The organism is Nocardia sp. NPDC005745, from assembly GCF_040630775.1.
Classification (GTDB): Bacteria; Actinomycetota; Actinomycetes; order Mycobacteriales; family Mycobacteriaceae; genus Nocardia.
In genome coordinates this window covers 1-57,671 of the sequence record NZ_JBEXYF010000026.1, presented here as the reverse complement: position 1 = coordinate 57,671, position 57,671 = coordinate 1, and the positions used below count along the sequence as shown (strand labels likewise).

30 protein-coding genes (1 of these 30 running past the window's edge) are annotated in these 57,671 nt (G+C 64.4%); 21 read left to right on the top strand and 9 right to left on the bottom strand.

The features are described 5' to 3' along the window. The 4 genes in view from ABZ420_RS25050 to ABZ420_RS25035 are tightly spaced (each overlapping or abutting the next) and all read left to right on the top strand, a layout consistent with a single transcriptional unit that may run on beyond the window. A protein-coding gene (locus tag ABZ420_RS25050; protein ID WP_357127181.1) for a hypothetical protein crosses the window boundary here: on the top strand, positions 1-1,012 show its 3' portion. 329 nt of this gene lie to the left of the window's left edge; only the last 1,012 of its 1,341 coding nucleotides appear in the window; its start codon lies off the left edge, out of view; the stop codon is at positions 1,010-1,012. Further along, positions 1,009-9,063, top strand: coding sequence for an amino acid adenylation domain-containing protein (locus ABZ420_RS25045; RefSeq protein ID WP_357127178.1), 8,055 nt, complete (start codon positions 1,009-1,011; stop codon positions 9,061-9,063). Before ABZ420_RS25050 ends, ABZ420_RS25045 begins: the two co-directional genes overlap by 4 nt. Beyond that, complete coding sequence (locus ABZ420_RS25040) at positions 9,053-16,003, top strand: amino acid adenylation domain-containing protein (protein ID WP_357127175.1); 6,951 nt, start codon at positions 9,053-9,055, stop codon at positions 16,001-16,003. Before ABZ420_RS25045 ends, ABZ420_RS25040 begins: the two co-directional genes overlap by 11 nt. Further along, entirely contained in the window at positions 16,000-16,752 is a 753-nt protein-coding gene (locus tag ABZ420_RS25035; RefSeq protein WP_357127172.1) for a hypothetical protein, read from the top strand. Before ABZ420_RS25040 ends, ABZ420_RS25035 begins: the two co-directional genes overlap by 4 nt. 1,347 nt (positions 16,753-18,099) lie before the next feature. Here the strand turns inward: ABZ420_RS25035 and ABZ420_RS25030 are convergent. Then, positions 18,100-18,291, bottom strand: coding sequence for a hypothetical protein (locus tag ABZ420_RS25030; protein WP_357127169.1), 192 nt, complete (start codon positions 18,289-18,291; stop codon positions 18,100-18,102). A 37-nt stretch (positions 18,292-18,328) separates the two neighbouring features. Between ABZ420_RS25030 and ABZ420_RS25025 the strand changes: the two genes are divergently transcribed. Continuing rightward, positions 18,329-20,449, top strand: a complete 2,121-nt coding sequence (locus tag ABZ420_RS25025; protein WP_357127166.1) for a hypothetical protein — start codon at positions 18,329-18,331, stop codon at positions 20,447-20,449. A 431-nt stretch (positions 20,450-20,880) separates the two neighbouring features. Here ABZ420_RS25025 and ABZ420_RS25020 read toward each other — a convergent pair whose 3' ends face one another. From ABZ420_RS25020 to ABZ420_RS25000, 5 genes are all read right to left on the bottom strand, one after another. Beyond that, a complete protein-coding gene (locus tag ABZ420_RS25020) occupies positions 20,881-21,291 on the bottom strand; it encodes a hypothetical protein (protein ID WP_357127163.1) in 411 nt (136 codons plus the stop codon). A 186-nt stretch (positions 21,292-21,477) separates the two neighbouring features. Continuing rightward, positions 21,478-21,756, bottom strand: a complete 279-nt coding sequence (locus tag ABZ420_RS25015; protein WP_357127302.1) for a hypothetical protein — start codon at positions 21,754-21,756, stop codon at positions 21,478-21,480. Between the two features lie 3 nt (positions 21,757-21,759). Then, positions 21,760-25,158: a hypothetical protein gene (locus ABZ420_RS25010; RefSeq protein ID WP_357127155.1), complete on the bottom strand. Its 3,399-nt coding sequence runs from the start codon at positions 25,156-25,158 to the stop codon at positions 21,760-21,762. Further along, a complete protein-coding gene (locus ABZ420_RS25005) occupies positions 25,155-25,526 on the bottom strand; it encodes a hypothetical protein (RefSeq protein ID WP_357127153.1) in 372 nt (123 codons plus the stop codon). Before ABZ420_RS25005 ends, ABZ420_RS25010 begins: the two co-directional genes overlap by 4 nt. A 286-nt stretch (positions 25,527-25,812) precedes the next feature. Continuing rightward, positions 25,813-26,907: a hypothetical protein gene (locus ABZ420_RS25000; protein WP_357127150.1), complete on the bottom strand. Its 1,095-nt coding sequence runs from the start codon at positions 26,905-26,907 to the stop codon at positions 25,813-25,815. Positions 26,908-27,857: 950 nt separating this feature from the next. Here ABZ420_RS25000 and ABZ420_RS24995 point away from each other — a divergent pair. The 7 genes from ABZ420_RS24995 to ABZ420_RS24965 all read left to right on the top strand — a co-directional run bounded on the left by ABZ420_RS24995 (position 27,858) and on the right by ABZ420_RS24965 (position 34,128). Then, complete coding sequence (locus ABZ420_RS24995) at positions 27,858-28,898, top strand: hypothetical protein (RefSeq protein ID WP_357127148.1); 1,041 nt, start codon at positions 27,858-27,860, stop codon at positions 28,896-28,898. An 865-nt stretch (positions 28,899-29,763) separates the two neighbouring features. Then, positions 29,764-30,117, top strand: coding sequence for a WXG100 family type VII secretion target (locus ABZ420_RS24990; protein WP_357127145.1), 354 nt, complete (start codon positions 29,764-29,766; stop codon positions 30,115-30,117). A gap of 2 nt (positions 30,118-30,119) precedes the next feature. Then, on the top strand, positions 30,120-30,422 hold the full coding sequence (locus ABZ420_RS24985) for a WXG100 family type VII secretion target (RefSeq protein WP_357127142.1): 303 nt from the start codon (positions 30,120-30,122) through the stop codon (positions 30,420-30,422). After that, entirely contained in the window at positions 30,419-31,930 is a 1,512-nt protein-coding gene (locus tag ABZ420_RS24980) for a hypothetical protein (RefSeq protein ID WP_357127139.1), read from the top strand. The genes ABZ420_RS24985 and ABZ420_RS24980 overlap by 4 nt, the downstream gene beginning before the upstream one ends. Before the next feature lie 2 nt (positions 31,931-31,932). Further along, the gene (locus ABZ420_RS24975; protein WP_357127135.1) at positions 31,933-32,166 is read left to right on the top strand and encodes a hypothetical protein; all 234 of its coding nucleotides are present in this window, start codon (positions 31,933-31,935) and stop codon (positions 32,164-32,166) included. 93 nt (positions 32,167-32,259) lie between these two features. Continuing rightward, a complete protein-coding gene (locus ABZ420_RS24970) occupies positions 32,260-32,691 on the top strand; it encodes a YbaB/EbfC family nucleoid-associated protein (protein ID WP_357127132.1) in 432 nt (143 codons plus the stop codon). Between the two features lie 474 nt (positions 32,692-33,165). Beyond that, a complete protein-coding gene (locus ABZ420_RS24965; RefSeq protein WP_357127129.1) occupies positions 33,166-34,128 on the top strand; it encodes a hypothetical protein in 963 nt (320 codons plus the stop codon). 513 nt (positions 34,129-34,641) lie between these two features. Here ABZ420_RS24965 and ABZ420_RS24960 read toward each other — a convergent pair. Further along, positions 34,642-35,997: a hypothetical protein gene (locus tag ABZ420_RS24960; RefSeq protein WP_357127126.1), complete on the bottom strand. Its 1,356-nt coding sequence runs from the start codon at positions 35,995-35,997 to the stop codon at positions 34,642-34,644. Positions 35,998-36,698: 701 nt separating this feature from the next. Here ABZ420_RS24960 and ABZ420_RS24955 point away from each other — a divergent pair. From ABZ420_RS24955 to ABZ420_RS24920, 8 genes are all read left to right on the top strand, one after another. Further along, positions 36,699-38,255, top strand: coding sequence for a DUF2397 domain-containing protein (locus ABZ420_RS24955; protein WP_357127123.1), 1,557 nt, complete (start codon positions 36,699-36,701; stop codon positions 38,253-38,255). After that, complete coding sequence (locus ABZ420_RS24950; protein ID WP_357127120.1) at positions 38,248-39,393, top strand: DUF2398 family protein; 1,146 nt, start codon at positions 38,248-38,250, stop codon at positions 39,391-39,393. The genes ABZ420_RS24955 and ABZ420_RS24950 overlap by 8 nt, the downstream gene beginning before the upstream one ends. Next, the gene (locus ABZ420_RS24945) at positions 39,390-43,598 is read left to right on the top strand and encodes a TIGR02680 family protein (protein WP_357127117.1); all 4,209 of its coding nucleotides are present in this window, start codon (positions 39,390-39,392) and stop codon (positions 43,596-43,598) included. The genes ABZ420_RS24950 and ABZ420_RS24945 overlap by 4 nt, the downstream gene beginning before the upstream one ends. Beyond that, on the top strand, positions 43,591-44,787 hold the full coding sequence (locus ABZ420_RS24940; RefSeq protein ID WP_357127114.1) for a DUF2399 domain-containing protein: 1,197 nt from the start codon (positions 43,591-43,593) through the stop codon (positions 44,785-44,787). The genes ABZ420_RS24945 and ABZ420_RS24940 overlap by 8 nt, the downstream gene beginning before the upstream one ends. Before the next feature lie 213 nt (positions 44,788-45,000). Next, positions 45,001-45,132: a hypothetical protein gene (locus tag ABZ420_RS24935; protein WP_357127111.1), complete on the top strand. Its 132-nt coding sequence runs from the start codon at positions 45,001-45,003 to the stop codon at positions 45,130-45,132. A gap of 388 nt (positions 45,133-45,520) precedes the next feature. Next, a complete protein-coding gene (locus ABZ420_RS24930) occupies positions 45,521-46,288 on the top strand; it encodes a serine/threonine-protein kinase (RefSeq protein WP_357127108.1) in 768 nt (255 codons plus the stop codon). Beyond that, positions 46,289-49,702: an AAA domain-containing protein gene (locus ABZ420_RS24925; RefSeq protein ID WP_357127105.1), complete on the top strand. Its 3,414-nt coding sequence runs from the start codon at positions 46,289-46,291 to the stop codon at positions 49,700-49,702. Then, positions 49,695-50,969 carry a hypothetical protein gene (locus ABZ420_RS24920; RefSeq protein ID WP_174185771.1) on the top strand — a complete coding sequence of 425 codons (1,275 nt, stop codon included), beginning with the start codon at positions 49,695-49,697 and terminating at the stop codon, positions 50,967-50,969. The genes ABZ420_RS24925 and ABZ420_RS24920 overlap by 8 nt, the downstream gene beginning before the upstream one ends. 533 nt (positions 50,970-51,502) lie before the next feature. Here the strand turns inward: ABZ420_RS24920 and ABZ420_RS24915 are convergent. Then, positions 51,503-53,665: a P-loop NTPase fold protein gene (locus ABZ420_RS24915; protein WP_357127101.1), complete on the bottom strand. Its 2,163-nt coding sequence runs from the start codon at positions 53,663-53,665 to the stop codon at positions 51,503-51,505. A 488-nt stretch (positions 53,666-54,153) separates the two neighbouring features. On the opposite strand from ABZ420_RS24915, the gene ABZ420_RS24910 reads away from it, so the two are divergent. After that, on the top strand, positions 54,154-56,658 hold the full coding sequence (locus ABZ420_RS24910) for a tetratricopeptide repeat protein (RefSeq protein ID WP_357127098.1): 2,505 nt from the start codon (positions 54,154-54,156) through the stop codon (positions 56,656-56,658). A 655-nt stretch (positions 56,659-57,313) separates the two neighbouring features. Here the strand turns inward: ABZ420_RS24910 and ABZ420_RS24905 are convergent. Then, entirely contained in the window at positions 57,314-57,574 is a 261-nt protein-coding gene (locus tag ABZ420_RS24905; RefSeq protein ID WP_357127096.1) for a hypothetical protein, read from the bottom strand. Positions 57,575-57,671: the final 97 nt, after the last annotated feature.

Below are 57,671 nucleotides of genomic sequence, written 5' to 3'. Positions count from 1 at the left end.
CCTACTGCTGATGGTGTTCGTGGCCTACATCATGTTCGCGGGCGGCGTGGCCAAGCTGCGCTACGGCGGGCGGGCCTGGCTGTCAGGTCGGTCGCTGAGGTTCTACATCACCCAGTCGCTTGCCTTTGCCCGAGCGCCACGCATTGCCGGCGCAGTCGCCGGATCAGCGGCGCTGTGCCGGATACTGGCCTGGCTCACGGTTGCGATCGAACTCGCGGCGCCGCTGATCTTGCCGCTGCCGGGGCAGCGCAATATCTTCGTGCTTGCCTGGATCTGCCTGCACATCGGCATCCTTTTGGTGATGATGCCCGCCTACTGGGTTCAGATGTGGTGCTACCTGCTCCTGGTGAACTGGGCGGCCCTGCCCGGGGTTTTGCTGCATTCCGATTCGTACGTGGCCGCGCCCGGGCTCGGTGCGCACGTGCTGGCGGCGGTCGGCACCGCCATCTGTGTCGTGCTGCTTATCGCGCTACTTCGCCAGAGCGAACAGTGGCCATTCACCAGTGTCCCCATGTACTCCAACGGGCTCGTGCCCGAGCAGTTCGATCTTCCCCGGCCTGAGCAGCTGACTGAGCGCGCCCGCCTGGCCGCCCGCGGCGAGCTGTGCAGCTGGCACCGGCCGTGGGTGCCCGCCGAGTCGCTGGACGACATCGAGATCGTCCCGGCCGACAGCGGCCCGGCGATCTCGCTGTTCGACGCCGTGTCCGCCCACGACACTCCGTTCGTCCGCTGGTCCCAGTTCGCGAAAGTCGTACGCGAGGTAGCCATCGACGACCTGTCGGCCAAACCCTCGGATCGCCCCGACGACGACGCGCCCGGCTATCCGGGGAACCGATTCCTCACCGGCGTGCTCCCATTCGTCCGCCAATCGCTGCCCGACTGGCAGCGCTACAGCCATCTCCAGCTTGCTTGCCTGACGACGACCGGATGGTTCCCGATCGCCACCGCGGACCTCGCGGATGCGCGGCGATCTGCCACAACCTCCGATGCGAAAGGTCGTGAAACCCCGTGAACGAAACGACGATTCTGGCCACAACCGCACCGACCCTGCCGGAGTTGGTACTCGCCCACTGCCACGCCAGTCCGGACCACACGGCGATTGTCGCCGCCGACCGGCGCTTCAGCTACGGCGAACTCGCCGATCGCGTCGACGACATCGCCGCCACCTTGCGCGGCTTCGGAATGCGACCGGGGATGCCGGTCGCGGTCCTGATGGAACGCAGCGCCGACCTGCCCGCCTGCCTGCTGGCAGTGCTGGCGGTGGGCGGGGTGTGCGTGCCGCTGGACCCACATCACCCGGTGGAACGCGGCCGATTCATTCTGTCCGACTGCGGGGCCCGTTTCCTGATCACCAACGTCGACAGCGAGCTGGCCACCACCCCGGAGCTGACCGTCCTCGACATCCGCACTTCGCCGCCGCACCAGGCGGGCGGTGCAAGTGTACAAAGGCCGGAAATCGTCGCCGACCCGCTGATGTACTACCTGTACACATCCGGTTCGACAGGTCGGCCGAAGGGGGTAATGCTCACCCAACGTGGCGTCCTCAACGTCATGTTCTGGGCCCAGGAATACTTCGGCATCGGTCCTGGCGACGTGGTTCTGCAGCGGACGACCTTCACCTTCGACATTTCACTGCTCGAGCTGTTCGCGCCGCTGATCGCCGGCGCCACCGTGGTGCTGCTCGCGCCGCAGGCCCAGCTTTCACCGGCGGCCGTCCGCGAGTCCATCGTCGCGCACGGCGTCGGCCTCGTGCAGTTCACTCCGTCCGCCCTGGCTACCCACATCTCGGCGCTGGACGGCGACCCGCTGCCGGGCGTGGCGCGTTGCCTGGTCGCGGGCGAGCCGCTCAAAACGGCGCTACGCGACGACTTCTACCGAATCACCGGCGATTGCACCCTGTACAACCTGTACGGTCCAACCGAAACGAGCATCTACACCACGGCCTGCGAGGTCCCACGCAGCGGCCCGATCTCGGTCGGCGTCCCGCTGCCGAACACCTGGATCGACATCCGCAGCGAAAGCGGGGCGACCTGTGCCCCCGGCGAGCCGGGGGAGTTGTGGATCGGTGGTGTCGGCGTGGCCCGCGGCTATCTCAACAAGGACGAGCTGACCGCACAGCGGTTCGTATCGGATGTATTCCGCTCCGGTGACCTGGGCATCCGGCTGGCCGATGGGCAGATCGACCTGCGCGGCCGCCTCGACCACCAGGTGAAGATTCGCGGATTCCGGATCGAACTGGGTGAAGTGGAGAACGCCCTGACCACGACCCCTGGCGTCACCGACGGCGTCGTGGTCGTGGCCGATCCGGACGGTAGTCCGGAGCTGGCCGCGTACTGGATCGGCAACGGCGACGCGCGGTCGATCGCGGAGAATCTGCGGCGAACGCTGCCCGGATACATGATCCCGACCCACTACATCCACATGTCCGAGTTCCCACTCACCGGCAGCGGCAAGATCGACCGGAACGCGCTGCCCGCGCCAGGAACCGGCACGGAGACCGATGGCCCCCACACGCCCCCGCGTGACGACACCGACCAGGCGCTATGCGCGCTGTTCGAGCAATGCCTGGGGCGGACCCGGGTCGGCATCGATGATTCTTTTCTCGATCTCGGAGGTGACAGCCTCAAGGCCGCCGTGCTCGCCCGCCGTGTGCGTGACGTGCTGGGCAGGCCGGTCGAGATCGCGCATCTGCTGGCGGACACCACAATTCGGGCCTTGGCCGACGAGGCCGCCGTGCACGGGACAGCGGGGGAGTCGGCTCCGATAGCGGCGGTACCCGTGGCGCCGTGGTACCCGCTGTCTTCCGGGCAGCGATCGTTGTGGATGCTCGCACAGGGTGGTGCGCCGCACGCCGCGTTCGTCGAACCGTTGGTTTACCAGATCAGCGGACAGCTGGATTCGACTTCGATGCGCGGCGCGCTGCAGGGTGTGCTCGATCGGCACGAGGCATTGCGCACCGCCATCGTCGCGATCGACCACCAACCGATGCAGCGACCTGTGCTCGACTACCGATTGGACTGGACCGAGCGCCAATTCGGCGGCGCCGACGAACTCGATGATTTCCTGGCCGAGTTCGTCACTCGCGATTTCGATCTCGAACGCGGCGAGTTGTTCCGGGCCGCATTGGTCCGGCTGGATACCGATCAGCACGTTCTCGCCATCGCCATGCATCACATCGCGACCGACGGGTGGTCGTTGACCGTGCTGATCGAGGAGATCCTCAGCCGCTACTCCAGGCTGCGCGCCGGCACAGAGCCGGCCGAGGAGCCGATTGCGCTGCAATACAAGGACTTCGCGGTGTGGCAGCAACGTACCTTGCTGACCGGATCGAGCGCGCGCACGGTACGCGAGTACTGGCTCAGCAAGCTCGGCGGCGACCTCGAACGCCTCGAGCTTCCGACCGACCGCCCTCGCCCGCCCGAACGTAGCTTTCGCGGAGCCACTGCACAGGCGATCGTCCCGCAGCAGGTGCTGGACCTGCTTCGCCTCCGCTGCCGAGAATCAAGCGCCACGCTGTTCGCCGGGCTGCTCGCCGCAGTCCGGGTATTGCTGTACCGCTACACCGGACAGCGCGATTTCGCGATCGGCACCTCGGTCCTCGGCCGGCCGCGCGGCGAACTGGATAGCCAGGTCGGCTACTTCGTCAATGCGGTGGCCTTGCGGGACAACATCACCTCGACCACAACTTTCCAGGACTTGCTGGGCTTGACCCGGTCCACGGTAACTGAAGCGTTGCGGCATGGTGATTACCCCTTCGACCGCGTGGTCGACGATCTGCGGGGCAACACACCCCACGACCGCAATCCACTGTTCGACGTGATGGTGATGATCGACCCGGGCTGGGGAGATCCCGGGTCCCCGCCTGAGGGCCTGCGTGTCGAACAGCAACTCGCCCCGAACGCCCACAGCAAGATGGACCTCACCCTCTTCCTGAAGGAAACCGACAAGGGGCTCCGGGTGTTGGCGGAGTATTCGGCCGATATCTTCGACGCCGACCGCATCGACCGGATGCTCGCCCACTTCACGACGATGCTCGCCGACGCCGTCGCACGGCCGGACGTCGCGGTGGCGGATCTGGCGCTGCTGGCGATCGAGGAGCGTCGCCGTGTGTTGGCCGAGTTCAATGACACCGCAGTGGATTTCGGGCCGCCGGTGCCCGTCCACCGCCTCTTCGCGCAGCAAGCAGACATGTTCCCGGACCGCACGGCTGTCGTCGACCGTCTCGGTGCGCGCACCTACGGTGAACTCGCGGCCGAGGCCGAGGCCATCGCCTGGCTGCTCGTGCACCGTTACGGGGTCCGTCGCGGTGACCGGGTGGCGCTGATGCTGGACCGCTCCGCCCGGATGGTGGCGGCGGTCCTCGGCGTGCTCGAGGCAGGCGCGACATACATGCCGGTGAGCACCACCGATCCGGCCGAACGCGTGCGGTCGCTGATCGAGGACGGCGTGCCCTGTGTGGTGCTCGTCGACGACCCGGAGATCGCGATGGTGAAACTCGGCCCGGGTGCACCGCCGACGTTGGACGTGGGCCCAAGTGTGTCGCTGCCGCGTGTGGAGCGCGGCTGGGATCGCCCGGAGGTGTCCCTTGCCGACGCCGCGTACTGCATCTTCACTTCCGGCTCCACCGGCAGACCCAAGGGCGTAGTGGTCGAACACGCCGCACTGTTCAATCGGCTCGCATGGATGCGCGAGGGGCTGGCTCTCTGCGCTACGGATACCTTCCTGGTGAAAACGCCGTACAACTTCGACGTATCGGTGTGGGAGATCCTTCTGCCCGGTACGGTCGGCGCTCGGCAGATAGTGCTCGACCCCGGCGGCGAACGTGACCCGGAGACCATCCGGACCGCGATGGACGACCACGCTGTGACTGTCGTCCATTTCGTACCTTCGATGCTCGCCGAATACCTCACCGCCGTGCCCGGGGGCGGATTCGACGGCGTCCGGCACTGCGTCACCAGCGGTGAAGCGCTGCCAGACGATCTTGCAGCGACGTTCTGCGCCTCCGCCCCGACCACCGACCTGCACAACTTCTACGGACCCACCGAGGCCACCATCGATGTGAGCTGGGCGCGGATCAAGTCGGACACGCCCGTCACCATCGGGCGGCCCACACCCAACACCCGCCTATACGTACTCGACAGCGCGGGGCAGCCTGCGCCGATTGGGATCACGGGCGAACTGTGCATCTCCGGTGTCCAGTTGGCCCGCGGCTACCTGGGCAGCCCAGGCCGAACCGCGGTGAGTTTCGTCGCCGACCCGTTCGCCAACGGCCGGACGCTCTATCGCACCGGCGACAGTGCGAGATGGACCGCCGACGGCCGACTGCAGTACCTCGGGCGCCGGGACGACCAGATCAAGCTGCGGGGCTTTCGGATCGAGCTCGGCGAAATCGAGCACGTCCTGCGCGCCGTTGACGGCGTCGGTGCCGCCGTCGTCCTGCTCGACCGCACCGCCGAAGGGACAGAATTCCTGAAGGCTTTCGTCACCGCTGAGGCCGGGATCGACGGCGAGCGGCTGCGTCGGCTAGCGGCCCGCTTGCTACCTGCGCACATGATTCCCGCCCAGCTGCTGGTGATAGATGCCATCCCGGTAACCGCGAACGGCAAGGCCGATCGCCGCGCGCTCGCAACCCTATCGGCCCCCCGGGCCGAACGGCGCGCGGACCCGGTGTCGCCGGTCGAGCGTGAACTGCTCGCCCTGTGGCGGACGATTCTGCCCGAAGGAGACCTCTACACCGACGACGACTTCTTCACCAAAGGCGGGGACTCGATCAGCGCCCTTCGGCTACGCTCGCGAATCACCGAACGATTCGGTGTCACGGTGCGGCTGTCGGCGCTGTTCACCAGGCGCACCGTCGCCGATCAAGCCGACCACATCGACGAACTGCGGCGCTCCGGCCAGGTGGCGCGACGCACCCTGTGCCGCTATCCGCGCCGAGACCGCCATCCTCTGTCCGCAGCGCAAGAGCGAGTGTGGTTCCTGCAACAGCTGGCACCTGAGAGCGCCGCCTACAACATCAGCCTGCTCTGCCATCTGTCAGGGAGCCTGAACCTCGCCGCATTCGAACGCGCGGTTGTCGATCTGGTCGCCCGCCACGAGATCCTCCGCACCACCTACACCCGTGTCGGTGATCAAGTTTTCCAAACCGTGTGCACCGACTACACCGTTCCCTTCGCCGTACTCGACGACGGCGACCCCGCCGTTACCGCTCGCGCGATCGCCGCGTCCCCATTCGATGTCGCCACAGAGCTCCCCCTGCGGGTCCGGCTGTTGCGGCAGAACCCACGTGAGCACCACTTGCTCGTGGTCCTGCACCACCTGGCCGGGGACGGCTCTTCGATGCAGCTGCTCGCCCGGGAACTATCCGCGCTGTACGGGTTCCACACCGGTGCCGTCACCGAGCGCCCCGCCGAGCCCGGCCTGCAGTACATCGACTATGTCGAATCGGAGCGGATCGCACATAGTTCGGAACGCACCGAACACGATCTGGAGTACTGGACGGTGCGACTATCCGGTGTCCCGCGGCTCGAACTCGCCACCGACCCAGCCCCGCAGGCTCCCGTGGGCGCTGGCCGCACCTACGCGACAATGGGGACACAGACATCGCAGGCGTTGCGCGAACTGGCCACCGCGCGGTCGGTCACCCTGTTCGAGATCGCGATATCGGCACTGGATCTGCTGCTGTCGAGGCTGAGCGGCCAGGACGACATAGCGCTTGGGTTCCCGATCAGCAATCGCCATGAATCCGAACTCGATTCGATCGTCGGCCTGTTCCTCAATACCCTGGTCCTGCGCGCCGACCTCACCGCCGCGCGCACCTTCGCCGAATTGCTCGCGAGGGTCAGCACGGACATCCATGAGGCCTACGACCATCAAAGCGCGCCGTTCGAACTGATCGTCGAACGGCTCAACCCGCCACGCAATGTCGGCCGCACACCGATCTTCGATGTGCTGGTCAATTTCCAGAACGACATGCGGGCCGACATGTCCTTTCACGGCGTCGACGTCGAGTTCCGCAGCCACGAGTTCGCCGTCGACGCGAAGTTCGCCATGGTCTTCTATTTCGTGGACGACGGAGAGCATGTGCACGTCGAACTCGCCTACCGGCGCGACCTGTTCGCCGCCGAGCGCGCCGAGGCGATCGTCGGACAGCTGATGTTCCTTCTCGATCAGATCGCCGCCGATCCCGACCGTGAACTGGCGGACTACTCGCTGCGTGTACCCGGATCCGCCGGGTGCGACGCCGACCTCGCCGTGCCGCTGCCCGTGCCGACGCCGCGCCGCGCGCTCGATGCAGTCGCCGAGCACGCGCAGGCACGTCCGAATCTGATCGCGATCGAGCACGGCACGGATTCGGTGACCTACTACGAATTGTCCAACCGCGTCGCGACCCTTGCCCGTCACCTGGTTGAGTCCGGTGTTGGTGGGGGCCGGGTCGTCGTCGTGACCGGACCACCCGGCATCGGTTTCGTCGTCGGTCTGCTCGCCGCACTGCGCGCCGGCGCGATCGTGCTGCCGCTGGATCCGGAACTCCCTCTGCGGCGCCGTGATCACCTGATCGCTATCGCGCGGCCTGCAGTGAGTGTCGTCGCAGGCAATGGCCCGGCTCCCACGCAGGCAGCGCATCGTGTCGATCCTCGAACCGGCCTGCTGATCTCGCCGCCCGCCCCAGCGGCCGATGCGGCGTTGGAAGGGCCGCCGCCCGACGCACCGGCGTACATCTTTTTCACCTCGGGCACCACCGGCGCACCCCGGGCCGTACTCGGCGGGCACCGCGGGCTCGATCACTTCCTCTCGTGGCAGAGCAGCACTTTCGAGGTGGGCCCGGGGGATCGGTGTGCACAGCTCACCAGGGCTTCATTCGATGTGGTGCTCCGCGACATCCTGCTGCCGCTGGTCAGCGGGGCGACTCTGGTGGTGCCACGGGAATCGGATCGCTACGACGGGCGTGCGATGCTCACCTGGTTCGCCGAGCAGCGCATTACCGCATTCCACGCTGTCCCGACAGTCTTGCAGTCGTGGCTCAGCGACCTCCAGTCGGCAGTGTCGCTGCCTGCGCTGCGCTGGGTGTTTCTAGCCGGCGAGCCGCTGAAAGCGCATGTCGTCGAGGCATTCCGGGCGCGATGTGCGGGGGCGTCGCGGATCGTCAACCTGTACGGTCCGACAGAGACCACCCTGGCCAAACTGGCCCACGTGGTCGATGACTCGCCCCTTCCCACGCTACTTCCGGTGGGGACACCGTTGCCCGATACCCAGGTCCTGATCCGGCGCGCGGCGACCGACTGCGGTGTCGGGGAACCAGGTGAGGTGCTGATCCGGACGCCGTTGCGCAGTCACGGCTACTATCGCGATCCTGCGGCGACCGCCGCGGCCTTCGTCGTGAATCCGCACCGCGACGACCCCGAGGACCTGCTGTACCACACTGGCGACATCGGACGGCTGCGGCCCGACGGACGCCTCGAGATCATCGGTCGCGCCGACGATCAAATCAAGATCAACGGGGTGCGCATCCAGCCCGCCGAGGTCGAATCCGCAGTATCGGCACACCCTGCGGTCGAGCAGTGCGTCGTGCGCGTCGACCGCTTGGCTACCGCGCCGGCGCTCACCGCCTACGTCGTCTCGCGGTTGCCACACGACTCGGTCGCCGACGTGCTGCGCGATCATCTCGCCGACCGACTCCCCTTGGCTATGTTGCCACGGTCGTTCGTCGCGGTCGACCGGATCCCGACGACCCCGAACGGCAAGCCCGACCGAGCCGCGCTGCCCGCGGCGGAGGCGACAGTCACCCCGACCCACCAGCAGCCGCGATCGGCCACCGAAGCGGCGATCCAGGAGGTCTGGGCTGCGGTGCTGAACCGGGCCGCCCCGGGCGTCACCGACGACTTCTTCGAGCTAGGCGGCACTTCGCTGAAGCTGCTGCACTTGTATTCCACGCTCTCGGAACGCTTCCCGGGTGTCTTCAACGTCACCCATCTCTTCTCGCGCCCAACGATCGCCGGTCAAGCCGCGCTCGTCACGCCAGTCCTCTCGCCGACTCCGGAGGTGGTCGAACATGATTTCTGACAACTCCCGCGCCGCGGATGCCCACGCGGAGATCGCCCCCACCGACGTCGCCATCATCGGCATGGCGGCCAGCCTGCCGGAAGCCGACGACCTAGGACAGTTCCTCCACAACCTGCGAACCGGGCGCGACAGCGTCCGGGAACTGTCCCAGGACCGCAAGCGTCGTACCTCGCTGCCGCCGGATGAGCACTACCAGCTCTGCGGCTATATCGAGGAGATCGACTTGTTCGACCACGCCTTCTTCGGCTACTCGAAGGGCGAAGCCGACAACATGTCGCCCCATCACCGGCTCCTGCTGCAGGCGGCGGTCCAAGCCGTGGACAACGCGGGTTACCCGCTGAGCACAATGCGCGGCCGACGTGGCTCGGTGTATATGGCCGACACCCGAATCGGATACGACCTGCTTGCCGCGCGTCGGGAGGCGACGATGGTGATGGGCAGCCACGTCGCGGCGACGGCGGGGAGGCTATCGCGCTTCCTCGGCCTGACCGGTCCCTCGGCGATGGTCGACACCTCGTGCTCCTCGGGCTTGGTCGCGGTCCATTTCGCGGTCAACGACCTGGTCGGTGGGGACGCCGACATCGCCCTGGCCGGTGCGGCGAGTCTCAACCTCTTCGCCGATCGTCTCGACGACACCAGCACCGACATCGGCATCCGGTCCCGCGACGGCAAAGCCCGATCCTTCGCCGCGGAGTCCGATGGCACCGGATCCGGCGAAGCGGTGGTCGTCGTGGTGCTCAAACGCCTCGCCGACGCTGTCCACGACGGCGACAACATCCACGCGGTACTCAAAAGCGTCGCCGTCAATAACGTGGGCGGACGGTCGAGCACGCTGACCGCGCCCGACGTCGAAGCCGAGGCCGAGGTTCTCGAACGCGCCTGGCGCAAGGCGGGGATCGACCCAGCCACTATCGGATATCTCGAAGCGCATGGCACCGCGACCCGGCTGGGCGACCCGATCGAAGTGGAGGCCATCGACAGCGCCTTCGGCAGGTCGACCGATCGGAAGCGGTTCTGCGCGCTTTCGTCGGTGAAGACCAACATCGGGCACACGTGGAGTGCTTCCGGGCTTGTCGGAATCGTCAAGGCAACCCTGGCGCTGCGCAGCGGAGAGCTGTTCCCCAATGTGCATTCGGCCCAGCTCAATCCGTTGATCGACTTCGACAACTCGGCGGTGGTGGTCACCCGCGATCTCACCCCATGGCCGCCCGCCGGGCATCCGCGCCGCGCAGGTATCAGCTCGTTCGGGGTGATGGGCACCAACGCCCATGCGGTTCTCGAGCAGGCCCCGGAACGAGCAAGGTCCGCCGCACCGCGGCAGGGGCGGTTGTGGGTGCCGATCTCGGCTGCGAGCCCGGCGTCGCTCATGGCGAACATCGACGCGCTCTGCCGCTGGATCGACGAGCGGCCAGACCTCCGTCTCGACGATCTGAGTCACACCCTCGTCGCGGGCCGCGATCACCACCGGTATCGGTACAGCGTTGTCGCGGGTGACGTCGGCGAACTGCGGGCCGCGCTGGCGTTGCCGCCGGAATCCGTTGCTGCGCAGCTGAAAACGGCGCAGGTCGGGGTGATCTTGTCGGACCGATGCCTGGCCTCGGCGGAACTCGTCGTCACCCTGCGCGCCCAGCACCCGGTGTTCGACGAACGGTACCGCGAGTGCGAGCATACGAGTCTGGCCGCAGGAATCGAATTGGACACGGGCTTCGCCTTCCAATACGCGATCGTGGGTCTGTTCCGTTCCATCGGGCTGCCGATCCGTCACATCGTGCCCGATGGCGCCGGAAAGCATGTCGCCGCCGCAGACAGCGGGCGGGTGACACTCGAGGCAGCCCTGAGAGACACCTCCCTGCACCGCAACGGCGCCGCACCGGACCCCGCGAGCCTCAGTAACCGCGTCGACCGCCTATTGGACCAGATCGCCGGTGAGCACATCGTGTTCGTAGAAGCCGGGCCGCAGGCTGCCGTCTCCGCGGAGATCGTGGCCCACACCACCCCCGGCATCACCGTCCTCGATGTAGCGGACCGGCCCGACGGGTATATCCGCCTGCTCGCCGACCTCTATCGGCGCGGCATTGACTGGGAGTGGTCGCCCAGCGCGCCCGCCGGACAGCGAATCGAGTTGCCGCCCTATCAGTTCCAGCAGATCCGCTGCTGGATCGACGACACCGGGCAGCCGGACGACTGGCCCGGGCTGGTGGAGCCGCAGGAACTCGTCTCACCATCGCGAACCGTTGAGGAGGCCGTGCACGAGAGCTGGCGGCAGGTCTTGGGACTGGAAACCGTCGATCCCGACGAGTCGTTCTTCGACATCGGCGGTGACTCGATCAGCGGACTGCAAGTCCTGAACCGGTTGCGGGAAGAGTTCGCAATTGCGCTGGACCAGTTCGTGATCTTCGATCACGAAACTCCGCGCATGCTCGCCGAGCACGTGCGGGCGGTGCAAGCGGCTGCGGTCACCGCGGTGTGCGTAAAGCCCACGGCACCCGAACAGGATGAATTTTTCCCGCTCAGCCCCGGCCAGCAGCAGATCTGGGTGGCCGCCCAGTTCCAAGGCGGGTCGGTAGCGTTCAACCTGACCCGGGGCCTGCTGCTCGACGGTCCCGTCGACCCCGAAGCGATGAGGCAAGCCGTTAGCGGCGTCCTCGAGCGGCACGCCGGATTGCGCGCGACATTCGTCCACACCGACGGACAGCCGCGTCAGCGAGTCGGGCGCGTTCCAGCGGTGGTACCGCTGGAGATCGGCACCGATCACCGTGAGCTGCCCGGACCGGAAGACCTTCGCAAACTGTGCCGGCGGATCGCTGAACGTCGGTTCGACCTGACCGAAGGTCCTCTGTTCCGCGTGAATCTCATGCGTTTCGCTGGCGATCGATCGATCCTGGTGCTGAGTACACACCATCTGGTCGCCGACGGCTGGTCACTGGGCATCCTGGTGGGCGACCTCATGAGCCTTTACCACTCGGCCACCGCCCTGTCCGTCCCGCTTCCGCCAGCGGGCGACTACCGCGGGTTGCTGCTCGATGATCTCGATCGCGCCGGACGCGACAGGGAAACCGCCCGGCAGTACTGGCTGGATCATTTCGCCGAGATTCCCCCACCCGTCCGGCTCCCAGTCGGCTCCGGCCGGACCCAGGCATTCCGCGGCACCTATCGGACGTTTCGACTCGCGGACGACCTATGGATAGCGCTGAAACACTTCACCCGCCTGGAGTCGACAACGACCTTCGCCGCAGCGTTCGCGGTTTTCGCCGCCTACTTCGCCCGCCATACAGAAAGCGGTGAAGTGACACTCGGAACCTCCCTGGCGGGCCGCAACCGGCAGGATGCGGAGAACGCCGTCGGCATGTTTGTGCGGACTGTCCCGGTGCGCACAAAAGTCGATGACGACGCCACGCTGCGGTCCGTGCACACCGCCGTGCGCGCGGCGCTGCGCGACGCCGCGCGCCACGACGGATTCCGCTACGAGGAACTGGTAGGCGAACTACGCCGCCGCGGCTCGCTATCGGCACCACACCTGTTCGACGTGCTGATCGAGTTCCAGCAGTTCTCCGCAACCGCGCCCGTGCAGCCGGATACGGGTTTGGTCGTCGCGCCACTGCCTGTGACTTTAGAAACCAGTGTCTTCCCGATCAATATCATGCTGTCCGAGAACACCGACGGGCTGGACGCGGTGATCCGCTACGACACTGGCCTGTTCGACGCGGAGGCTATAGAACAGCTCTGGACCGGCTACTGCAACCTGCTCGAGGTTCTGGCGGCCGCGCCGGGAACCATCGTCACCGAGCTGCCCCTGATCGGCCCCACCGCCGAACATGAGCTGCTGAACATCGGCTACCAGAAGCTGGACTTCGATCCCGCCCACCGCATCCACCACGCAATTGAACGGATCGCGGCCGAGACGCCAGAACGTGCTTGCCTCGGCGGGCCCCTCGGACACCGAACCTTCGGCGAACTCAACGGCAACGCCAACGGCATCGCCCGATTGTTGAGTGCCCACGGAATCAGGCCGGGCGATGTGGTCGCGATCCTCATGGACCGCTCGCCACGCACGGTGGAGGCCATCCTCGGCATCTGGAAGATTGGTGCGGCCTACCTGCCCATCGATCCGAAAAACCCGGTGGCCTATGTCGCATCGGTGCTTGACGTGTCGCGAGCCGCACTGGTTCTGTCCGAGGGCGCCAGCTCGGCGCCGGACACTGGCGTGACCGTGGTGGATCTCGACGTCGCTCTCGCGCCCGGAGACCCCGGCAATCCGCCGCGATCCGACGCCGCCGCCTCCGAACTCGCCTACGTCATCTACACGTCCGGCTCGACCGGGACGCCGAAGGGCGCGATGGTCGAACACACCGGGATGCTCAATCACCTACACGCCAAGATCACCGATCTGCAATTGAGCCGCCATAGCGTGGTCGCCCAGACCGCGTCGAACAGCTTCGACATTTCGGTCTGGCAGATGTTCGCGGCACCATACGTCGGCGGGCGGACTGTCATCTACCCTCAGGACTTACAGCTCGAGCCGGGCGCGTTGCGATCGCGGCTGGAGTCTGACGCCGTCACCGTCCTCGAGGTCGTGCCCTCCTACCTGGACACGGTGCTACACACATGGGTTGGCGAACCATTCGCGGCGTTGAACTGGCTTATGGTCACCGGCGAGGTCGTGCAGCCGAAACTGGTCAACGAATGGCTGCGGGCCTTTCCTCGCATCCCCGTCATCAACGCTTACGGTCCCACTGAAGCCTCCGACGACGTCACCCACCACATCATCACCGAACCGGTGACGACGTCGTCGGTGCCGCTGGGGCGGCCGATCGTCAACACCGCCATCTACGTGCTCGATGAGCGCTCCCGAGTGCTCCCGCGCGGCGAGGCCGGCGAGATCTGTGTCAGCGGCGTCGCGGTCGGCCGCGGCTACCTCCACGACCCCGAGCAGACCTCACTTGTTTTCGTGCCCGATCCCTTCCATCGCGACCGGCGGATGTATCGCACCGGCGACGTCGGAAGGTGGCGGGCCGACGGCACCCTCGAACTGATCGGCCGACGCGACACCCTTGTGAAGATCCGTGGATTCCGTGTGGATCTCGGGGCGATCGAGCATCGAGTCGGCACCGCACCCGGCGTGCGGGCGGCCGCTGTGGTGACCGCCGGCGCGGACCAGGACCGCTTGGTGGCATACGTCGTCCTCGACGACCCGGCAGCGTCCACAGCGCGCTGCGCGGCGTATCTGGCCGCGCAGCTGCCCGAATATATGCGCCCGGACCTGGTCGAACTGGATCGGCTGCCGCTGACGCCAAACGGCAAAACCGACCGCAAGGCCCTCGAGCGCCACGCCGTCTCCGGGTCCGCGCCGATCCCGAGCCGCCCGCCCACCTCGCTGGTGGAACTCACACTGACCGAGATCTGGGAAGAAGTCCTCGGCTGCCGAGTCGGGATCGACGACCGCTTCCTTGACACCGGCGGAAACTCTCTACTCGCGATTCAGGTGGTGTCGCGCATCCGGCATCGGCTCGACGCCGAGGTGACAATCGAGCAGATCTTCACCCACCAGTCGATAGCGAGCCTGGCCACGGTTATTGGCAGCGACCGCACCGGCATGGGCGGTTCCGTCGAGTCGCTCGGCGGTCCAGGCGAGTACCCGGTAGCACCGATCCAGCGGCTGATGCTCGAGACCGAAGCCTCGGCACCGGCCCCCGAAGCATTCAATCGCAACGACCTGTTCGAGGTGGCCGGCGAGATCGACACCGACCGCTTCCGCGACACGTTCGCAGCGTTGTTGGATCGCTACGAGAGCCTGCGCACGACCTACCCCGTCACCGGCGAATATGCCCGGATGGTGATACACCCTGCCGGTGAACTAGAGCTGCCATTCGCGGTCCGGGACCTGAACGACAACGACGCGGTGCACGCCTACGCGGCCGAGCGCATCCAGGTGCCGTTCGACATCTCGCGTGAGCCGTTGATCCGGATCGACCTACTGCGGACCACAACCGGTTCCTGCTGGATCCTCATGTCGATGCATCAGCTCGCCTCCGACGGACGAACCGTCGAGATCGTCTTGAACAATCTGTTGGAGACGTATCGTGCATTGCAGACTGGGATACCTATCCCCCCGGCTCCGGTCACCCAGTACAAGGAGTTCGCCGCCGCTCGGCGCGCCCGTGAAGACGACGAACGACTTCGCGGGTTCTGGCACCGGGAACTGGAAAGCACCGACACCGTGCTCGACCTGCGCACCGATCGGCCCCGACCGCCGTCGACCACACTGCCCGGCGGCCGGTGCCATCGCACATTGGACGCCGAATCGACGGCCAGGTTCGACGAACTGGCCACCGTCAACACGGTGACCGGATTCGTGGTGGCCCGCACAGCGGTGGCACTGCTGCTGTTCGGGGAGACCGACCGCCCAAGTGTGACTATCGGCGCCTATGCGCGCGGGCGTGACCAGCTCGAATGGGAGGACCAGATCGGATGCTGCCTCAACATCGTGCCGATGCGTCTGACCCGGCCGGAGCACGATGACCTAGACAAAGCACTGCGCGAGGCACAGGGCGATACCCTGCGCGCATTCGCGCACCAGGACTACCCATACGGCTCGATTATGCGCGACCTCAGGTGGCGGCGAGGTCCCGACCGCAGTCCGTTGTTCGACGTGATGATTGCTTACGACCTGTGGGACAGCCAACCGGCACCGCAAGCACGACCATTTGATTTGGTGGCGCACCCGCTGCCGCGGCGAGCCAAAGAAGCCGATCTGCAGTTCACGTTCGGTCGGACGCACGACACGCTGGAAATCGTGGTCACCTACAACACCGATCTCTACACCGACGAGACCGCAGCCGCGCTCGCCGACCGCCTGTGCGCGGTCATCGACGGGATGCTCGATCGCCGCCAGATCGCGGAGATCGGTGTTGCCGCCACCGCGGATAGGATTTTGCGGTGAATGACGATATCGAGCGGCTCGACCGGGAACGGTGGTCCAGCGGCGAGCCCAGCGAAACCGGGGATTTGCGCCGCGAATGGTCAGTCGACCGAACCGAATGCCGGATAACCTACTGTTTCGCAGATGCGAGCGCGTTGTCGGCGATCGTGGCGCGCGAGGTCGCAGCCGCCGAAAGGCTTGGCTACCAGCTGGAATGGAAGACCTACGAGCACGACCAGCTGTCCGACCTACCAGTGGCGCTGCGAGGCGCCGGTTTCGAAGCCGAACCCGTTGAAGCGGTTTTGGTGCGCACCGAGCCCCTCGTGAACCCGCCGCGCGCTGATGCCCCGGCCGTCCGAGTCGTCACCGACCCGGACGCAGACCTGGCCGACCTGATCGCAATCTGGCAGGCAACCGGTCGGCGTGGCATCGACCAGGCAGTCGACACGTTGCGGGTACAACTACGGGAATGTGCCGTAAGTGTGCACATCGCCTACTCTGGCGGCGAGCCAGCCTCCTGCGGTCGTCTGCATTACGGCACGACACCTGCGTTCGCCGAACTCGCCGGTGGGTCGACTGTTCCCGGTCTCCGTTGCCATGGCCTGTATACCGAGTTGGTCTATTCCCGTCTGGCGGAGGCTTTCTCACGGTTACGGACCGCCGTGTACGTCGACGCGCTACCTACTTCCGCGCCGATCCTCCGCGGTCGGGGATTTCGGCACGTCACCGATACCCGGCCGTATTCCTACACACCTGCCTCTATGCCCTGATTCTCCCCTGCGAAGGGCTTCGGGCCTGCTGCAGTGATAGGGGTTCGCCGTTCTGGTCTTCGGTAAGCCGGATTCGCAGATCGCATCGAGTGACAGGCGCTGCCGTCGGGCTCCGATGGAGGTGTTCCCATCAGGATGTGCAGTGTTGTCGGTCATGATCCTGCTGTGCCACCGATCAGCGCCGTTGGGAGGCTGTTCGGGCCGAGCGGTTGGATCGGTGCACTCCGTTGGAGTCTGGTGCGCGTCAGCTCTCAGCTAGCACCCAGGGCGCAAACCTACGACGCGTGACCTGAGGATTCTTTCGACCTCAGTTTTCAGCTTTCTTTCAAATCGTCCTGACCTGCGTAAATGTTGAGCAGGTTGGTGCCCTCGGCAGGACACACAAAACATGGGCAACTGGAAAACGCCTGGTCATAGTGGGTACGTATTCCGTCTGAGGGATCGTGATGCCGAAGTAGGGAGATCGGCCACAACGGGATTGCGCCCTGGGCGGGGCACACCAAAGACGGGAACGGGGACGGCCTGCGGTTTTCGCGCGGTCGGTTGATAATCGAAGCCGACTATCGTCTGTAGACAGGCCCGGCGGTGATTGTTGGATGCCTGAACTACTGAGTGGGGGTCAGGGGTTCGAGTCCCCTTAGCTCCACTTAAACAGCAGTTCAGGACCGGTCTTAGGACCGGGCCTGACCTGTTTTTTGTGTCTGGCCCCGCGTTTACCCCCCGTTTTGGTCCCGCGTTCCGTCGACGGCTTGTGCCGATGGGGATGGATCTGACTGCTTCGGGTTTGGCTGCCACGCGGCAGCTGTCACTGCATCCTGATCCGTCACCGTGGAATTCAACCGACTTGCTGGTGTATAGCGGTGCGCAGAAGCGGGAGAGTCGAAGAGACCCGGCAGCGGCAGGACCAGGCAGCGGCATAACCGGGGTAGGGCCCGATCGGGTCGAATCCGGCTGCGGCCATGGCCGCGACGGCCTCGTCGGAGGGAATCCTCATAGCGCTGTTGGCCTTGCGACGGCCACACGGCTGGCAGGGGCCCTGCCGGCCGTTCTTCACTGCGGACAGACGGGGGTAGCCCACCTCACCACACGTCAGGCACGCGCATAGCCATGGTTCGTCGGCCCCGACATACGGTTCCAGCGGTTCGGCTCCGGCAGCACGCATCCGCTCGATGGCCTCTTCATTCGTCAAGCGGCGCAATGAGACTCCCGACTGCCCAAGCTGACCATGGCTCTCGCGGTGTCGATCTGTTTGTTCGGTTGTACCAGGGACCGATCCGCGGTGACAGCGTATTCGGGAACCGCGTTGGGCAGTGCCAGGCGAGAGCGATTTCACGTTGTCCGGCATCATCATCGGATCAGCGAGTGAAAGAACTTGGTCGCACTTGCCGCCGCGGCCACGCCGATCAGCGTTGCTTCATAGGGTGAGTGTCGGGCAAAGGTCGTGAGGACGCTTGCTCCGACACCGGCGATCAGCGCGCACAGGAAGATCAGCGCGCTGCGCACGGACAGCATCGCACTGGACTTCTCGTTGTCAGCCACGGCATCTACTCCTTTGGTGTGCCCCTCGGCGGGGCCAGTGTTCGTGCAGATATCCCTGCCCAAGCTGCCAGCCGGGGTGGTGGTGCATCGAGTGCAACGCGTTGCAAAACTCTGCGCAACGTCGACACAACCGGTCGGGCGCGATATGACTGGACAGGTGCGCCACACCTCCGGCCAGTTCGGGCCGCTGAGACCAGACCTGCCCGGCGAACGCCGTGCACTCGCCGATGTACTGCGCTACCAGTTCGCTTTGCTCGGTGCAATATCGGCGCGCGAATACGCCAAGAAACAGGCGCTACAGCCGAGTACGGTGACCCGCTACTTCAACGGTGCGGTTCTGCCCTCCGAAGAGTTCATCAAAGATCTTGTCGACGAGGTTCAACTGCGCTCCGGGCATCCGCAGCCTGGACAGCCTGAGCAGCTCTTGGAATTGCTTTACGCCGCCCAGGACGCTCACAGCGGAACGTGGGGTCATGCCAAGCGTTTGCAGAAGCAGTGCGCCGTTCTCCGAGAACGCCTCAAAGCCGCTGACCTCCAGTATCGAGAACTGCTCGTAGAGAACGATGTCCTCCGACACGGCCAGCCCGCGGCGGTTGCGGCCCTCCATGATCAGCTGAGCGTGGCGCGGGAGCGGATCGTCGAGCTAGAACGTGAGCGTGCGATCTTGCTGATGGGGTCGGCCACAGCCACTTCTCCGAGCGCGGCCGCGAATCTTGCCAACGACTACTGCTGGCAGTTCTATAGCAACGCTCTCGCGCTGCGTGGCTGGTCGCTACCGGCTGTCGCTCAAACCGAAGCCGTCGCGAACGAGGTACTCGCTCTGCTCGACGCCCCTACGGCCGCAAAGCCCGAGAACCGCAATGGCCTGGTCTTGTATCCAATCGGGGGTGGCCGAACGAGCGCCGCGATCGGACTCGTCGCGAAGGCAGTCGATGCCGGCTATCGGCTGGTCATCGTGCTCGCCGGGAACCTGAACGACCTCCGCCGCCAGGTGCAGCAGCAGGTTGATCGTGACCTTCCCCCGTCTGGTGTCATACGCCTCACGGGGCAGGATCTTGACTACAGCAGGCTCGGGCCCGCGCTCCGTGCGCTCACCTTCGAGAAGGAGGTGCCAGACCTGCCCCTGTACTCACCGGAGAATCTGTCTGGAGCGCCGACGCGCTTGCTGGTCATCAAGAAGAATAGAGCCGTGCTGCGGACGGTGATCAATGACCTCCGCGCCGACCTGTCGCCGAGCGCAGAAGTCCCGGCTCTCGTGATCGACTTGGACACAGATGCCGCACAACCCCACTCGGCATTAGACAACTACGTCACGGCGCTGCTCAACGCCCTACCTCGAGCCCAGTACGTCGCCTACACGGCAAGCCCGTTTCGCGATGTCTCTACTCCTGGCCGGAACGATTTCATCGTGCGCGCACGGCGGTTGCCAGGCCAGATAATATCGGACTTCTTCTTCTCCGATGCCGCTGGCGTGCAGCCTGGGCCAGGCGATCTGGCCGTGCCTGGGGAGAAGGCATTCGTCCGCAAGGTCGATTGCGACGACAGTGGCTTGGTGGCTGCGATGGATGCGTTTGTGCTGACCGGGGCGATGAAGATCCACCGTTCCAAGCGGGCAGGAAGAGACCCCCTCCTGCGGCACGTGCTCTTCGTGAATGCATCTCCCCGGATCGAAGACCAGGCTGCACTGCGCGAGCGACTCGCGGCCTGTTGGCGCGCAGCCGATTACGCCGGCTCGACTGGCCGGGGCCGCCTGCGAGACATCTTTGACACTGACATTCTGCCGGTATCGCGCGCTCTTGCGACCGATATCGATTTGCCTTCGTCTTTCAGTGAATTGTCCCCAACGCTGACGGCCGCACTGGACCGGATAGGCGACGAACCGATAACAGCCGACCTCGGAATCGGAACGGAGCCAATGTGGAAGATGGTTGTGTGCAGCGCCAGCCGCGCAAGCGAGTTGGCTGGTGATGGCATGACAGTCCTGTTCCTCCACCACACTCCCGGACCGAAGACTATGTTTCGGATATTCGACATGTGGTTCGGAACACGCCCTGACTACACAGATCTCCTTCGGCTCTTTGTCCCTCGCGATTCCTCGACCGGTATCGACTCGTATGCACAAATCGCCGATATATGGCGAGAGCACGGCGGACTATGACACGTGGGTTGCCGATTGAGTCAGCGAGCCTTTCCGGGTGAGTACTATCGACTGCAAGTCAAAACATGGATTCGCCGATATCACCCATGGTGGCCCCGGCTGGCTCACATGCTGGCTGGCTCGGCCGGACACGCCAGCGACATCCGCCGCGATGCTGTTGCTTGATCAATCGGTCAGGGACCCACGAATCATCTTCGGCGACAACAGAATTGCCAAGTTAAGCCGAGTAGTCCCGCCGAGACCGAACTGCAGGCTTCCCCGCCTAGCGCCACCGGAGGATCACCATTGCTGACTGATACCTCCGCGGTGGCGGACGCCCTGCGTGAACCCGCTTGAGCCTGACTCGGCGAACGACGCTCGTCCGCCGACGCGCACGGTGCCACCGATCATAGTCGGCTGCGCATCGACAGCGATGGGCTTCGCCGGACAGCTCACCTGCGCTGACAGTGGTCTGACGATGTTGAGGAGCGATCGTTGTACAGGGGCGTCCGATAGATCGCTCGCTTGACTATGTCTATGTAGTCGATTGCGGGAGGTGCGACGATCGAAGCGCCCATGCCAGCCAAACCGCCACGGAGTCCCTGCTCCAACTCATCGATCTTTTCGCTGATCAGTGTGTGGAGGTCTTGTGTTAGGTGATCGAGTTCGAGCGCTGCGATCTGAAGGGCGCTTACTTTCGCGAGTTCTTCTGCCCACCGCGATCGGATCGTATGTACTGCTTCCAGCAGGGCGACCTCTGGCACGGCGAACCGGAAGCCCCATTCCTCCTGGCGCTCGACCAAATTGTTCCACGGGTTGCGTCGGAGGTTGTTCGCGGACACAAGGATATTGGCGTCTACCACGACGATGATCGGCCCAGCCGACGATTATCCTCGAGCCACCGCAGTCACACACACGAGGTAGGTGCATCCGTCAGATCCGATCTCGGCCCCGGAGCGGGACCGGTGAAGATGGCTCGTACTCCCGGCGGAGGTCTGACGAAAACGAACGCCGACTGAACCACCAACGAGTTGGGTGCGGTCTTCTGCCTACACAGTCGTCGCCGTGTCGGGGAGGTGGGCGCGCAGAGCGGGATTGGCGGCGGTGTAGAGCAGGCGTTCTTTGATGCTGGCCTGTTCGGGGAGCCAGGTGATCAGGGTGGGGTGGCTGGTGTGAAGCACCCACCGGCACCGGTCCTCGGGCAGATCGCACAGCAGTTGCCCGTAGTCGTGGTCGGCGAGGGGGCCGTCGACCTCGATGTGGCGCTGTCCGGTCAGACGCAACACAACATAGCGGGGCTCGCCGCGGGTTCCCGCGCTGGTTGCGATCCGCTACCTACCCGTGATGTCAGCGGTGAGGGCTTTAAGGGTGTGTACGTCTACGGCGCACAGCGCAGATATGGGAATTTCCCAGTCGTAACGTAGCCAGGCAAGCGCGAGAAGCTGTTTGCTCCGTCGGTATGAGGTTCTGTTGCGGTCGGGGTCGGTGGCCGCGATCGTGCCCGCGATTTGAGCGAGGGCCCTGGCTTGGTGCCAGGGGCTGGTGATGGTGTGGGCGATGGTCTCGGCGCGGTCGGGGTCGGTGGCCGCGATCGTGCCCGCGATTTGAGCGAGGGCCCTGGCTTGGTGCGAGGAGCTGGTGATGGTGTGGGCGATGGTCTCGGCGCGGTCGGGGTCGGTGGTCGCGATCGTGCTGGCGATGTTGGCGAGGGCGCTGGTTTGCTGCTCCGGTCTGGTGATGGTGTGGGTGATGGTTTCGGCGCGGTCGGGGTCGGTGGCCGCGATCGCGCCCGCGATCTGAGCGAGGGCCCTGGCTTGCTGCAAAGGGTTGGTGATGGTGTGGGCGATGGTGGTGGCTTGTTCGGTGAGTTGACTGGCGCGGTCGGGGTCGGTGGTCGCGATCGTGCTGGCGATGTTGGCGAGGGCGCTGGCTTGGTGCGAGGGGCTGGTGATGGTGTGGGCGATGGTGGTGGCTTGTTCGGTGAGTTGACTGGCGCGGTCGGGGTCGGTGGTCGCGATCGTGCTGGCGATGTTGGCGAGGGCGCTGGCTTGGTGCGAGGGGCTGGTGATGGTGTGGGTGATGGTTTCGGCGCGGTCGGGGTCGGTGGTCGCGATCGTGCTGGCGATGTTGGCGAGGGCGCTGGCTTGGTGCGAGGGGCTGGTGATGGTGTGGGCGATGGTTTCGGCGCGGTCGGGGTCAATAGCCGCGATCGCATTGGCGATGTGGGTGAGGGCCATGGTCTGCTGCAAGGGGCTGGTGATGGTGTGGGCGATGGTGGTGGCTTGTTCGGTGAGTTGAGTGGCGCGGTCGGGGTCGGTGGCCGCGATCGCGTCGGCGATGTTGGCGAGGGCGATGGCTTGCTGCGGCGGGTCGGTGATGGTGTGGGCGATGGTTTCGGCGCGGTCGGGGTCGGTGGCCGTGATCACGCTGGCGATGCGGGTGAGGGCCCTGGCTTGGTGCCAGGGTCTGGTGATGGTGTGGGTGATGGTTTCGGCGCGGTCGGGGTCGGTGGTCGCGATCACGCCGACGATGTTGGCGAGGGCGATGGCTTGCTGCGAGGAGTTGGTGATGGTGTGGGCGATGGTTTCGGCGCGGTCGGGGTCGGTGGTCGCGATCACGCCGACGATGTTGGCGAGGGCGATGGCTTGCTGCGGCGGGTCGGTGATGGTGTGGGCGATGGTGGTGGCTTGTTCGGTGAGTTGAGTGGCGCGGTCGGGGTCGGTGGTCGCGATCGCGTCGGCGATGTGGGTGAAGGCTCTGATCTGCCGCTGTGGGTTGGTGATGGTGTGGGCGATGGTGGTGGCTTGTTCGGTGAGTTGAGTGGCGCGGTCGGGGTCGGTGGTCGCGATCGCGTCGGCGATGTGGGTGAAGGCTCTGATCTGCCGCTGTGGGTTGGTGATGGTGTGGGCGATGGTGGTGGCTTGTTCGGTGAGTTGAGTGGCGCGGTCGGGGTCGGTGGTCGCGATCGCGTCGGCGATGCGGGCAAGGGCGATGGCTTTGTCGCAGAAGTCGGTGATGGTGTGGGCGATGGTTTCGGCCCAGTTGGGGTCGGTGGTCGCGATCGCGTTGGCGATGTGGGTGAGGGCCTTGGTTTGGTCCCAGGGGTCGGTGATGGTGTGGGCGATGGTGGTGGCTTGTTCGGTGAGTTGAGTGGCGCGGTCGGGGTCGGTGGCCGCGATCACTCCGACGATGCGGGCAAGGGCGATGGCCTTGTCGCAGGAGTCGGTGATGGTGTGGGCGAAAGTTTCGGCGCGGTCGGGGTCGGTGGCCGCGATCGCGCCCGCGATTTGGGTCAGCGCGGCACCCTGCTGCGATGAGTCGTTGATGCTGCGGGCAATAGTTTCGGCGCGGTCGGGTTGGCCGAGGCGTGCCCATATGGCTGGCAGTCCTGGCGGGATATTGTCGTAGCGGGTGTGGAGGTCGTCGCGGTGGCGGGCGAGGCGCGCGGTGGTGAGCAGGTCGGGGTCGGGCTGCTCACAGATGTGTTGCTGGACGGTGCGGATCTCGGCGAGTGCGTTGGCGTCGCCACCGGTATGTGCGCGCATTCGGTCGTGGCGGCCTGCGTCGAGGGCCAGCGTCGCCATCCGCGGGAAGTCCTGGTGTTTGTCCAGGATCGGGAAGTAGCGGCGTAGCAGGAAGTCGGGGGTGGTCGCGGGCCAGGCGAGGTCGCGGTAGCGGTCGGCCCAGGTGTGCAACCGTTGCAGGCACTGGTTGGTGTAGTTGGTGCCGAGTTCGGTCTCTGCGGTGCGTTGCAGGGTTTCGTGGGCGAGTACGTACACCGGGTCTCCGGCGCCATCGAGGCCGGAGTGGTGCGAGCGGGTTCGCAGGCTTCGGCCGGCGACCGCGTGCAGTAGTTCGTGAATCTCGAAAGGTGCCATGCCGGTGAGGTCGGTGAGTTCGGAGGCGGTGAGGCCGTTGGCGGTGGTGATCAGCGCGAGCAGGTCGCGGTGCTCGACAGGGCCGCGCAGCAGTGCCCGGAGTTCTCGGCCCGCCTTGTCGCGGACACCGGCGGCGAAGGGTGAGGAAGTGAGTGGGTGGGGATCGGTCCTGGTGAGGGGGTGGCCGTGCGGGATGGGCAGGCTGGGGCCGTAGCGGCTAGCGACGATGACTCGCAGATTCGGGTGCGGGTTCCTCGGCAGCAGGGTGACGATCGGGGGTGTGCCGTGGTCTTCGTCGAGCCCGTCGACCACGAGGACCAGGCGTCGTCCGTTGTCGGCTTGTTGCTGGGCCGCCAGGGCGAGGAGGTCGTTGCGGAGTCCGTCGCGGTTGATGGTGGCGGCGGCGATCAACGCTCCCTGGTCCGGCAGCAGGACGGCGAGTTGTTCGAGAACGGCTGTGGTGAAGGCGGTGTGGGTGTTCTGATCGGCGAGGCGGTCGGTGACGAAGAACCCAAGCACGGTCAACTGCGGGGGTGGGTACAAGGTGAACCACGACAGCAACGCCGTCTTTCCCGCCCACGGCCCAGCTTTGATCCACAGGTACGGGTTCTCACCGCGGCAGAACTCGGTCAGTTCCTTGAGTTCGTGGTCGCGGTCGTGCAGGCCGTCGACCGGGGTGAGGAACTCGCGTACCTGGGATACGTACAGTGATTTTCCGGTGAGCAGCGCCGCGTTCGACACAACACCGACCTCGTAGTGGTGGGCGGTGTGGGTGATCGTCAGGTCACGCCCGGTTTTCACCCGGTCGAGGTCGTAGAGCGGTGCGCCGAGCCGGTGAGTGTCCTTGTTCATGGGCGTGGGGTGTCGTCACGGCCGCTGTGGATGTCCTCGAAGGTCATGTCACCGCCGGACCGAACCCGGCGTGCTCTGACCCCGGTACCCGTTGCGCGAATGCCTCTGACCCGCAGTGCTCGTCCGGCCTTCACGTCGCGCAGATCGACCCCGACGGCGGGCTCGCTCTCGGGTGGAGGCGTGGATTGTCCACGCTGGACCCAGAGTGACGCCGCGAACACACCGACGGTCAGCACGACGACGGCCACCCAGGTCCAGGCCGAATGATCACTCCCCGTCGCGTAGTTCACCGCCGCCGCCAGCGCTGTGCTCGTCGCCGCTGTCGCGGCTGTGGGCAGAGCTACGCGCGACAGAGTCTGTCCTGACACCACACCAACCTCCCACCCGAAATGTTGAGGACGATCCTCACAGCTCAACGCACAGAAATCCAGACGACCCTTCCTATGCTGCACACGAGGGGCCAACCGTTACAAAACTTATGCCCGACAATCGCTTCAGCAATCCGAACAAACCGGCTTGCTGCACACAGCGTGCGGAGGAGACTGGCCCGCCGCGACGCTGGGATGTCATGATTCGGCATCAATCGCGTTGTTGTGCATCGGGTTTCGATGCTGTGGACATGGGAACGGGTTTGGCCTGCTATAAGCAGGTCGCTCAGCTGCTCACTGCGGTGTTTTCAGCGGGCACGATGTTCGGCTCGTTCGGGCTGGCAGTGCCGAGTACCGCTGAGCGGATGGCGGCCCAGTTGGCGGCCTTCCACCATTGAAATAGGTCGAGTGTCGAGACGACGTGGACAGTGAGACCTGCGATGAACTCGGGTCGCCGATAGACTTGCCGATTCCGTTGGTCGGGCTCGGCTCTGTATTCGTGGTTGACGATCAGTGTTCCGCCGGTGACCGGCTCGTCGGGCCTTGCGGCACGCCAGGTGTCCAGGTGGCGCATCAGGTCGCCGACGAGGCTCTCACCTGCGTGTCCGCGAGCAGATTTGACCTCGACAAGCTGGGATCGACCATTCGCGTACGCCAATAGGTCGGCCGACCAGGTCCCTTTTTCGCGGATGTCGAGATTATTCGTCGTGAGTCCAGCGTCGCGGAGGACGCGTTGGACGCCGCCGACGAGCGCGTCGCCCACTCCGTACAGCAGTGCATCGCGGATCGGTGCCGCGTTGGCTTTGGCCCGGTCGAGTTCGTTGTGTAATAGCGTTCGTTCCTCGTCGTGGCGGATCGCCATTGCGGTGACAGCTTCGTGGGCTGCGATCTCGTCGGAAGTTTGCCAGGTCGGATCGACAGCCGCGGCTCGGGGAATGCGCCGAGCCGCTTCTGGGGCATATTGAGGAATGGCGCGCTGAATCAACCAATCCAACAGGCTATTCCAGTCGATCGCGTCGGGAACGATATACCAGGGCAACCTTCGGTTCGGTGCGAGCCAGGCGGCTACCACCGGTTGCCCGAGGTGATCGATCAGGATCGGTTCTAGTGACCCCGATGGGGGAGCCATGATCGTCTGAACGCCATATCCGTCGTGTTCGTTCATTGGCGGCACGCGCAGTGTCCACCACGGCGCGTCGGGGGCGCGGTTGAGTAGACGTTTGCCGAGGTCTTGGTCGGCAAACGACAAGTTCGGGGCGAGTTTGGGGCGGGCAGGTAGGGAGCCGCTGCCCCAGCACCGTGTTTCTGAATCTCCCAAGACCGAGACAACCCCTGGCGCGCCGATCGCCTGATCGAATCCGTTGCCGATGGTGCTGAGCACCAGGGCTGTGTCTTCGCGCCCGGCTGCGCCCTCGATGAAGCGCTTGAATTCTTGTTTGCCCTTCCCCAGGAAGCTGTTGTCGGGCTCGAGCGCAGCGACGCAGTCAAAGGTCTCACTGTTCAGCCAGCGCGGGGCTATACCGAACTTGTCCCAGTCAACGGCATGGCTGATAAGCGGTGACTTCTGCTCCTTGGCCTGGCTGCGAACGCGGGTTCGGCTCGTCAGAGCCTTGCGGCGCAGTCGCGTCTGCGTGCCCGATATGCACCGGGCGGCGATGATCGCGATGCAGCGCTCGACGGCGACTGTCCGGGCGACTGAATCCGCGCTTGCTCAGTTCGACCAGGGTGGACCGGTATTGCCAATGTGGGATTGCGCAATCCCGACGCCAGAACTGCCGGTGCCGCATCGATAGCTGACGCCTGGGCCGGACGAGCCCGACCTGATCGAAGACCTACCCCGACTCGCGCTGCAACTCACCGACGCCCCCGAGGCCCTGCAACGCAACCTGTACGAGGCGTTCGGTCTCAAGATCGTCTACGACCACAACACCAAACGTGCCACCATCCACGCCACACTGACCACGGAGACACTCCCCGCCGCCGCACAAGCCACCGCCGCGCTGACCGCTATGGCATCCCCGGAACCCGCCGTCGAGCCGCCGCCAGCATCAATGCGTGTCGTAGATCCACTCAATGCGGCCAGCCATGAAGCAGCAGGCCGGTCTCCTCCATCGACGAACTGCGTACGGCTGGGTTGAGGTCTGACGCAAAGAACGGCCGCGGGTTTGAGTCAGGGACGGCGAACACGGTCTGCCCTGCCGAAGGTGGCGATCTCGATCCACGGCTGCCGGGTTCATGGAAGGCTGTGGTGCGATGGCGCGTACCGATCCGATCAATCGGACTCAGTTCGACGTTCTGCAGTGGGTGAGCGATGGCTGTCCATAGGGGGTGATGACTGGCCACACGTACAAGACGACGGCGAACGCCCTCGAATGGCGCGGCTTGGTGTCCGTGTCGAAGAAGGGCGGAGTATGGCGAGCTGAAGCCACCGATGCAGGCCGCTACTACCTCGAGCACGAAGACTATCCTGGCGGGCACTGGGACAAGAAGCCGTCAATGGCCCGAGCAGTCCGGCCGAGCGCCGCACTGGTGAAGAGGAACCGATCCTCTGGCCCTACGGCCTCTCCACAGCCGCAAAAGGAGCGGCCGGCCTCCACTGAGCCGCGTAAAGCGAAGCCACCTCCACGGTTGCGGCCGGTTGATCAGCTGATCGCTGATCTTGTTCAGGCGGGCGGCGTGTTACAGGTCAAGCGATCTGCCCGCGAAGGACCGGACTACGAGAGGTTGGTGGCGACCGCGATCCGGTACGGGAAGGTACCGGACGGGAAGCTACTCGTGATCGAAGACGGCAATTACTGTGACGAGACCTTCGTGATCAAGTTCGCCGATCCGCCGGCCTGGATGACCGTAGTGCTCGAACCAGTGCACGTCCCGGATGGCCCGACGAAGTGGGATCCTGCTGTTACCCGGATCCGGGACTCCGAGAATCGGTTACAAATGAAGCGCCCGGTTCGCATGCGCGCATTGCGGATTCTGAACATGCTCGCGGTGACGGCAGAAGCGAAGGGGTACAAGGTCGCGACCGGGGCGGCTGCGCAGAGGCGCGGCTACAGTGGCCGGGCGGAGATTGCGGGCGACCTTCGGATCTCGATTCTGGACCCGGATCCCGAAATACGATCACGTGCCCAGTGGGCGGCTCACCCTCACGATCACCAACGGCCGTCCCTTCGACAATCGGGCTGGACGTACAAAGATGACACCGTTATCGACTTGGCGCAGGTGATGCAGGAGCTGGAGTTGCGTGCCGCCGACGCCGAGGAGGCGCGTCTGGCCGCTGAACGGAAGGCGGCTGAAGAGAAGCGGCAGTGGGAAGCGGCGATGGCCGCGGCGAAAGCCGCCCGTGCCGAGGCGTGCCGTGCCGAGGTTCTGTAGGGGCAACTGCAGCGGTGGCGTTTGGGGCTCGAACTCGATGAGTACCTTGCGGCAATGCATCGACATATCGAGACGATCACCGATGTAGAGGAGTCTGCTAGTTCCAGGCAGTGGCTGGAGTGGGCAACCAGTTATCGCGATCGTATTGACCCGCTTCGGAAGAAACTGCAGATGCCGGTAATTCCCAACCCCGACGCGGAAGCCCTCAAACCATACCTGGACGGCTGGAGTTACTGGGGGCCGCAGAGAGGGACGCGGTGGTGACCCTGAGCCGCTTTGCATGTAGTTCGGAAACGACCTTGAGTCCAAGAATGATTCTCAACACCCGCCTTTAGGGGTGGTCAGGAGGTCACCAGAGCGGAGGGCCACACTCCGGCTCGACATTAAGGGTCTTACCCTCCGCTACCGAGCTGAGCTGCTTGCGTGATAACAAGTTGTGGGGCAAGCATTAGGCGACTCGTTTGACAATGCGCTACATGGAGCGTGATAGGTGCGAGCATTGCCCATTGAGCATCCCGCCCGCTAGCCTCCGTCGTCGAGCGGCGGTCGGATACCCGTGGAATCCGGAGTCGCAAGAAACCCAGAGTTCTATCGACTCGACGACCCCGGGCACGACGGACGAGCAGCGTGCTGCGAATCCGGATGGTCGGAAACCGGTTCGCGCCTGGACGGACCACCTTTGGAAGGGGCCCGAGCGTGGTTGTGAGGCGCCCGCCCGGGGTGGTGTCCAAGGCCTCATGTAGAGACCCGGAACCCGTTGCCGCGCTTGCGCAGTCCGGCGACGATCGAGATTAGATCCTGGAGCGAGGAGAGTGCATTCCTCGACGGCTCTCGCGGACAGGGGTTTTCGGATGCTCGCTTATAGTTGGATGCGATCGGCGAGCAGGTCCAGAGGGGAGTCGCGGTGGCTGGTGAACTTCGGGTTCGGGTCGACCGGCTTCGCGAGGCGTCGCGGTTCGTCGCCGACAAAGCGCAGACGATCCGAGAGCGGCTCGCTCACCTCGATGAAACGATCGGCAGAGAGCTGTTGGCCGACGGTTGGCGGGGTCGGGCGGCTTCGGCATATGACGAGTCCTGGGTGGAGTGGAAGCGTGGGGCGGATCAGATCGTCGCGGCGTTGGAGACGTCGGCAATGAACCTCGCCGACGCGGCCAACCGTTACGAGTTTCGCGATGGCGCCAATGCCGACGGTTTGACCGGGCTTGGAAATCAGGTGTAGCTGTGGCTGACGACGACTACAGCTACCGTGTGAATCTGGCGCAGCTCGATGACGCGATCGCGACCATGGCGAAGTTCGGCGCCGAGGTCGAAGGTTTGCTGCGTGAGGTGGATCAGCACGTCGCCGATCTGCATTTGTCGTGGTCGAGCCAAGCCGCGGAGGCGCAGCGTGTAGCCCATGACCGGTGGGTGGTCGGTGTCGGTGAGATGCGGGACAACCTCGATGAGCTACGTGAGGTGGCTCGTCGGGCGCACACGAATTACGTCGGAGCTGCCGAGACCAACTACCGGATGTGGCCGCAGTGACGGCTCCGACCGTACCGGTTATAGTCCACCGCGCCGGTGAATACGCCTCCGCGGGTGAGGTGTTCGGCCAGATGTCGGCTGACACGGTGACAACGCACGCGGCGCTGATCACTGTGTTGAGCGCGTATTCGGGGATGGCGGGTAGCGACAGTGTCGGTGGTCAATGGGCCAGTGCCTATGATGAGGCCGCCCAGCTGGCAATCTCAGCGTCTTCGAAGCTGGCGACAGCGTGTGGTCAAACCAGGGATTTGATCGCTGTCGGAGCACATAACCATCAGCTCGCGGAGACCGGTTCCGATACGCGCAACCCTTCCTCGCCTGCACCTCCGCACCTGTCGATCGCGCCTTGTCTGGCCGAAGACGCGCCGTCGGCGGCTGGCGACGGGATCCCCGAGCCATTCGGGTGGTCAATCCTCGAGGACCTTGTCGGTTTCGGCTGGCCCAACGGTCACCAAGACCAACTCGACGCCGCCAAAACCGCATGGCACACCGCCTCGGCCGACTACCGCACCGTGGCTGCACAGGTGCCCCGAGCAGTCGAGCTGCTGACAAACCAGCAGTCGCCGGAGATCGGGATCGCGGTCGCCACCTGCCAGGAGCGCAAGAGCGATCTCAACGCCTTGGCTGATGCGTGCCAAACGCTCGGTGACTCCTGTGGCGAGTACGCCCATCACCTCGATGAGGCCCACCATAAGATTCTCGAGGAGGTCAAAGACTTCCTGATCGAAACCGCGGCCGCTGAGGTCGTCTTTGCCGTGTTGGCGCCGTTCACCGCAACGGTTTCGGAATGGGTGGGCAACACCGCGCTTGCTGGTCGTATCGCGGTGCGAGCTCGTCGCATCGCCACCATCATCGGCGAGCTCGGCACCAGGGTTACCGAGATAGTGACGCGCGCGATCAGGCCGGTCACTGCGGCACTGAAACCGCTACTGGACAAGGTCGGCAAATGGGTCGACGTCGCCAAGGCGAAGCTGTGGACACGCGAAGCCCGTGGGGCGACCCCTGGAAGGGGAACCGTCGATGAATGGCTCAGCGGCGGGCGGCGTCGGCCAGCGAATATGCTCGATGACCCCGCACAAACGAAGTGGGCCCAAGATGCCTACGACAACTTCACCCAAGACCCGCGCGACATCTCCGCGATCAGCCGCAACACCGACGATCTCGTCCGCGCCAACGGCGCAACAGGCTTCTCCGAGGCCGAGATCGCCGCGATCAAGAAGCATCTGTTCGACACCGAACACCCGATTTTGGACTACGAGACCGGCCAAGTCGTGGTCCGGAAGTTCGACCCCGATCCCGAAATCGCCGACGCGTGGATCCGGCTGCGCTCCGGGAACGCCCTGCCCGAGGACCACGTCTTGCTCGAGCACGAGCTCGCCGAGTTGAATTACCTGCGAGCGAACCCGGGGATCACGTATCAGGATGCTCACCGGGTGGCGAACGAGTCGTTCAATTGGCAGACCCAGGTTCCGTTGAACAAGCGCGAAGACTTCGAAAGTGGATGGTGAGCATGGCAGCAATCGTGTACTTCGCCAAAGAGTCCGAGAGCCCGGAAATCGTCGTATACGAGTTCGGTGACGACCCGGGGACTCTGACAAGGAAACTGGCCATGGACAAGGCTTCTCGGACAGCCCAGCCGGTCGACGGCGACGTCGACTACACCTTCCTCAAAGCGTCCAGGAAGATCAACTCCGTGTACAGAGAGTCCAACGCATGGCCGGAACGCGGTATGAGTGTGAGCTGACCTGACCCGCGTGTGACGATGCCGCCCGGTGGGCAGCTTCTACACGCCGTGGCGACAGTCACAGCACACACTCACTAGGGAGGTGGATTGCTCATGACGAACATGGGGCAATGGGAGCAGCAGCTTCAACAACAGCTCACCGAGATCCGCAGCCACGGCGAGCGAGTGACCGAGAAAGCAGCCGATCTCCGCGGGCACGGCGAAGTCCGCGGCGTCCTCATCGAAGTCGATGCAAGCGGTGAGATCACCAGCTTGCACATCGCCCCGGCCGCAATGAAATGGACCAGCAGCCAGCTTGCGAGCGCTGTGCGCGATTGCCACAGCAAAGCCCGCTCCGACATCAAGTCCAGAATCGAACGACTTCTGCAGAAGGTCGACCCGCGTCTTCTCGACCAGGCGAAGGTGCTCCTGGCTCTGGAGGCGAGGACTAGCGAACATCGCCGACCGTTGGACGATGCGGCTGTGCAGGAAGCTGACGACGCCTTTTTCGAACGCCGCAACCTCTACGGCGGCTGGACCAGCTGAAAGCCGGACGCTGCGCTATCGACTGATGCCCCTACCGATAGCGCAGCAGGTTGTCCTCGCGGCTGGAGAGGCAGGCAAAGTCACGCCCGGCGTAATCACACCCGAACAACGCTGGCCTTCGGGGAAGTTCTACCAGTGTTCAGGAGACAGCGGGCAGGAAGTCGGGAAGGGGCGGAGCTGTGGTGATCACGCCAATGAATTTGGCTGTGGTGGTGGCGATTTCATAGAGAGTCGCAGGTACCGGTACTCGGGAGGACACGCACGATATGGGCAACTGGGAAACGCCTGGTCATCATGAGTACGTATCGGATCTGAGCATCGCGGTGTCCTACGCCTATTGCGCTGTCGCGGATCGTGGACGGTGACTGTTCGGGGATGGATGGGTGGGCATCGCGCGCTCGGTGGAACTGTCGGCGGTAGCTGAGGGGAGGCGGTGGTGCACTCTTGTCCGGTTTTGCGTAGGAGGATGAGACCATGACGGCGGTCGAGAATGCGTTCAGATGGGCTCGCGTCCAGGCCGTTCGGCACATGGCCGCGTGCGAGCGGACGGGCCTGCGGTGGAGCGAGACGACAATCACCGAGATCGTGACAGCCCACACCTCCCGGGCAGTTACCGTCGTTCCGTTTACCCAGCGAGCCGAGGTTCTCAGTGGTGCCGACTGGGTCTGGTGGTGGGTGGACGGCGCGGACGCTTACGGGATGCTCGTCCAGGCGAAGCGCGTGACCGTGACGAGGAGCAAGTGGAACTTCGACTTCGGCTACGGAGCGAGGGGCGCGGCGCGCTCGCAACGCGAGGTGCTTCGCTCCGCGGCTGCGGCGCTGGGCCTCCTGCCTGTATATGCGCTTTACCTCGGCACAGGTGACTACCGGAGGTGGGAGCGCTGCCCGGACGTTCACCGGAGCGGACGCTGCATCCATTGCGTCAAGCGCACTATCTCCCTGATGCCTGCCCTGCTTGCAGACGAACTGGTTGTGAGTGACGCGGCGTCAACCTATGGGCGGTCTGTGGCACTGGAGGACATGTGGACACGCCCCCCGGCGAGCCCACCGCTGATACCGGCGCTCAAGAAGCAGCTAGCACCCGAACTCTCGGACTTCCTGCAGAATCGGCAGGACGGAACACGAGCAGTCGCCCGTTCGATGATCGACCTGGTGTTGAGAGCTCGCTCCGAGCAGTTCAGCGCAGTATCGACGAGTGTCGTAAGCGAGCACTATGGCGGTCATGACCAGCTTGGCCCAGTCTTCTGCGACGTCCCCGACGACACCGGGCACTGGGGTCTAAGGTACTTCGAGCACACGCTCAACCCTCTGCGGCAAGCGCCGCCCGGCTACGTCCTTGAGATCACCGCGGGCGACTTCAATGAGGACCGCGTGGCATCAAACATGCCCGACAACGTCGCAGGCATCGTCGTGGTGCGAGTGCCGCAATACGAGTGAGCAGCAGCGGTTAGCCAGCCGAAAGCCCGGTGCTTCGATCTTTCCGGAGGTCATGACTTCACATTAAATTGTCGCAGTGCACATTTCATCGAGCGTCGCAGGTACCGGTACTCGGCAGGGCACACAGAACATGGGCAACGGGAGACCGCCTGGGAATTGTGGGTATATATCTCGTCTGACAGATCGTGATGCCCTGTGGAGGTCGGGCAATCGGTCCGGGTTGATGGTGCCTCGGGTGTGGCATGTTGACCCTAGAGGCAGGCCTGACCTGCGGTTTCCTGTCGGGTAGTTGCTGATTGAAGCTGATTGCCAGCTATGAACCGCCACGCCGTCGCTGATTTGCCGCCAGCAATGGTGCTACCAGGATCTCTCCCGTGGTGTGCGCGAACGATACGATGTCCCCACGCCAGGCTCGACACCGCGCCGCCGAGTTCGTATGTACTTCTGACTGGTCCCCGATGACGGATAACCGGTCTCATTAATTGGGACTGGCCAGCTGGACTATTTGAGTAATCAGAACAGTGTTTGCTGGTCATTAGTTGTCTGACTGGTCCGCTTTCTCGCCGGGATTCGCTTTCGTTGCCGCTGCATCCTTTCCCGGGGAGTCTCGGGGCTGAGGTCGATCGCGGCTATCAAGTCATGACCGGATCTTGGGGCCTCCATCACGATCTGGACCAGCTTCTCGGCGGTGATGCCCGTACTACCTATCCAACCTTCCTTGGCAAGGTCGATAAAGAGAGTGTTCGTCAGATAGCGCTCTACACGATCGTAGCCGAGGTACCGGCCGGTCCTCGGCCCGTTCACGCGTTCATCGAGAAGTGCCAGACGCACGTAGGACAGCGGCAGATACAGTCCCGGAAGGAGTTCCGCATTGTTTGGGTCGATCTCGCCCGATGCCGTCTTCGTGCGGCACAGCTTCAGGTAGCAGAAATCCTTGCCGAGCCGCCACTCCGCATGGGACTGTGGTTCGCCACCGAATTCGGACAGCTGCTTCATTCGATCGAGCTGACTCTCCAGATGAGGGTCGACCCGTACCTCCTTGTGGTCTTCCAGCTTCTTGTACTGCACGAGAACGCCGCTTTTCGCCTCCACGTGGTAGTAGATGAGGTCGGCGCCCAGGACCCGCTCAGGCTCTTCGGTATCCACATTCACGACGTGCATGTGGCGTTTCCCATCGCTGAATATCCGCACGTGCGTGTCCCGTCGACGTTGAGGTGTCCAGCCGGGCAGCACCTCGAGATCGTGTGCGATGAGATCTTTTTCGGACGTTTTCTTAATGCCGGCCAGTACCGAGGCCGTCGGATCGTCTGGGACCTCCCAGGTCCGCAGCTGCCTGGTGTCGAAGTCTCCCAGCCGGAGTGCAGTACGGATCGCGTCGAGACCGAGCTCCCAGCGATCGGCACCAGCGGATCGAACCGGTTCCTGCCGTAGTCTCTGCAGACGGAGGAGGGTGCTTTCGAATTCTGGCAGTAACCGCACAATTGCGTCCACGATGGCGTCGTCAGCTGCCTGCGTTAGGACCCCGTCGCGCTCGCTGATCGCTGCCGCGACCGTGTCACGGTGCGGCTTGCGTAGTGCACCTTGCAGAGTCGACGTTGGAATCGGCTTCGGCAACTCACATACATTAGTGATCATCAGGCCCTGATCACGATCAGTCACCCGATGTCCGCGCTTGAACACCACGCCGACATGGGTAAGCATCAGCGGATGCGTTCGCCCGGACACCTTGCTGAACAGAAAGGCTAGGTGAGGAAATGCCGCAGGTGGGCGATCGAGGTCGTCCGGAAAAGCTGTGGTGTAGGAGTCTCGATCCGACCGATCCGAGGTGACGAGAAAGGGCAGGCTGTTACGAGCAAGCAGGTAGCCCATGCCGTGGACCTCCTGCCGGAATCTCGGGTTCGTATGCCTCCGAGAGCAATTCCCCTCCCTGTGGTGGCCTGCCATTTGATCCTGCCATAGTTCACCGGGGGGTCTGCAACATGTCGAGGTGAAGTGCCGACGACCTACGCTGGCCTTCGTTGAGCCTGGTGTTCGGGCGGCTTGTGCGGTACCGAGGTCAGCTGCGGTGGAGTGGCAGTATGGTCACGTCCGCGTTGCTCCCGGTCAGTTCGCGCAGGGCCATCACGGTCGGCACGACATCGGCTACAGCGCGGACTACGACGACCCCTTGTTCTGAAGGTGGGGATACCAGCTCGGTAGTAATGTACTCACGATCCCTCTGTCACAGTGGCTATTTCGAGGATGCCAACTTGCATGCGGCATCCGCAGGCCGAACGAATGATATTGGGCAACGGCACTACCCCGTTTCGGCTTTCAGCCAGGAGCAGTCTGTCGGGTGTGCGCCCGATCCGGGTGTCGGTCGGTTCGTAGCAGGTATGCAGGTCTTCCGCACCGGAACGCCCAGCCCGCAGATATGCCGGCTGACTTGCCGCGATCGAATGTCGGGCAGTGGAGCGCGAGCGCACGATCATCGAATCCGGCGCTAGCGGGTACTCCCAGATCGGTCCAACGCGAAGCAGATCGAAGTTCTTGGGTATTGCTGTCCGGCGCGGCCGGACTATTCTTGGTCAGTGGGTGATGGGGATGAGCTGGTCGAATCGGCGGGGGTTGATCCTTGGGCCGCTTATCTACCGGGGCAGGAATTGGTGCCTGCCTACTTGGTGTCTCGGTTCGCGGCACAGTATCGCGCGATCGTCGATGTGCTGGTCGAGGCGCAGGACACCAGTCTGACCGGGATGTCGTTCGATGAGATCGCTAGCCGGTTGCGGGCGTGGGTGAGTGAGCGTGCCGGACAACAGGTGGCCGATCGGCTGTTGCACGAGGACTCCTTCGCGCTCGATGCTCGTTTGACCAGCCTGGTGCGGTGGGGAGTGCTCACTCGGTGGCAGGAGCCGGCGCGCACGGGGGAGGATTTTCTGCGGCGTCGTGATCGTTTCCAGCTGACTCCGACAGCGGCCCGCCTGCACGCGTTCTGGACTATGGATCTGGCCGCTGATGAGGATGCCGCCGCGGATCTCACACTGGCTCCCAGGGCGATTCACGACCGGTTGCGCGGGTTCGCCGACGCGGTGCGGGACCGGAATTTCCCGGCGGCTGCGGCGGAGTATCAACAGGTCATCGCCTTGCATCACGGGATGGCGGTGGCGGCGCGATCTTGGCAGCGCAGCCTGGCGCATGCGCTGTCCGGCGGGCCGGACCCGGACAAGCAGGAAGTTCTGTGGCGGACGCTGCAATCCTATGTCGGGATGTGGGGTGAGCAGGTCGACATTCACACTCCAGCTGTCGCGGCGCTGATGGCGGAGGTGCGTCCGCAGCTGACCGACTCGGTGCTGCGGGCGTGTGTGCGTGGTGCCCTTGCCGACGACGCACCCGACAACGTGGTGGACCTGCAGGTGCAGCGATGGATGCGCACCTGGGAATCGTTGCGGAGCTGGTTCGACGGCGCCGATGGGCAGGCCAGACGGTTGCGCAGGCAATTGCGCGACCTGGTAGCGCCGTGGGCCCGCAACATGCACATTCTGCTTGATACCGGTGGTGCGCTGACCCGGCGCGGAGAGTTGCTTGAGCTCGCTGGTGCGATCGAGCGCGCACCTGACGACGAAGCGGCCTGGCGCATGTGGGACACGGCCATCGGTGTGTTCCCGGCGCGTCATCTGCTGATCGCCGCTGACGGTGCCGACGACCACGCGTTGGCCTGGTCCGATGCCGCTGCGGCACCGATCACGGCACGGTATCGGGAACACGGCCAGCGGGCTGCGGTCGGCAGCCGGGTCAAGGCGATGAATACGGCCACCGGCCGGGCGGCGGCACGGCGCGCACGAACCGCGGCCTTGGCGCAACGGCGGGAGGCCGAGGCGGGTTTGCGCGCGCGATCGGGGACCGAACTGGCGGACTGGGCGCCGCTGTCGGAGCCCGAACTACGGATGTTGCTCGATCTGCTGGCGACGGCGCGGGGGCGACGTGGGGAGCCGCAACGTGCCGGGGTCACCGAAGACGGCCGATGGCGGGTCACTTTAACCGAGCCGGCGGTTGCCGGCACCACCACCCTGGACTGCCCGCACGGCCGGTTCGTGACACGGAACTGGCATTTCACGCTGGACCCGGCAGAGGTGGAGCACGGTGGATGACGATCGGGACGCGCTGTGCCGGCGCCGCGCGTTCATCGGGCTGCTGGCCAACCCGGTGGTCGACCGCGTCCGGCATCGGGAACTGTTCGGCCTCATTCGGCATCCCCGGCATCGGCCGGAACTGGTGAACTGGTTCTCCTCCCGCCTCGGCTACCGCTTGGTGGTCACCGACACCGCGGCCAGGTTGTTCCGCCTGCCCTTGGGTGACACCGTGCTCGCGCCGCGCCGGGTCAACCCGCCGCCGCGTCGGGCGCTGGTGCTGGCGCTGCTGGCCGCCGCGGCAGCTGAGGAAGCCGAGGACATCACCTCCACCCAGGACCTGTCGGATCGGGTGCGGGTGATCTCGGCGCGCGACGACTGCCCGGTCACTCCCTACGAGCCCGATCGGTTCACCGAGCGAAAGCTGCTTATCACGGCCCTGGAGCTGCTGGTGTCGGCCGGTGCGCTGGCGCCGGCGGGCAGCGATAGTGTGGACCGCCGTGACGGCTGGGCCCGGCAGTCGGACAAGGTCGGCGGCACCTATGGTGTGCAGCGCGAGATGCTGCTGCGCATGGCCGACCCAACCGCGCTCAAGGCTGCGCTCGACCAGCGCGGCGCGGTGTTCACCGAGGCGGCTGAACGATTCGCGGTGATGCGGCGGATCATCGAGCTGCCGGTCTGCCTTTACAGTGATCTCACCGAAGCCGAGCGTGCGTATCTGATCCGGCAGCGCAGCCGGGTGGTGGCGTGGTGCACCGAGATGACCGGTTGGACGGTGGAACAGCGTGCCGAAGGGTTGGCCCTCATCGCCGGTGAGGAATCGGCAACCGACCTGCCGTTCCCGCGGTTGCGTGCAGTCGATTTCGTTGCCCTCGTCGTGCTCGGCGACCTGTATGGACGCCGGGACAACGACGGCGTGGTAACCGAGGCCGACCTGCTGAACGCCGTCGAACAGGTTGCGGTGCGGCATCCGAAGTCGATCACCGCCGAGGTCGCGGCGCCGACCGCGCGCCGGGAGCGGGTAGTGGAACTGTTGCGGGCGCTCGACATGCTTCGGCCGGGACTGCGCCCTGGACTGTGGCAGCTGACCCCAGCGGCCGCACGATACCGCGCGCCGGAGATTCTTGCCGAAACCGCACGTATCGAGGAGCTTCGATGACCGTCGAACTCGCCGCCACGCAAACCTGGGGGCAGGACTGGCTTCAGGCCGCGCTGTCTCGGCAACTGCCCTCGCCAGGCCGTCAGCGATGGCAACCGTTGCGCGTGGGCATCGTGAATCTGTGGGAATACGACGACGCGGAATTCTGGTTCGCCGACGGCAGACTGGTTCTGCGCGGCGGAAACGGTGCGGGCAAGACCAAGGTGCTGGAACTGACCACGCTACTGCTGCTGCGCGGAGAGATCGCACCATCAGTGCTCGACCCGTTCGGTTCCCAGCATCGCAGTATGCGTTTCAATCTACTGCCCACCGGCGACGGTGACGACCCACGCGAACCTGCCGATGCCGGACTCGGATACGCATGGGCGGAATTCGGACGGATCACCGAGGACGGGTCCCCGGCCTACTTCACCTGTGGGCTCGGTGCCTCGGCGCGCGCTGGCAGCGGGACCGTTCCGGTCAGCACCTGGCATTTTGTCACCAGGCAGCGGTTGGGCCGGGACTTCACCTTGCTCGAGGCAGGCCGCCCGCTCGAACTCAAGGACCTCAAGCAGATCGATGGGGTGGCATTGCTCAGCAGTGCTGGGGCCTACCGGGCCCGGCTGGCCGAGGAGCTGTACGGGCTCAGTACCGAGTCGTACGACAATCTCACCGAACTGCTCAAACAGCTGCGTAAGCCGAAACTGGGTGAGCGGCTCAACCCAGCCAGCCTGGCCATGACTTTGCGGGATGCATTGCCGCCACTGGCCGGTCACGAAGTCGATCAGCTCGCCGATGGATGGGAGCATCTCGAGCAACTCCGAGCGACGATGCAGCGCACCGAGGAGTCGGCGCGGGCGATCGCGATATTCGTCCGTACGGGGTGGCAGCCGTGGGCCAAGCGAGTGATGCGGCTGCGCGCTGACGAGATGGCTGCCGCCACCACCAGCCTGGATAAAACGACGAGTGATAAGAAAGCCGCGGAGGCCACGCTCGCGGACGCGGTGGCGCTGCGTGGCCGATCCGAGACCCGCCTCGCCGAGACCCGCCGCGCTCTCGGGGACGCGATGGCGGCCTTGCGGGAACTGCTCGAATCGGATTCCTACAAGGACGCGGTGTCCGCGACCGGACGAATCGAGGGACTGCGCCGAGAACTCCGTCGGGTGCAAGCCCAGCACGACAGCGCCGTCAAACTGGCTGAACGAGAATGCGTCTCAGAAGCGAACGCCGCGGCGAAAGCCACGAAGGCCGCAGAGAAGCTGCGGGAAGCCGGCGAAGCGCTGCGTGCCGCGGAGCAGTCGATGGCCGCAAACGCGGTGCTCGCGGGCCTGACGGAGTCGGTAGAACGCCACGTGGCCGCCCGGGATGTCGACGCCCTGGTCGGTGAGCATCGGTCCCGGCAGGAACGATTCCGACACCTCCGGAAACTCGACGAACAGCGTGCCGCGGCGGCGCAGCGTGTGGAGCGGTCCGGCAGGCTGGTCGAAGCTGCCGAGACCCGGCTCGCCCAGGCACGAGGGGCCGAAGAGGAGGCACTGTCGGCTGTCCGTCGCGCCGCGCAGACCTTGGAGACGCGGGTGCGCGACTGGTCCGGCGACGCCGAGGTGGCCCGGCCCACGGAGGAAATCCTGGCCGGCTGGTGCGATTCGATCGCCGAACTGACGGTCATCGAGGACACCGGCGAGGTTTCGGCCCAGCCGTCGGTGACAGCGCAGATGCGTGCCCACATCTCGGCCCAGCGCACCGTGTGGCAGGAGTGCAAGCAGTCCGCGCTGCTCGAACGCGCGCCGATCGCGGAACGGTCCGGTGCGGTCGCCGGAGAACTGGCCAAGGTGCGGGCGGAAGCCGATGCCGCGCCGCCGGTCCCGACGACTTGGCGACGGCGAATGCGGCCGGATGTTTCCCAGGGGCAGGGCGCGCCGCTGTGGCGTCTGGTCAATCCGCTGCCGGGTGTGGACGACACGGAGCTGGAGGTGCTGGAGGCGGCACTCGCCGGGTCCGGCTTACTCGACGCATGGGTCGCACCGGATGGCACGATCGATCTCGAGTTCGCCGACCTGGGTCTGGCCGGCGGCGCCGCGACCGGAGATCGGTCGTTCACGAATCTGCTCGCGGTGCTGGAACCGGTCGAAGCAGGCGGGGTCGGAGTCGAACTCGTACGGCGGGCGCTTGCGCAGTTCGGTTGGCGTGCTGCCGGGGAACCCGAACCGGCCGGTGACTGGTTGGGCGCGGACGGCAGCTGGCGCGTGGGTGGGCTGGCCGGTCGCGCCGACGCCGCCGGACCGGCGACCTATGTCGGCACCGCCGCTCGGGAAGCGTTCAGAGCCCGCCGCATTGCCGCACTCGAAGCCGAGCAGGACGAGCTGGCTCAGCAATTGTCGGCCATCGATTCCCGGCTCACGAAAGCCGGTGCGGCGTTGGATCGGCTGGACGCCGAGTCGCAAGCGCTGCCGGAGTCCGAAGAGCGCAAGCTCAACGGTGCGGTGGTGCGTTGGGGGGAACGCACTAGCGCGACGATCGCCCGTGCCGTTGAACTCGCCGATGCCGAAACCCAGCATGCGACCGAACTGGCTCGTCTCGATGTCGCGCGCGCCGTCCTAGCTGAATATGCTGCGACGCACCGGTTCTCCCAAGACCGCCTCAGCGACCAGGCGGATGCGCTCACCGCGTTGCGTGGCGACATAGACCGCTACGGCATGGTCCTGCGCCAGCTGGACACCGCTGAGGATGCTCATGGTGACGCGATGCTCACCTTCGAGGAGAACACGCAGCGGAGGGTGGAAGCCGAGTCCGCACGCGACGATATTGCGGAGGAACAACGCCGCCTCGAAGTGAAACTGCAGACCGCCGAGAAGGCGCTGGGTGCCGATCAGCAGCAGCAGTTGGCCAGCAAGGCGGAACTCGACGCCCGCATCGAGCGCTTGGAGAGCGAGCGTGACACCTATGACGAACAGCTCACTGGTGCGCGCGTAAAGGAGGCCCGCGCCGAAGAAGTGCTGGCCAATCACGAACGGGAGCGGGCCGGTGCCGAGCAGCGCCGCGACCATGCGATCGCGCAGCTGTGGGAAGCGCTCGATCACGGGCTCGCTCAGCCGCTCGCCGTGGATGTACCGGAGCGCCGGAATGTGCAGGCAGCGCGGGATCTGGCAACCGCGGTGCGCCGGGAGATCGAGCTGAAAGCCGAACCCGCCGACGTGGATCGGGCATGGCGGGCATGCGTGAACAAGCTGGAGGAACTGCGCCAGGCGCTGCTTCCCCAGCAGGACGCACGAGTCCTCGACGACGATGAGACCCTGCCGCGGGTGGAGATCCACACCGATGCCACCGCGGGGTTCCAGTTGCCTCCTGCAGCCGCGGATACCCTGGCCGCACGGGTGATCGAACAACGCGACAGTTTCGACGCTGAGCAGCAACGAGTGCTGGCCACCCTGCTCGGCTCGACTTTCATCGAACACCTGAAAGACCGCCTCGACTACACCCAACGCACCTTCACCCACATCAACAGCCAGCTGGCCAAGCGCCCGACCCGCCAGGGCCACACCGTCAAGGTAGTCTGGCACGCGGATCCGGCCGAGCCGGATGCGGCGGCGGTCCTGGCCGCGCTGGGCCAAGGTTATGCCGAATTGTCTGTCGACCGGCAGGAGATGGTACGCCAGTACCTCGCCCGCAAGATCGACGAAGCACGCTCCGAGGCAGCTGCCGAGGGTGCGGTGGACTGGAAACATCAGCTCGGCCGGGCACTCGACTATCGAGGCTGGCTGAAGATCGGTCTGCACTACCGGCCCGGCAGCACCAGCCGGTGGGTGCCGTTCGACGCGGCCAAGCACGGCGCCAAGTCGGGCGGTGAAAAGGTGGTGCTGTTGTCGCAGCCGTTGTTCGCCGCAGCGGTGGTCGCCTATGACGCGGCCGCGGCGCACGCACCGCGCTGGGTGTGGCTCGACGAGGCGATGACTGGTGTCGACGCCCAGGTGAAAGCATCCTTCATGGGGCTTACAGTCGACTTCGAGCTCGACATCATGCTCACCGCACATGATGAATGGTGCACCTACGAAACGGTTCCCGCCGTGGCGATCTACGAGCTCGCCAGGGAGAAGCACCTGCCCGGTGTCGACGTGCTGCCCTACCTGTGGTGCGGAGGCACGCTGACCGAGGTGGACGTGCACCGGCTCGGCGCAACGCACGATCCCATGCCGGTAGACGGCCTGTTCGGTCTCGACGATGGATGAACTGCCCGCAGGGTTGCTGGCCTGGGCCGCCTTACCCGGCCCCGCACTCGTTGTCCAGGCGATAAGCCGCCGCATCCATCGCGGTGGCGGGCTGGAACGCGGGTCGCTGAAAGTGACGCTGACGACCGAACAGCGGCGTCAAGTGGGGCGGTTGCTGGGTGTGGACTGGGAGGTTTCCGGGAAGGCGGTGACGTTGCGAGCGCTCGGTGTTGCTCTCGCGCATCACGGTCTCACCGTCGGCCGATTCGCCGAATTGCTCCACGGTGGCCCCTTGCCGGTGGCGTGGGAACTTGCGGCGGCGCAGCAGCGCGCGCAGCAGCGGGAACGCCGCCTGGTGCTGGACACCCTCGGCAGGGCCGGGCTGTCCGGGGGCATCGTCGAGATATGGCTGGCTGGTCCCAGGGCTCCGAAGCTGGGTTCCGGCCGGGTCGAGGAGCTGGCCGGTCGTATCGCTGGGGTGTGGCCGCTGCTGCCCTGGACCGGTCCGCCGAAACGGCTCGGCCAGCTCGCCGCCGAGGCCACCGGGGACGCGCACGCGCTCGATTACATTACTGAACTGGGGCGCACGATCGCGCGTCTGATAGCCATCAGAAACGGTAGCCCGCCGCCAGCCCGGCCGGGCAGGCAGTGGCGGGCGGCGTGGGCGTCGGCGGGCGTACGCTGCGACACCGTGTCCTCGCGCGTGCTGACACTGAATGTTCCACTGGATATCACTGCCGGCCACCGGCGCGGTGCTCCCTCGTGGCTCACACTGCGGGATCTGCTGGAACCATGGTCTTTCGCGTCAGTGCCGTCCGTGTTGTTCGTTTGTGAGAACCCGGCTGTGGTGGAGGCCGCCGCCGATGAACTGGGCGAGAACTGTCCGTCTCTGGTGTGCACCGACGGAATGCCGGCGCTGGCCGCACTGGACCTGCTGATCGGCGCCGCGGAAGCGGGGATAGATGTCAGGGTGCGTGCGGATATCGACTCCGCAGGCATGGTTATCGTCCGGACTGTCCAGTCGGCGGTCGCCACCGCCCAGCCGTGGCGTTTCGACACCCAGACCTACGCCAGTCACTTCGGACTCGAGACGTGTGCGGACACCTGGCCTGCCGATCTGCACGCCCAATACAGCAAGGATTTACATGAAGAGGCGATCCTGCCGTTGCTGCTGGCCGACCTCCGGGCGGCAGCGCCGCCGGTCTGCTGAATACACCGAGGAGCGCCTGCGCTGGCTCGCCTGCGTCGATGCGAGGTCCGCCGGTACTGGATTCGAGGCAGGCGGCCGTAAGGGCGTTCATCGGACTGCCGCCCGCCCATATAGACAATCTGATGCTGAAGCGCATCCGCGCAAATTGAATGAGCTGGCGTGGCAGGGCCGTTGACCCTATGGTGCGTGAAGCGCTGGCACGATTGTTGCTCGATGCGAATCTCCCTGCCAGTCCCCGCCATCGGCGGTTACTGGACCCGTGCCAACGATGTGCAGATCGACATCGTGGGAGCGGACCGCGCACCGATCGCAAATGAGCTGTTGTTTGTCGGCTCGGTGCAGTGATTGGAGAATTTCCCAGTCGACAGGCACGATCTCGCGGTGCTCCACCGACACCGCGTCGCGTCCACGCCTGATCCAGTACCGGTGATCGCTGTCTCGCGCAGCGGGTTCGACCGCGCGGGGCTTGACGTTGCGTACGGCCCGGCGGAACTCCTCGCGGCGTAATCCTCCTGAGCCCGGCCAGGACCCTTGTGTATCACTGCGACTCGGGTTGCCATGCTGACCGGCTTGTCGGATGGGTCGTCGAGAAGGCCGCATTCGTCCCACCAGGACCTTACATCTGGCGATCCCATCTGCGAACCGATTAACCGGGTGAACACGAACAGATTTCGTGATGTCAAGAGTTGATCTAGTCTTGGGAGCGATGTGAAGGCTAGGGGGAAGGCGCGAGGTGAATTACGGTCCCCTGGGAGACTCTCCACAGCACGACCGGGCAGCTTACCGATTGGGCCACCGTCCGCTGGCGCAGGGCGGTCAAGCCGAGGTATTCCCCGCTGAGCACAAGGCGACCGGTGCCAGAGTGGCTTTCAAGCGACGGATGACGTGGAACGTCGATGCAGTGGCCAGGATGCGGCGGGAGATCGAGTTCGGCCAGTTGTCGTTGGGCAACGACCACATCGTGCCAGTGCTCGACTACAGCAAGACGTACGATTGGTTTGTTATGCCCTTGGCCGAGTGCAATGCCGAAGGCGCTCGCCCCTCGTTGTCGGATGATAGCCAACTCCGCGCTATGGTCCTGGCTGTCTGTTCGGCGCTGGAAGCAGCCCACGGGGCAGGATGGCTGCACCGAGATCTCAAACCAGCCAACCTCTTGTTGCTCAATGGGTGCTGGACGGTCGCGGACTGGGGATTTGGACGGCGGCCGAGAGGGGACACTACGTATACGGGCCGAACCACACCCGGTAGGTTCCTCGGAACCGTAGGTTTCGCCGCTCCGGAACAGGCGGTTGACGCTCACGAGGCGACGGCCAGCGCCGATTTCTACAGTCTGGGGCAGATCATCGGCTGGGCCAAGACCGGACGCACACCGCAAGAAGGATCCCCGCTGCTGCCCGAAGACGAGCCCTGGCGGACAATCGTTGCCGCGGCAACGCAGCACGACCCCGCTGCCCGACCCCAGGACGCGCACGAGTTCCGCGAGCTAATGAGGACGGTGTAATTGGACTCCATCGCGGGAAAGTACGCCCTGGCCCAAGAGCCACCTCGAACAGGTGGATTCGCCAGCGTTCACAAAGCTTTCGACCTCAGTGCTGGGGAAATGGTCGCGGTGAAGCTGGTCGGCCGCAGCACCAACCCCCTTCATGAGCTCGCCGTTACAAGGGAGTTGGAAAGCCTTCGCACGCTCAGTCACCGCAACATCATCCGGCTCCGGGACGCCGGAATCGATGAAGGTCACAACGCGCACTACCTCGTTCTCGACTGGGTTGAGGACTCTCTTGCCGACGTCCTGAAAGACCAAGGTGCTCATACTTGGGACGAGCTCGGGGACCATGTAGCAGAACCCCTAGTTGGAGCGCTGGCCTACGCCCACCTCAAAGGGGTCGAGCACCGCGACATCAAGCCGAGCAACGTCCTCGTCACCAAGACCGGTGTACCTCTGCTGGCCGACTTCGGCATCGCAAAGGTCGCGCAGGGCGCTGTCAGCGAGCACACAGTCATGGGGTTTCGATCCGGCGCGTACACACCTCCGGAGGAAGACGGTTCGGTCAAGTACGTCCGCGACGTGTACTCGATGGGTGTGTTGCTGATCCAGGCAATGCACCAGGACCGGCTCAGAAACTTCGCGGATATCGAACCCGCTCTCCAGGCGATCAACGTCCCCCCTGATGTCCGTAAGCTCCTTTCCAGGTGCGTTCAACCCGACCACACCCAGCGGCCGGCCAATGGCGCTGTCCTCGCCGACGAGTTGAAGACTGTTCTTCGCGGACGCCCAATCGTCCCCGTCGCAAGCCGAAGCACCCTGTGGCTCCACCTCACACACCGTGCGAGGACGGAACTGCTGAAGCATTCGGGCGACACCGGCGCCACCGCCGAGGCAGTCGTGCTGGACGACCTCAACGACGATGTGTTCGCCGTGTACGGTCACGACAGGAGTCAACGCGTCGCCGACCGGTCGACCGTCGTCATCGCTGGGAAGCGATGGAAGTTCACCCTCAAGCTGGACGATCCTCCGCGGTTGATCGTCACCGGCGCCTGGCTGCTCGAATATGAGGTACTCGAACGCTTCCGGAAGGATGCGTTGAATGTCGCCCACTTCACCACGTGGACCTGCTCTGTACCACGCAACGCCACGCGTGCGGACGACGGACGTCACGGCCTGTTGCGTGCGCTCGACGACTTCGAAGAAGACAAACAGCTCCAGCGGAGCGGAGGTCTCGCGAGCGGTTACGAGGGGATCGACATCCTCCGCGAGTGGAACAAGGTCCTGCAGGCGCGCGAGGACCTAGCCCGCGGCGCCCTCAAGGCGATGCCCTACACGCACCGGACCATCCGCGGCCGCGAGGTCGATCTGGACCTGCGCGACCCGGTCGAGGAAGAACTGATCGGCACCGACTGGGAGATCATTGCCCAAGACTCGCGCCGTGTGCTCGCCTACGGCCAGATCATCAGCCAGGAGGACAACACCGTCACACTGCGCAGCAAGACCACCGTCCCTGCGCTGGAGCCGAACGGCAGCATCCGGCCCTCCCTCGGACCGACGCGAAAAGCCCTGCAACGCCAGCGCGATGCCGTCTCTGCCTTCCGCGACGGCACCGCGGCACGGCCGGATCTACGAGACAAGATCCAGAACCCTAGCGAGGTCCGAGCCCCCGTACCGTGGAAGATCGATGAGTGGACCCGAACGCTTGATACAGGCAAGAAGGCGGCCGTCGAATCGGCGCTGGGAGCTTCGGACATCCTCCTGGTGGAGGGCCCACCCGGCACGGGCAAGACCGACCTCATCGCCGAGATCGTCGTTCAGTCACTGCGAGATCGTCCGCACGCGCGGATCCTCATCGTCAGTCAGACGCACGTGGCGGTGGACAACGCCCTGGCTCGCTTGGAGCAGGCCGGAATTCCGGGCATCGTCCGGCTTGGCCACCCCGACGATCCGCGGGTCGACAAGTCCGTGCGTCACCTGCTGCTCGACCAGAAGATGACGAAATGGGCCGAAGGAATCCGACGCAATGCCCAGCGCCATCTGGAAAGGGTCGCCAGCGAACACGGCCTGGATGTCGGGCATCTGCGTGCCGCGCTGTCGCTGAAGCAACTGGCGAAGGTGGTTCGCGAGCGTGAAGACGTCGAGCGCGAGATCGACCGCCGGGCGAACGACAGTAGTGTGACATCGAGACTGGCCACATCACTGGAGATCGTCGAGGAGGACAGCGATCTGCAGGAACGCATGGACGACCTGGCCAGCCGCTACGGCCAGCTCCACGACGACGCTGTTGAGCAGCTCGCAGGAGACCTGACCCTGTCCCGGTCTCTCACAGCCAAAGACGCACTCGCCGCGGCGGATGCGCTCCTTGGTCCGTCGACGTCTGCCCAGCGACTCCTCGCTCTCGTGGAGCTACAGGCGGAATGGCTGCAGCGCACCAGATCCGACCGCCAACTCGCAGAGGCATTCCTCGGCACCGCTCAGGTGATCGCGGGAACGTGCATCGGATTCGTCGGGCAGGCCGCCGTCCGCGACCTGGAGATCGATCTCTGCATCCTCGATGAAGCATCGAAGGCTACCGCAACCGAGGCGTTGGTTCCCCTGTCCCGGTCACGGCGAGCCATTCTAGTCGGGGACACCAAACAGCTTCCGCCACAGGAAGAAGAGCTGCTTCGTTCCACGGAGGTTCTCGCCGAACACGACATCGACAGCGAACTTGTCCAAGAGACTCTGTTCAAGTGGTTCGCCGACCGGCTGCCCGCGCACTCGAAGTTCCTGTTGCGCGATCAGTACCGGATGATCCGGCCGATCGGCGACATGGTGTCGACTTGTTTCTACGGTGGAGAACTCAGTTCTCCCAGGACCGAGGGGCTGCCCGGCTACGACATGCTCGGTAAACCTGTTCTCTGGCTGGACACCTCCCGACTGGGTAACGAGCGGCGCGAAGACCGCGGGCCGGGCGGGATCAGCTACGCCAACAGGGCCGAAGCACGGATCGTCTTCCAGCGGCTCGAGACATTGGACAACGCCATCGAAAAGGGGGTCGTGCGCCCCGCCGGTGGCGCAGGCGGAGCCCTGGAGATCTTGCTCATCGCTCCGTATCGCAGACAGGTAGCCGAGATGCAGCGGCGGCTTTCCTCCTCCCGCTTCAACCGGCTGAAAATCGACGTTCTCTCCGTGGACGCTGTGCAAGGCAGACAGTGCGACGTGGCGATATTCTCTGTGACACGCAGCAATGCCCAGCTCAAAACTGGTTTTCTCAGGACAGAGCACTGGCGGCGCATCAACGTCGCGGTGTCCCGGGCACGCTTCGGTTTGACCATCGTGGGCGACGCCGAATTCTGCCGATCCGCAGACGGCGCGTTGCAGGACATCGTGCGCTACATCGGAGACCACCCCGAAGACTGCGAGGTGCAGGAGGTGGAGAATGCTTAGTTCGAACCTGCGCCTATCCAAGCGATTCAGCCACGAACGCCCCGGCCTGCATCTGCTCGGAATCGAAAAAGCAGCCGTTCCAGTGACCGTCGTCGCTGCCGACATCCTGGCCCAGGAGGCCAAACCGCTTCCCCTGCTCGACGAATTCGTGCTGCGCCTGGTCAAAGCCGACGTCGCAGGGACGGCAGAGATCGCAGCCTTCCTGGGGCTGGAGCCAAAGCTCATCGACGCCACCGTCGCCGACCACTACCGAGAAGGTGCCCTGCTCGCCGGCCCAGCGCTGGGACAACTCAGACTGACCGAGCGAGGACGGAGGCTGGCCGACGAGCTCGAGTCGGTCAGACCGATCCAGAAGACCGTAAAAATCGCCTTCGACCGGCTCACCTGGTCGCTCGCCGACTACGAAAGCCGCGACCTCGTCACTAAGGCCGCAGCTCAATCCGAGGGTTGCATTCTGCTGCCTGCGCAACGAACGACCCGGATCAAGAAATCCGACATCACCCCGGCAGCGGTGAACTCCTTCCTGCGACAACCCGGCCGAGGCGCATCGCTCGACGTTCTCGACGTCATCAACGTAACCCCGTCAACCCACCGGTATATGCCAGTCGACATCCTGATCTACGGCGACAAAGACCGGGGTGAGGTCGAGACAGCGGTCGTTGTCGATGGAGACCCCAGCGAGAACCACGACACCGTGCTCAGCACTCTCGGCGGCGCGGACAAGCTCGGCTTCAGCGTCGAACCGCCAAGGCCGCACGCCCCACTGCCACCACACCTGGAAGCCGGCAGGGTAACGACAGCGCCTGGCACGCCCCAGGAGGAAAACCCACCACCGGTCCGGGAAATCCGGCTCTTCGATCACCAGACCGTACTGGCGACTGCGCTGGAAACCGCTGAAGATCGCCTCCTGATCGGCACAGATCTGGCCACCTCGTCAGTCGTGGACTCCACTTTTCTCGCCAAGTTGGACCAGAGGCTGAGGGCACGCGTCCAGGTGGACCTGATCCTTTCCCGATGCGACAGGGAAGCCGAGAAAAGACTTGACGTCCTGGCTCGGCGGCACCGCAGCAGAATACGTGTGCACCAGCTCGAGTCGGCAGTCCAGAACACCCTCGTGTTCGACGGAAATTGGGTGGTGTCGGACTTTCCTTGGTTGTCTTTCCGTGGGGCCGGGCGACCGTTTCGTGACTACACGGGAACTGTGGTGACGGTGCCCGATGAGGTGGACCACAAGTACGCCACCCTGCTGTCACTGCTCGCGGACTGACGCTTGTGAGGTTGCCCCGCTTTCTCGGAGGGGAGCTCGAGGCAGCGGGCAGGAAGTCGAGAAGGGGCGACGTGGTGGTGATCATGTTAGTGAATTTGGTTGTGGAGGTGACGCTTTCATAGAGAGTCGCAGGTACCGCTACTCGGCAGGACACACAAAACATGGGCAACTGCAAAATGCCTGGTCATAGTGGGTGCGTATCCGGTCTGACGATTTCCGGTGCGTCCGCACGGATCGGTTCACCGTTCCCTTGCTCGTGCCCAGGGCGGGGCAGATCGAACATGGGAACGGCGATAACCTGCGGATTTCACGCGAACCGTTGAGGATCGAAGCCAGTTACCAACTGTAGGCGGGCCGGTCTGTGGTTCTGGTCGGTCACCCGTGCCCGAACCACTACCGAGGTCTTCGCAATATGATCGCCCGTGTGGAATCGAGCGACTTCGTCTTCGATCAGTCCGTATGGCGCTGGTTTGCTCGTGGCGAGAAGCCGACGACCATGTCGTCGTCGTCGGCTGCGGCCAATTCCCGTCTCGTCAGTTCAGCGCTGCGTTGCTATTTCGTACCCTGTGTGGCGGTGAGGCCAGGCGTAGCGTGTGGGCTGCGAATGCTTGTCGGCCGGTGATTGTCAGGTCTGTTGCGTTGATGGCGGTCGGGTTGTCGAAGGTATCCAGATCCAATTCGTCGTCCGGAATCAGCTTCGAGAACCACTCGTCATAGAAGTGGTTCAAGAGCGGAACTGTCGAGGGGCTCTGAGAGGTGCCGACGAATCGTGCGGCGATGTCCTGTTGGGAAATTCCACTGCCGCGCAACGCCGCACGGATCTGCGCCCACATCGAGTCATCGAGAACCTGGGCGAACGACAGAAGCCCCTCGCCGATCGGCACGGACGGTGTACGCAGGTCGAGCAGGCACGCCTGCACGACCTGTTCACGGATGTCGTGCGAGGCGCTCGAGAGCCGGTCATTCCAGATTGCTTCCTGATCACGATAGTGAACCAGGATTCCTGTCGCGTGATGGAGACCGAATGCGTCGCGGTAGGAGTTGAGGATGCGTCGGCCGTCCTCGTCGGAGTGGGCGGTGGCCACCGCATGAGCCAGGATCGCAAAGATGACAGTGCCCCAATCGGAATACAACTCTCCCGGTCGTGGTGCCAATCGACGTGTGAGTGAGACCGCGGCTGACGCGCTGGCGGTGGAAGTGGACGATGTGACGAGGCCGAGGTAGCGGACCATTTTGCTCAGTAGAATGCGTCGTTGCGGGCTCTCGGCAAGGCACTCGCTGATGATCGAGGTGTCGTCGAGTTCGCCGCGATCGAGGAGGTCTTGGAACGCTGCACGGACCTCGGCGTCGCTGAGATCGCCTTCGGGTATGGCGAATTGGAAGTAGCGGTCGAAGTAGTCCCGGTCGTTGATCCGACAGTCGGCCGATCGCTCCGTCCATACCGCGCCTTGGTGGTGGGGCAGGTTGGGAAATAGAGCCACTAGCATCCGGTAGATCGAGATCACAGTCTCGGTGTCGGTACCGTGGGGAAGAACGGCGCGAATGCGGTCGAGCCACTGGTTGGGTGAGCTTGTGGTGTGGTCGCGGGGGGAGAGTACGACGCGCCGCCAGGCCGGGATACGGTCGTAGAGGTCGGGGTAGTTCAAGCGGATATAGGTAATCACGGCCGCGTCGAACAGGTCGATCTCATCGGGTCCGACCAGCGAGCACAGCACATCGGTTTGCAGGCAGAGTTGTTTAATGCTCCGCAGGGTCAGCGAGTTGGGGTCTGGCAGAACGTTGACCAGTTCGTCTACCGCGTAGCGGGTAGCAGGTGCGTCCCAGGTGATGTCAAGATTGCGTGCGACGTTCTCGAGTTCGCGCTGTAGTTCGGTCTCGATGTGGACGCGTTGGATCGGGGGAAGAACGAACGGGTACTGGACGATCTTCTCGAGGTACCGGTGGGCGCGGTCCCGGTTGTCACGAGCGAGGTCGGAACAGGTGAGTAGATCGAGCACCGTGGTCTTGTCGTAGGCGAGAAGATAGTGGACGTTCGGAAACCGTCCGAGCAGGCGCACCGCCTTCATCACCGCCAGAAGTTCATCGGTGTGCAGGCGATCGAGATCGTCCACCACAACGAGGACCTTACTGCCAGCTTGACGGATAGCACTGGAGACCTTGTCGAACCTCACCTGAAAGGGATCCTCGGCAATGTTCACCGTGCCGAGCCGATCAGCCAGCACGTCGGTGCCTGCGTTCAATGCGTCATCGACACCACCGGGCGCATACTTGTCGACGGCGGCCTTCAGCAGCTTCCCCACCATCACAGTCGCGATCGGAGCTGCGGCCTTGAGCAGGTCTCGCGCTGTGGTCGCTTCCTTGGGAAGGGCGGAGGCGATGGCGGTGTAGAACTCGGTGATGAGCGAATCGATATCGGATGCGGCCCACGGGGTGAAATACGCGACCGACCATCGACCAGCCGGGGTCTCGGTGTGGGACGGGATCGCCTGCAGCGCCTCGGTGATCATGTTCAGCATCGAGGTCTTGCCGCTTCCCCAAGGGCCAGCGAGGCCGAACACGACACTCGGTCCGGTACCTGTTCTCGCGATGCGTTGCGCGATCCGATCCGCGAAAACAGCCCGCGATAGGTGATCCTCGCTCATGGTGCTGATCGCCGTGTCGCTGCCGTTCTCAGGCCCAGTCCTCTCATTGCTCATAGGCCGAGGATCGTACTTGCCGATACCGCCTCGACAGTGCAGATCATCCACGGCAAGGCCCGAGGCAGTCGTCCGCGCTGTTCCAGCAATCGGGGCGGCCCCAGCCGTATGAAAGCACGCCCCGGACGCTGGCGCGATCGAGACTCGCGTCCTACGGTTCGGTGCGTTGCACCGAACGACGCCCCGGATGTGACATCCGGGCTCGATTGTCGCGAGGCGATTGTCGCGATCGTGCCGGACGGAATCGGTTCGTACTCGCACCTGCCGCGACCGTAGTGCCGAGTAGCGGTGGTGGTCGCCGTGGTCGGGTCTTTCCCCGTGGCCGGGTCCGCCGAAAGCGAACTGACCGTCGTGCCGCCGTGGCTGACCGTTGACTCCCGGCAGCCTGAGGTTCTCAGGTAACGGACGACCGTCGTCAATCCAGTTGCGCTACATTCGACACGTTGACTGGAGACTCGCCGAAGAGGGGGACGAGGTTGGGTGTACCGATGTCTGAGCAACGCAAGCTTTTTCAACGTTGCGGCAATGTCTGTGCGTTTCCCGATTGCATGCGGAAGTTGACCGCAGATGCCACGTTGGATGATCCTCTGGTTGTGCTCGGAGAGATCGCGCACATTATTGCTGAAAGCAACAATGGGCCGCGCGGGCGGTCACCATTGACGAAGGCGCAACGTAACCGCTACGACAACCTGATCCTCTTATGCAACCAGCATCATCAGCTAATCGACTCTCAGCCCGATACTTGGACTACGTCGAGGTTGAGGGAAATGAAAGCAGCGCATGAGGATTGGGTAGCGCGCCGCCTCTGCGCGATCGATAACGTAACTGGTTTACCTGACGACTGGCAACGTGTGTCCCGATCGCAGCCTGCGGGGTTGATTGTTGTCGGTGAAATACCGCAGGAGCCAACGCATTTCGTTGCTCGCGCAGCGTCTGCACACCTGCGTCATTTCTTGGATCGGTCACGGTCTGTGGTCGTGATAGTCGGAATGCGTGGGGTCGGCAAAACTCAGCTGGCAGGAACTGTCGCACGTGGTGATATCCACTCCGGCCGCGGATTGGTGGGGTGGGTCAACGCCGACAGCCCGGAGACGACTCGGGCGGGGTTGGCCGATATCGCCGAGCGCCTCGGGGCTGCTGATCCCCAGGGCGACTCTGCCGTCTCGGCCCGGCGACTGCGTGACCATCTGTCCGGCCGCGCTGAGCCAGGACTATTGGTGCTCGACAACGCCGCAAATCCGGACCTAATACGGGCACTGCTTCCAGTTGGCGGCCACACCCGCGTGCTGATCACAACCACCGACAGATCTTTTGCATCATTAGGGGAGGTCATAAACCTCGACGGTTTCACTCGCCCGGAATCGATACGGTACCTCAACGACAGCACTAGCCTGGCCGACAACATTGGCGCAGAACAGATTGCCGAGGAAGTCGGAGATCTCCCGTTGGCACTGTCTGCGGCGGCCGCGACTATCTCCGGCCGCCGCCTCGACTACCCCGGCTATCAACGGTTGCTACGCAGTCAGCAGCTGCCGAAAGCGTTGGCTCGTAGAGCAGGCCACGACTATCCAAGATCGGTGGTCCAGGCGATCCTGCTGTCGATCGACACGACCGAAGCCGCTACCAACGACGCCGACTTAGATCTGGCTGTCAACGGTCTGCTGGGCCTAATAGCGATGCTGTCACCAGGCGGTGTGCGACGCGCTATCCTCCCCGACGCAGCCGGACGCCTCGACGAGGTAATTGAGCGGTGCGCAGTTGGTTCGCTGCTGTCGTGGTCGGCGAATGGCGACACGATCATCATGCACCGGCTCGTCGGCCGAGTGCTACGCGAACGCGCACAGTCGGTGCCCGAGGTATATGACCTCACTCCCGATGCGAGTGACCCAGTCCGCGCTCTGTACACCGGCGTCGACCTCTCCCGCCTTACGCTTGCAGTGATCGAACGAGGGCTATTCGATCAATCCGAAGCTTGGGTGCGTCGCGAGGAAGGATCCCATCTCGTCGACCAAATCGATGCGCTCTGGAATACCGGGATTCCCGCAACTACGGACAGTGACCTGCTAAATCGAATGTTCTCAGTCCGCGCGTGGGCAGTCGCGCAGCTGCATGCCGCAGCGGACACAGCCAGATCGATTGCCCTAGGGCGTGACACGCTCACCGACAGCGAAAGGCTCCTCGGACCGAACCACCCCGCAACACTCAAGGTCCGCAACGAACTTGCGAGAGTCTACGCATCGGTGGGGCGAGCGGGCGAAGCTATCGCTCTCTGGGAGGCAAACCTTAAGGACTGCGAACGGATCTTCGGTTCCAACGATAAAGCCACCCTCACCACCCGCACCAACCTTACCAGTGCTTACCATGAGGCGGGGCGACTTGACGAAGCCATCACCCTGCACGCAACGAACCTCATCGAGTTCGAGCGAATCCTCGGACTCGACCACCCCGAAACCCTACGGTGCCGAAACAACCTCGCCGGCGCCTACAATGAGGCGGGACAACTCGGCGAAGCCATCATCCTGCACAGGGCGAATATAAGCGCCTGCGCGCGAATATTCGGACCCGATCACTCCAATACGCGTATCGCTCGAATCAACCTCGCGTCCGCCTACACCTCGGCGGGACGATTAGACCAAGCCGTCGCCCTGTGCACAAAGAACCTTTGCGCCCATGAGCGGCTTCTCGGACCATACCACCCCGACACCCTTCGCTGCCGAAACAACCTCGCCAGCGCCCTTCAATCGGCGGGTCGGCTCGACGAAGCCATCACCTTATATCAAAGGAATCTCACGGATTGTGAACATCTCTTCGGATCCGACCATCAAAACACCATCCGCTCCCGCAACAACCTCGCCTGCGCGTTGAAATCGACCGGTCGGCTCGATGAAGCCGTCACCCTGCAAAAAGCAAACCTCTTCGAATGTGAGCAGGCTCTCGGATCTGCGAATGCGCTCACCCGCATTGTGCGTGAAAACCTCTGCGGCGGTGGGTGAGGGCGGTATTAACAGCTCCAATTGCGACAGATATGAGTTCGGGCCCTGGATAGGCAGAGGCAATCTGGAGCTGCTCACAGCCGACTACCGCCCGTCAGCACGTGAGGTGGCGCGGTGCGGAGGTCCAACGTCGGATATCGGCAAGGGCCGACACGCTCACCGGTGACCAGCGCGGCAGTGTGCCTGAAAGCCGACCATTCTTCTCGCATTGTCAACGGTCATCCGTAGCGACCGGACAGCAATGCCCCGCTCGACACCGGTGGCTGAGTCAGCTCGTCCTCGGCAAGCTACCCTAGGTCCCTGCCAGATCGGCTGCCAGTGCTTCGAGATTTCGGCGCTTGAACTTCACCCGTTTATTCTCGCAAGCCACATCGACAAAGCCGTGCTACCGCTTACACGCCCTATCACTCACTCGCTCGGCCGGATCCGGTTCTGAGTGGCTTGTGAGTCGAGCCAGCACCGACCGAGAGCGCTGGTGGTCTCCCGGCCGGCTGACGACGCAACGTGCGTGTGCGTCCCGACGGAACTCGTGACCTCTTCGAGCCAGACTGAGCATCGACCTACCAGGCGAATATCTTCGAGTTCTCGTTGCCAGCGGCATAGACATATCGCGCCCGCCAGTACTTCGCCGAGCACCACCGTGCGTTTTGCGGGGTCAGGACGTCAGCCAGTTCAGGACCTCAGCCCATCGGATTCTCTGAGCCCCGTGCATCAGTGCCAGGGCAGCAGCGCCATTAAGCGCCCGGAACAACATGCGTGCTATTGACAATGCGCTCAGACGCCAGCCGCGGCGCGGCTTGGGGACCGGTACGGTCATCGCATCGGGCCGCTCCTCCGGTACGACGATCACCGTAACTTCCTCACCTGCTCCGCCTACCTGGACCAGCATTACCAGCCCATTCTTGGTCATGGTCACGTTCCCTAAGGTTGTGGGTGTCTGGGGTTGGTGCCCCGGATGCCCGGGACGGTGGGGTGTAGCTGATGGTTTGTTGCCTCTGGTGAGGCTCGAGAGG

Bases quoted from the DNA above. Each gene is read 5' to 3' on its own strand.
- ABZ420_RS25040 (WP_357127175.1), top strand. From the start codon at position 9,053: ATGATTTCTGACAACTCCCGCGCCGCGGATGCCCACGCGGAGATCGCC.
- ABZ420_RS25010 (WP_357127155.1), bottom strand. From the start codon at position 25,158: ATGAACAAGGACACTCACCGGCTCGGCGCACCGCTCTACGACCTCGAC.
- ABZ420_RS24995 (WP_357127148.1), top strand. From the start codon at position 27,858: ATGACTGGCCACACGTACAAGACGACGGCGAACGCCCTCGAATGGCGC.
- ABZ420_RS24975 (WP_357127135.1), top strand. From the start codon at position 31,933: ATGGCAGCAATCGTGTACTTCGCCAAAGAGTCCGAGAGCCCGGAAATC.
- ABZ420_RS24970 (WP_357127132.1), top strand. From the start codon at position 32,260: ATGACGAACATGGGGCAATGGGAGCAGCAGCTTCAACAACAGCTCACC.
- ABZ420_RS24965 (WP_357127129.1), top strand. From the start codon at position 33,166: ATGACGGCGGTCGAGAATGCGTTCAGATGGGCTCGCGTCCAGGCCGTT.
- ABZ420_RS24960 (WP_357127126.1), bottom strand. From the start codon at position 35,997: ATGGGCTACCTGCTTGCTCGTAACAGCCTGCCCTTTCTCGTCACCTCG.
- ABZ420_RS24945 (WP_357127117.1), top strand. From the start codon at position 39,390: ATGACCGTCGAACTCGCCGCCACGCAAACCTGGGGGCAGGACTGGCTT.
- ABZ420_RS24940 (WP_357127114.1), top strand. From the start codon at position 43,591: ATGGATGAACTGCCCGCAGGGTTGCTGGCCTGGGCCGCCTTACCCGGC.
- ABZ420_RS24935 (WP_357127111.1), top strand. From the start codon at position 45,001: ATGCGAATCTCCCTGCCAGTCCCCGCCATCGGCGGTTACTGGACCCGT.
- ABZ420_RS24920 (WP_174185771.1), top strand. From the start codon at position 49,695: ATGCTTAGTTCGAACCTGCGCCTATCCAAGCGATTCAGCCACGAACGC.
- ABZ420_RS24915 (WP_357127101.1), bottom strand. From the start codon at position 53,665: ATGAGCAATGAGAGGACTGGGCCTGAGAACGGCAGCGACACGGCGATC.
- ABZ420_RS24910 (WP_357127098.1), top strand. From the start codon at position 54,154: ATGTCTGAGCAACGCAAGCTTTTTCAACGTTGCGGCAATGTCTGTGCG.